At 70.2% G+C, this 54648-nt stretch carries 60 protein-coding genes (2 of these 60 only partly in view); 32 read left to right on the top strand and 28 right to left on the bottom strand.

Annotation, left to right across the window (positions count from 1 at the left end; all coding sequences use genetic code 11):
* Positions 1-233, top strand: the final stretch of a protein-coding gene (locus tag OHB56_RS40010) for a 2-oxoacid:ferredoxin oxidoreductase subunit beta (protein ID WP_326750868.1). The gene continues 865 nt to the left of window position 1, outside the view; 233 of the gene's 1098 nt are visible here — the last part of the coding sequence; its start codon lies beyond the left edge, outside the window; the stop codon is at positions 231-233.
* A gap of 107 nt (positions 234-340) precedes the next feature.
* Here OHB56_RS40010 and OHB56_RS40015 read toward each other — a convergent pair whose 3' ends face one another.
* Positions 341-1792, bottom strand: a complete 1452-nt coding sequence (locus tag OHB56_RS40015) for an MFS transporter (RefSeq protein WP_326750867.1) — start codon at positions 1790-1792, stop codon at positions 341-343.
* A gap of 191 nt (positions 1793-1983) precedes the next feature.
* Here OHB56_RS40015 and OHB56_RS40020 point away from each other — a divergent pair, with 191 nt between their 5' ends.
* Complete coding sequence (locus OHB56_RS40020; protein ID WP_406358804.1) at positions 1984-3051, top strand: phosphotransferase family protein; 1068 nt, start codon at positions 1984-1986, stop codon at positions 3049-3051.
* A gap of 99 nt (positions 3052-3150) precedes the next feature.
* Here OHB56_RS40020 and OHB56_RS40025 read toward each other — a convergent pair whose 3' ends face one another.
* The 5 genes from OHB56_RS40025 to OHB56_RS40045 all read right to left on the bottom strand — a co-directional run bounded on the left by OHB56_RS40025 (position 3151) and on the right by OHB56_RS40045 (position 7878).
* The gene (locus OHB56_RS40025) at positions 3151-3927 is read right to left on the bottom strand and encodes an SDR family NAD(P)-dependent oxidoreductase (protein ID WP_326750865.1); all 777 of its coding nucleotides are present in this window, start codon (positions 3925-3927) and stop codon (positions 3151-3153) included.
* A 76-nt stretch (positions 3928-4003) separates the two neighbouring features.
* Positions 4004-4771 carry a crotonase/enoyl-CoA hydratase family protein gene (locus OHB56_RS40030; protein ID WP_326750864.1) on the bottom strand — a complete coding sequence of 256 codons (768 nt, stop codon included), beginning with the start codon at positions 4769-4771 and terminating at the stop codon, positions 4004-4006.
* Positions 4772-5326: 555 nt separating this feature from the next.
* Positions 5327-5515 carry a ferredoxin gene (locus OHB56_RS40035; protein WP_326750863.1) on the bottom strand — a complete coding sequence of 63 codons (189 nt, stop codon included), beginning with the start codon at positions 5513-5515 and terminating at the stop codon, positions 5327-5329.
* 6 nt (positions 5516-5521) lie between these two features.
* Positions 5522-6739 carry a cytochrome P450 gene (locus tag OHB56_RS40040; RefSeq protein WP_406358807.1) on the bottom strand — a complete coding sequence of 406 codons (1218 nt, stop codon included), beginning with the start codon at positions 6737-6739 and terminating at the stop codon, positions 5522-5524.
* Between the two features lie 26 nt (positions 6740-6765).
* On the bottom strand, positions 6766-7878 hold the full coding sequence (locus OHB56_RS40045; RefSeq protein WP_406358809.1) for an NDMA-dependent alcohol dehydrogenase: 1113 nt from the start codon (positions 7876-7878) through the stop codon (positions 6766-6768).
* A gap of 494 nt (positions 7879-8372) precedes the next feature.
* Here OHB56_RS40045 and OHB56_RS40050 point away from each other — a divergent pair, with 494 nt between their 5' ends.
* The 3 genes from OHB56_RS40050 to OHB56_RS40060 all read left to right on the top strand — a co-directional run bounded on the left by OHB56_RS40050 (position 8373) and on the right by OHB56_RS40060 (position 11824).
* A complete protein-coding gene (locus OHB56_RS40050; RefSeq protein WP_406358810.1) occupies positions 8373-9563 on the top strand; it encodes an MFS transporter in 1191 nt (396 codons plus the stop codon).
* Between the two features lie 197 nt (positions 9564-9760).
* The gene (locus OHB56_RS40055; RefSeq protein WP_406359309.1) at positions 9761-10651 is read left to right on the top strand and encodes a DMT family transporter; all 891 of its coding nucleotides are present in this window, start codon (positions 9761-9763) and stop codon (positions 10649-10651) included.
* 69 nt (positions 10652-10720) lie between these two features.
* The gene (locus OHB56_RS40060) at positions 10721-11824 is read left to right on the top strand and encodes a P1 family peptidase (protein WP_406358812.1); all 1104 of its coding nucleotides are present in this window, start codon (positions 10721-10723) and stop codon (positions 11822-11824) included.
* Positions 11825-11866: 42 nt separating this feature from the next.
* Here OHB56_RS40060 and OHB56_RS40065 read toward each other — a convergent pair whose 3' ends face one another.
* On the bottom strand, positions 11867-12685 hold the full coding sequence (locus tag OHB56_RS40065; protein WP_326750858.1) for an SAM-dependent methyltransferase: 819 nt from the start codon (positions 12683-12685) through the stop codon (positions 11867-11869).
* Between the two features lie 391 nt (positions 12686-13076).
* Between OHB56_RS40065 and OHB56_RS40070 the strand changes: the two genes are divergently transcribed.
* Entirely contained in the window at positions 13077-13955 is an 879-nt protein-coding gene (locus tag OHB56_RS40070; protein WP_326750857.1) for an endonuclease/exonuclease/phosphatase family protein, read from the top strand.
* Positions 13956-14053: 98 nt separating this feature from the next.
* Here OHB56_RS40070 and OHB56_RS40075 read toward each other — a convergent pair whose 3' ends face one another.
* Positions 14054-14386, bottom strand: a complete 333-nt coding sequence (locus OHB56_RS40075) for a putative quinol monooxygenase (protein WP_055626451.1) — start codon at positions 14384-14386, stop codon at positions 14054-14056.
* Between OHB56_RS40075 and OHB56_RS40080 the strand changes: the two genes are divergently transcribed.
* Entirely contained in the window at positions 14376-14567 is a 192-nt protein-coding gene (locus OHB56_RS40080; RefSeq protein WP_406358814.1) for a hypothetical protein, read from the top strand. The two genes, OHB56_RS40075 and OHB56_RS40080, sit on opposite strands and share 11 nt — an antisense overlap.
* 497 nt (positions 14568-15064) lie before the next feature.
* On the opposite strand, the gene OHB56_RS40085 is transcribed toward OHB56_RS40080, so the two are convergent.
* Positions 15065-15523 carry a DoxX family protein gene (locus OHB56_RS40085; RefSeq protein WP_406358816.1) on the bottom strand — a complete coding sequence of 153 codons (459 nt, stop codon included), beginning with the start codon at positions 15521-15523 and terminating at the stop codon, positions 15065-15067.
* A gap of 452 nt (positions 15524-15975) precedes the next feature.
* Between OHB56_RS40085 and OHB56_RS40090 the strand changes: the two genes are divergently transcribed.
* The 3 genes from OHB56_RS40090 (at position 15976) to ykgO (ending at position 17069) form a co-directional block, all read left to right on the top strand.
* A complete protein-coding gene (locus tag OHB56_RS40090) occupies positions 15976-16419 on the top strand; it encodes a hypothetical protein (RefSeq protein WP_326750855.1) in 444 nt (147 codons plus the stop codon).
* Positions 16420-16693: 274 nt separating this feature from the next.
* Positions 16694-16858 carry a 50S ribosomal protein L33 gene (gene rpmG / locus OHB56_RS40095; RefSeq protein ID WP_055597989.1) on the top strand — a complete coding sequence of 55 codons (165 nt, stop codon included), beginning with the start codon at positions 16694-16696 and terminating at the stop codon, positions 16856-16858.
* A gap of 88 nt (positions 16859-16946) precedes the next feature.
* Positions 16947-17069, top strand: coding sequence for a type B 50S ribosomal protein L36 (ykgO, locus tag OHB56_RS40100; protein WP_055597988.1), 123 nt, complete (start codon positions 16947-16949; stop codon positions 17067-17069).
* A 176-nt stretch (positions 17070-17245) separates the two neighbouring features.
* Here ykgO and OHB56_RS40105 read toward each other — a convergent pair whose 3' ends face one another.
* From OHB56_RS40105 to OHB56_RS40115, 3 genes are all read right to left on the bottom strand, one after another.
* A complete protein-coding gene (locus OHB56_RS40105; RefSeq protein WP_326750854.1) occupies positions 17246-17653 on the bottom strand; it encodes a DUF4190 domain-containing protein in 408 nt (135 codons plus the stop codon).
* 26 nt (positions 17654-17679) lie between these two features.
* Entirely contained in the window at positions 17680-18552 is an 873-nt protein-coding gene (locus OHB56_RS40110) for a hypothetical protein (protein WP_326750853.1), read from the bottom strand.
* 241 nt (positions 18553-18793) lie between these two features.
* Positions 18794-19216: a DUF6003 family protein gene (locus OHB56_RS40115; RefSeq protein WP_406358819.1), complete on the bottom strand. Its 423-nt coding sequence runs from the start codon at positions 19214-19216 to the stop codon at positions 18794-18796.
* Between the two features lie 454 nt (positions 19217-19670).
* On the opposite strand from OHB56_RS40115, the gene OHB56_RS40120 reads away from it, so the two are divergent.
* The 4 genes from OHB56_RS40120 (at position 19671) to OHB56_RS40135 (ending at position 22355) form a co-directional block, all read left to right on the top strand.
* Positions 19671-20396 (top strand): VOC family protein, encoded by a 726-nt coding sequence (locus tag OHB56_RS40120; protein ID WP_406358820.1) that lies wholly within the window; start codon positions 19671-19673, stop codon positions 20394-20396.
* A gap of 406 nt (positions 20397-20802) precedes the next feature.
* Complete coding sequence (locus tag OHB56_RS40125; RefSeq protein WP_326750850.1) at positions 20803-21150, top strand: sortase-dependent protein; 348 nt, start codon at positions 20803-20805, stop codon at positions 21148-21150.
* Entirely contained in the window at positions 21147-21761 is a 615-nt protein-coding gene (locus OHB56_RS40130; protein ID WP_326750849.1) for a class F sortase, read from the top strand. The genes OHB56_RS40125 and OHB56_RS40130 overlap by 4 nt, the downstream gene beginning before the upstream one ends.
* Before the next feature lie 102 nt (positions 21762-21863).
* Positions 21864-22355, top strand: a complete 492-nt coding sequence (locus OHB56_RS40135; RefSeq protein WP_055597981.1) for an RNA polymerase sigma factor — start codon at positions 21864-21866, stop codon at positions 22353-22355.
* Positions 22356-22757: 402 nt separating this feature from the next.
* On the opposite strand, the gene OHB56_RS40140 is transcribed toward OHB56_RS40135, so the two are convergent.
* Positions 22758-23231, bottom strand: coding sequence for a hypothetical protein (locus OHB56_RS40140; RefSeq protein ID WP_406358823.1), 474 nt, complete (start codon positions 23229-23231; stop codon positions 22758-22760).
* Between the two features lie 116 nt (positions 23232-23347).
* Here OHB56_RS40140 and OHB56_RS40145 point away from each other — a divergent pair, with 116 nt between their 5' ends.
* Entirely contained in the window at positions 23348-23587 is a 240-nt protein-coding gene (locus OHB56_RS40145; RefSeq protein WP_406358825.1) for a GyrI-like domain-containing protein, read from the top strand.
* 138 nt (positions 23588-23725) lie between these two features.
* Here the strand turns inward: OHB56_RS40145 and OHB56_RS40150 are convergent, their stop codons facing one another.
* The 4 genes from OHB56_RS40150 to OHB56_RS40165 all read right to left on the bottom strand — a co-directional run bounded on the left by OHB56_RS40150 (position 23726) and on the right by OHB56_RS40165 (position 27905).
* Positions 23726-24625, bottom strand: coding sequence for a GNAT family N-acetyltransferase (locus tag OHB56_RS40150; RefSeq protein ID WP_406358826.1), 900 nt, complete (start codon positions 24623-24625; stop codon positions 23726-23728).
* Between the two features lie 440 nt (positions 24626-25065).
* The gene (locus OHB56_RS40155; protein WP_326750845.1) at positions 25066-25695 is read right to left on the bottom strand and encodes a hypothetical protein; all 630 of its coding nucleotides are present in this window, start codon (positions 25693-25695) and stop codon (positions 25066-25068) included.
* 1207 nt (positions 25696-26902) lie between these two features.
* Entirely contained in the window at positions 26903-27595 is a 693-nt protein-coding gene (locus OHB56_RS40160; RefSeq protein WP_326750844.1) for a type 1 glutamine amidotransferase domain-containing protein, read from the bottom strand.
* A gap of 49 nt (positions 27596-27644) precedes the next feature.
* Positions 27645-27905: a hypothetical protein gene (locus OHB56_RS40165; protein ID WP_326750843.1), complete on the bottom strand. Its 261-nt coding sequence runs from the start codon at positions 27903-27905 to the stop codon at positions 27645-27647.
* A 277-nt stretch (positions 27906-28182) separates the two neighbouring features.
* Here OHB56_RS40165 and OHB56_RS40170 point away from each other — a divergent pair, with 277 nt between their 5' ends.
* Positions 28183-29082: a helix-turn-helix transcriptional regulator gene (locus tag OHB56_RS40170; protein WP_326750842.1), complete on the top strand. Its 900-nt coding sequence runs from the start codon at positions 28183-28185 to the stop codon at positions 29080-29082.
* Positions 29083-29166: 84 nt separating this feature from the next.
* Here OHB56_RS40170 and OHB56_RS40175 read toward each other — a convergent pair whose 3' ends face one another.
* From OHB56_RS40175 to OHB56_RS40195, 5 genes are all read right to left on the bottom strand, one after another.
* The gene (locus tag OHB56_RS40175) at positions 29167-30066 is read right to left on the bottom strand and encodes an NAD-dependent protein deacetylase (protein WP_406358829.1); all 900 of its coding nucleotides are present in this window, start codon (positions 30064-30066) and stop codon (positions 29167-29169) included.
* Positions 30067-30169: 103 nt separating this feature from the next.
* Positions 30170-31171: a hypothetical protein gene (locus OHB56_RS40180; RefSeq protein WP_406359310.1), complete on the bottom strand. Its 1002-nt coding sequence runs from the start codon at positions 31169-31171 to the stop codon at positions 30170-30172.
* 136 nt (positions 31172-31307) lie between these two features.
* Positions 31308-31589: a hypothetical protein gene (locus OHB56_RS40185; protein WP_406358831.1), complete on the bottom strand. Its 282-nt coding sequence runs from the start codon at positions 31587-31589 to the stop codon at positions 31308-31310.
* Between the two features lie 190 nt (positions 31590-31779).
* The gene (locus OHB56_RS40190) at positions 31780-32217 is read right to left on the bottom strand and encodes a hypothetical protein (protein ID WP_326756822.1); all 438 of its coding nucleotides are present in this window, start codon (positions 32215-32217) and stop codon (positions 31780-31782) included.
* Positions 32218-32685: 468 nt separating this feature from the next.
* On the bottom strand, positions 32686-33807 hold the full coding sequence (locus OHB56_RS40195) for a PP2C family protein-serine/threonine phosphatase (RefSeq protein ID WP_326756823.1): 1122 nt from the start codon (positions 33805-33807) through the stop codon (positions 32686-32688).
* Positions 33808-34068: 261 nt separating this feature from the next.
* Here OHB56_RS40195 and OHB56_RS40200 point away from each other — a divergent pair, with 261 nt between their 5' ends.
* The 4 genes from OHB56_RS40200 to OHB56_RS40215 all read left to right on the top strand — a co-directional run bounded on the left by OHB56_RS40200 (position 34069) and on the right by OHB56_RS40215 (position 36864).
* A complete protein-coding gene (locus OHB56_RS40200; RefSeq protein ID WP_406358833.1) occupies positions 34069-35145 on the top strand; it encodes a transposase in 1077 nt (358 codons plus the stop codon).
* A 65-nt stretch (positions 35146-35210) separates the two neighbouring features.
* Entirely contained in the window at positions 35211-35555 is a 345-nt protein-coding gene (locus OHB56_RS40205; RefSeq protein ID WP_406358835.1) for a hypothetical protein, read from the top strand.
* Complete coding sequence (locus tag OHB56_RS40210) at positions 35536-36003, top strand: hypothetical protein (RefSeq protein ID WP_326756825.1); 468 nt, start codon at positions 35536-35538, stop codon at positions 36001-36003. The genes OHB56_RS40205 and OHB56_RS40210 overlap by 20 nt, the downstream gene beginning before the upstream one ends.
* A gap of 171 nt (positions 36004-36174) precedes the next feature.
* Complete coding sequence (locus tag OHB56_RS40215; RefSeq protein ID WP_406358837.1) at positions 36175-36864, top strand: IS6 family transposase; 690 nt, start codon at positions 36175-36177, stop codon at positions 36862-36864.
* A gap of 285 nt (positions 36865-37149) precedes the next feature.
* Here the strand turns inward: OHB56_RS40215 and OHB56_RS40220 are convergent, their stop codons facing one another.
* From OHB56_RS40220 to OHB56_RS40230, 3 genes are all read right to left on the bottom strand, one after another.
* Positions 37150-37869 carry an IS6 family transposase gene (locus OHB56_RS40220; protein ID WP_326756827.1) on the bottom strand — a complete coding sequence of 240 codons (720 nt, stop codon included), beginning with the start codon at positions 37867-37869 and terminating at the stop codon, positions 37150-37152.
* 75 nt (positions 37870-37944) lie between these two features.
* A complete protein-coding gene (locus tag OHB56_RS40225) occupies positions 37945-39087 on the bottom strand; it encodes a CapA family protein (RefSeq protein ID WP_406358839.1) in 1143 nt (380 codons plus the stop codon).
* A 96-nt stretch (positions 39088-39183) separates the two neighbouring features.
* Entirely contained in the window at positions 39184-39579 is a 396-nt protein-coding gene (locus OHB56_RS40230) for an integrase core domain-containing protein (RefSeq protein ID WP_326756829.1), read from the bottom strand.
* 260 nt (positions 39580-39839) lie between these two features.
* On the opposite strand from OHB56_RS40230, the gene OHB56_RS40235 reads away from it, so the two are divergent.
* The 4 genes from OHB56_RS40235 (at position 39840) to OHB56_RS40250 (ending at position 42098) form a co-directional block, all read left to right on the top strand.
* On the top strand, positions 39840-40514 hold the full coding sequence (locus tag OHB56_RS40235; RefSeq protein ID WP_406358841.1) for a hypothetical protein: 675 nt from the start codon (positions 39840-39842) through the stop codon (positions 40512-40514).
* A gap of 29 nt (positions 40515-40543) precedes the next feature.
* A complete protein-coding gene (locus OHB56_RS40240) occupies positions 40544-40930 on the top strand; it encodes a pentapeptide repeat-containing protein (protein ID WP_406358843.1) in 387 nt (128 codons plus the stop codon).
* 185 nt (positions 40931-41115) lie between these two features.
* Entirely contained in the window at positions 41116-41769 is a 654-nt protein-coding gene (locus OHB56_RS40245) for an IS6 family transposase (protein WP_406359311.1), read from the top strand.
* 26 nt (positions 41770-41795) lie between these two features.
* Positions 41796-42098, top strand: coding sequence for a WhiB family transcriptional regulator (locus tag OHB56_RS40250; RefSeq protein ID WP_406359312.1), 303 nt, complete (start codon positions 41796-41798; stop codon positions 42096-42098).
* Positions 42099-42285: 187 nt separating this feature from the next.
* Here OHB56_RS40250 and OHB56_RS40255 read toward each other — a convergent pair whose 3' ends face one another.
* Positions 42286-43356: a substrate-binding domain-containing protein gene (locus OHB56_RS40255; RefSeq protein ID WP_326750676.1), complete on the bottom strand. Its 1071-nt coding sequence runs from the start codon at positions 43354-43356 to the stop codon at positions 42286-42288.
* A gap of 218 nt (positions 43357-43574) precedes the next feature.
* Here OHB56_RS40255 and OHB56_RS40260 point away from each other — a divergent pair, with 218 nt between their 5' ends.
* From OHB56_RS40260 to OHB56_RS40285, 6 genes are all read left to right on the top strand, one after another.
* Positions 43575-44576, top strand: coding sequence for an asparaginase (locus tag OHB56_RS40260; RefSeq protein ID WP_406351031.1), 1002 nt, complete (start codon positions 43575-43577; stop codon positions 44574-44576).
* A 105-nt stretch (positions 44577-44681) separates the two neighbouring features.
* Positions 44682-45575 carry a polysaccharide deacetylase gene (locus OHB56_RS40265; protein ID WP_326750674.1) on the top strand — a complete coding sequence of 298 codons (894 nt, stop codon included), beginning with the start codon at positions 44682-44684 and terminating at the stop codon, positions 45573-45575.
* A complete protein-coding gene (locus tag OHB56_RS40270) occupies positions 45572-46963 on the top strand; it encodes an MFS transporter (RefSeq protein ID WP_406351028.1) in 1392 nt (463 codons plus the stop codon). The genes OHB56_RS40265 and OHB56_RS40270 overlap by 4 nt, the downstream gene beginning before the upstream one ends.
* 87 nt (positions 46964-47050) lie before the next feature.
* Positions 47051-47854 carry an SDR family oxidoreductase gene (locus OHB56_RS40275; RefSeq protein WP_326750672.1) on the top strand — a complete coding sequence of 268 codons (804 nt, stop codon included), beginning with the start codon at positions 47051-47053 and terminating at the stop codon, positions 47852-47854.
* A gap of 103 nt (positions 47855-47957) precedes the next feature.
* Positions 47958-48707, top strand: coding sequence for an SDR family NAD(P)-dependent oxidoreductase (locus OHB56_RS40280; protein ID WP_326750671.1), 750 nt, complete (start codon positions 47958-47960; stop codon positions 48705-48707).
* Between the two features lie 25 nt (positions 48708-48732).
* Complete coding sequence (locus OHB56_RS40285; protein ID WP_406351026.1) at positions 48733-49305, top strand: hypothetical protein; 573 nt, start codon at positions 48733-48735, stop codon at positions 49303-49305.
* A 955-nt stretch (positions 49306-50260) separates the two neighbouring features.
* On the opposite strand, the gene OHB56_RS40290 is transcribed toward OHB56_RS40285, so the two are convergent.
* Entirely contained in the window at positions 50261-50785 is a 525-nt protein-coding gene (locus OHB56_RS40290; protein ID WP_326750669.1) for a hypothetical protein, read from the bottom strand.
* 394 nt (positions 50786-51179) lie between these two features.
* Positions 51180-51788: an IS6 family transposase gene (locus OHB56_RS40295; protein ID WP_326750668.1), complete on the bottom strand. Its 609-nt coding sequence runs from the start codon at positions 51786-51788 to the stop codon at positions 51180-51182.
* A gap of 371 nt (positions 51789-52159) precedes the next feature.
* Between OHB56_RS40295 and OHB56_RS40300 the strand changes: the two genes are divergently transcribed.
* Together OHB56_RS40300 and OHB56_RS40305 are read left to right on the top strand one after the other, a co-directional pair.
* Positions 52160-53914 (top strand): lysyl oxidase family protein, encoded by a 1755-nt coding sequence (locus tag OHB56_RS40300; protein ID WP_326750667.1) that lies wholly within the window; start codon positions 52160-52162, stop codon positions 53912-53914.
* Positions 53915-54220: 306 nt separating this feature from the next.
* Positions 54221-54648, top strand: partial view of a hypothetical protein gene (locus OHB56_RS40305; RefSeq protein ID WP_326750666.1) — the 5' portion only. It continues 16 nt past the right edge of the window; the window shows 428 of its 444 coding nt (coding positions 1-428); its start codon is at positions 54221-54223; the stop codon falls past the right edge of the window.

Raw genomic sequence — 54648 nt, forward strand, 5'->3', positions numbered from 1 at the left:
GACAGGTCGTGGTCCACGACGCGCACGCCGAGGACCCGACCGTGGCGTTCGCGCTCTCGCGACTGACCGCCACGGGTGAGATGACCCGCGCCCCGATCGGCGTCTTCCGTCAGGTGCAGCGCCCGACGTACGACGACCAGGCCCGTGCCCAGGGGAGGGCCGACCGTGAGCAAAGAGGCGACGGCGACCTCCAGGCCCTCATCGAGGGCCCCGACACCTGGGAGGTGCCGTGACCTGTCACCCACTCACCAAGGCGTCCCGGTGACGCCGTAGCGGGCGCACGAGGCCCCCGCAGCCCGACCTGGAGGGTGGCCTGCGGGGGCCTCGTGCACGCGCCGGATCAGGGGATGCGGCGGGACGGGGCCATGTCCGACCCGGCCAGTGCCGTGTCGCGCGCGGAGCTCTCGATCAGCCGCCCGCGGGGGTCGGGGATGAAGAGGGCCGTGACACTGCCGAGCGCGAGCGCCACGCCCAGCGTCGCGAAGCCCAGGGTGTAGGCCGACTCCGGTGGATGCCCCGTCGCCGAGACCCGGGTCGTCACGATGGCGCCCATGACCGCCGCCCCGAGCGAACCGCCGATCGTGCGGATGTTGGCGTTCATCCCGCTTGCCGCGCCGGTCTGTTCGGGAGGGACGGCACCGACCACCACGCCCGCGACGGTGGCGAACACGAGCCCGAGGCCGACCCCGAGGAACGTGGCCGCGACGCACGTCTGCCACGGAGTGGCATGGAAGCCGGCCAGACCGAGAAACGACAGGGAGCCCAGGGCGGACCCGGAGACGGTCACCGCCCGGGACCCGAAGCGCCGGACGAGCGGGGAGGTCGCGAAGCCCACGACGAACATGGCCAGGGCGGAAGGAAGCATGAGGCGCCCCGACTCCGAGATCGTGCTCCCGAACCCGTAGCCCGCCTCGGGCGGGGTCTGCATGAGCTGGGGCAGGAACGCGAAACCCGCGAACATCCCGAATCCGAGCAGGGCCGACACGCAGTTGGACGACCACACACCGCGTCGCCGCATCATCGCCATGTCGATCATCGGCACCGGAACGCGCGTCTCGGTCCATACCCAGCCGGCCCCCGCCAGCACCGAGAGCGCCACCAGCCCGAGGATGCCGGGCGAGACCCAGCCCCGGACGTTGCCCTCGCTCAGGGCGACCAGGAGGGCCACGAGGCCCACCGACAGCAGGAGCGCCGGGAGCAGAGGCAGTCCGCGGGAGCCGCGCACCGGGGAGTCGGGGATCACGACGAGAGCCGCGATTGCCGCGATCGCCGTCGTGATCGTCGGCAGCCAGAACAGCCAGGGATATCCGAGCACGTCGACGACGGGTCCGGCCGCGATGATGCCCGCGCCGTAACCGAGCGCGCCGATGGCGGCCAGCACGCTCACCGCCCGTGAGACCCGCGCCTCGCCGTACAGGTCGCGGATGATCCCGAAGGACAGGGGCATGACTCCGCCGCCCGCACCCTGGACCACCCGGGCCGCGATGAGCCATCCGACGGACGGCGCGAGCGCGGCGAGCGCGGACCCGAGGGTCAGCGCGGCCAGGGTCACCACCAGCATGCGGCGCTTGCCCACCATGTCACCCACGCGTCCGAGCACCGGAGTGAGGATCGAGGCGGAGAGCAGGTAGGCGGTCAGAACCCAGACGACCGTCCGCTGATCGGTGTGGAAGGTGTGCTCGATGTGGGCGAGCACGGGGACGAGGAGCGACTGCAGCGACGAGAACGCCATGGCCGAGAGGATGAGGACCAGGAACGACATGCGTCGGCGTCCGCGTCGGGTGTCCGTCACGTACTGGCCTCCCCGCCTGGGATGCACGACCGGACGGTCCGGCCCGCCTCATGCTACGCTAAACCAAACGTCAATAGATATAATCGGCCGTTCGTGGAAGAGCCGATCACGTCACACCCGGCCCGGCCCGCGCCGGCCGCCGCACGTTCCGGGTGGCCGGAGGCCGGCTGCGACCGTCAGGAGGAGCATTCGTGAAGACCGAGCCACCTGCGCAGGCGAGTCGAACGACGACCGATCTGAGCCGTGACGAACTGGACGCGGTCGCCCGCCACATGGCGGAAGCGGACACGACTCCCACAGGCCCGCTCGAGGCGACCCTGATCACCGGCGGGCGGTCCAATCTGACCTATGTGCTGAGCGACGGGGCGTCACGCTGGGTCCTGCGCATGCCGCCGCGCGCGGGTCGTACGCCCTCCGCACACGACGTGGCACGCGAGTTCCGGGTGACGTCCGGTCTACGGGAGAGCGGTGTACCCGTCGCGCGGCCGGTCGTCCTCTGCGAGGACGAGTCGGTCCTCGGCGGCGCCTTCACGGTCGTGGACTACGTGGACGGCCGCAGCGTGCAGTCACGCGACGACCTGGCCGCCCTCGACGACTCCCAACTGGCCCATGTCATGAACTCGTTGACTCAGAACCTGGCGGCGCTGCACCGTGTGGACCATGTGGCCGTCGGACTCGAACGCTTCGGCCGGCCCGACGCGTACGCGCAGCGGCAACTGCGTCGGTGGCGAGGTCAGTGGGAGCTGGTCGCTCCCGAGGACGACGACGTCCGTGCCGCGGCGGCGGAACTCGGGCGGCGACTGGAGACAGCGATCCCGGAGCAGCGGTTCACCGGGATCGTCCACGGCGACTTCCGCATCGACAACACCATCCTGGGGCACGGTCACCTCCCCGAGGTGGCAGCCGTCGTCGACTGGGAGCTGTCGACGATCGGCGACCCGGTCGCGGACGTCGCCACGATGTGCGCCTACCGGGACGAGGCCCTCGACCTCATCCTCGGCGCACCAAGCGCCTGGACGAGTGACCGGCTGCCCGACGCATCCTCGCTGGCGGCGTCCTACGAGGCGGCGGGCGGCGTACCGCTCGACCACTGGGACTTCCACCTGGCCCTCGCCTACTACAAGATCGGTACGATCGCGGCCGGCATCGAACACCGGCGCAGGGCCGGCGTCGGATCGGGGCCGGGTTTCGCCACCGCCGGACGTGCGGTACCCCGCCTGATGGCGGCCGGCCTCGCCGTGGGATCTCTCCGGATATAGCACCCCCCCGCAAGGTGCTGCGGGCGCAAACGCCGCCGGCTCCGGCTGTCCCCCGTCGGACAGCCGGAGCCGGCGGCGTTTGCGCCTCGGGCCGGGTCGTCAGCGAGGTGGCATCCGGATGCCACCGTCCACCCGGACGGTCTCGGCGTTGAGATAGTCGTTTCTGAGGAACTCCAGCACCACGGAGGCGAGTTCCTCCGGCAGGCCGAGGCGCTTGGGGAAGAGCACGTGCGATCCCAGTTGCTCCTTGAAGGCCTCCGCGTCCGGGCCTTCGCCGTAGATGGGCGTGTCGATCAGACCAGGAGCGACGGTGTTCAGGCGGATTCCCGCGGCCGACAGGTCGCGCGCCACCGGGAGCGTCATGCCGACCACGCCTCCCTTCGAGGCGGCATAGGCGGCCTGGCCGATCTGGCCGTCGAAGGCCGCGACACTGGCCATGTTGACGATCGCCCCGCGCTGCCCATGGGCGTCCGGCTCGTTGGTGCTCATGGCGGTGGCAGCCTGGCGCACGACGTCGAACGTGCCGATCAGGTTGATCGCGATGATCCGGGCGAATGTCCCGAGGTCGTGCGCCGATTCGAGGCTGCCGTCGCGGCCGATGGTCCGCTGCGCGCCGCCGACTCCGGCGGAGTTGACCACGGCCCGCAGCGGCGCCATCGAAGTCGCCGCCGCGACCGCGTCGCGGATCTGACTCGTCTCGGTCACGTCCACCGGGGCGAATACGCCTCCGATCTCCGCGGCGAGTTTCCGACCCTTGTCCTCCTGCACGTCGGCGACGACGACATGGGCCCCTTCCGCCGCGAGACGGCGTGCGACCGCGGCGCCGATTCCGGACGCCGCTCCCGTGACCAGAGCGCTGGCTCCCGTGATGTTCACGTTTCTCTCTCTTCCTGCCGATGACGGGGATCATGGGGACGGACGTCGGGCCGCCTGCGAGCAAGGACGTTGGCCTTCACCGGCCACGCCAGACAGGGAGGCGTTTCTCCGCGAAGGCACGCGCCCCCTCGGCGGCGTCCTCGGAGGCGAAGACCTCGTCGATGAACGGCTGCTGGCACTTCCAGCCCTCCTCCGCTCCCCAGTCCGCGGCGGCGCTCGCGATCTGCTTGGTCCGCAGGACCGCCAAGGGGCCGTTCTCGGCGATCTTCTGCGCCAGGGCCAGGGCGCCCTCCCGTGCCCCGCCGGCCCGTGTCACACGGTTGACCAGGCCGATCTTCGCGGCTCGCGGCGCTTCGATCGGTTCACCGGTGAGCAGCATCTCCAGTGCCAGTGCCTGCGGCACCCGGCCCGGCAGGCGCAGTGCGGCGCCGGCGGCCGGGACGAGGCCGCGCTTCACCTCGGGGACGCCGAACCGCGCCGTCTCGCCCGCGACCACCATGTCGCAGGCCAGCACGAGCTCGAGTCCCCCCGCCAGCGCCCAGCCCTCCACGGCGGCCACCAACGGCTTGCGGGGCGGCGTCATCGTGATGCCGCACAGCCCCCGGCCCTCCAGGCTGGGGGACTCACCCCGTAGGAAGGCCTTGAGATCCATGCCGGCGGAGAAGTTCCCACCGGCTCCGGTCAGCACGCCGGCCCTCAGGTCCTCGGACGCGTCGAGTTCGTCGGCTGCCGCCGCGATGCCCTCGGCCACATTCCGGTTCAGTGCGTTCCTGGCGTCCGGCCGGTTGATCGTGACCACCAGTACGGCACCTGCCCGTTCGGTCAGAACGTCCTTCGAGCTCACATCTCTCCCTTCGGGTTCCGCGACAAGCGGATGCGACGACCACACGGCACGCCGACGTCTGCGGCCCACCTCGAGGAGAGGGCGGGAAGGCGTGACACTCATACTTTACCAAGCGCTGATGGATTAAGTCATCGCCCTCACCCCGGATGCTCCTGCGACAACGACTGCGGCGGCGCCCGCCCCACCGTCGACCGACTGGGTGGGGCGGGCGCCGCCGGGAGGGGCGTGCGGCTGCGCGGACGTCGGGGCAGCGCGCGCTCGCGCGCTACCCGAGCGGCGACCCATGCGGTACGCGACGTCCGGTACCACCGCGAGGTCGGATCACCGGTGCCGTGGAGCGGAGTTTGTGGGGCGCGCGCGACGGCGGCCAGGGCCTGGACGGCGCTCGTCATCGTCATCGGTCTTCTTCGAGAACCGGTTCGAAAGCCAAGGTCTGCAGCCTGGTTCTGGAGCCGAGCGATGCGGTGATGCCATCGACGGCTGGGGAGTCGACGGTGGTGCATGTCATGGGGGCACGCGGTGTCCCGGCCCGAACCAGGTCGGGCCGGGACACTGTCAAGCGAGCTCGAGCGCGGTCTCCGGGCAGCTCGTCACGGCCTCGCGGACACCGGCGACGTGTTCGTCATCGACCTCCGCGAGCAGTACGACGACCTTGCCGTCGTCGTCCACGTCGAAGACGTCCGGGGCCAACAGGGCGCACCGGCCGTGTCCCTGGCATCGCGTCACATCGGAATTGACCTTCATGGCCGATCACCCCACCCGGTCGAACTCGATGTCGACGGTGTGGAGTGCGTTGCTCTGGCCCGGAACCCACTTGATATCGGCGGCCGGGGCGAGCCTGATGTTCTTGACCCGCTTCAGCAACTCCTCGAAGGCGATCTCGATCTGCATGCGGGCCATGTTGGAGCCGACGCAGCGGTGGACACCCATACCGAAGGCGGCGTGGCCGCTGCGCGCCTCGTCGAAGACCAGCTGGTCGGCGTCACGGAACTTGGCGGTGTCCCGGTTGGCGGAGTCGAACCGGACCTGTACCCGCTCGCCCTTCTTGATCAGCACCCCGTTGAGCTCGACGTCCCGGGTCGCCACGCGAGCCATCGCGGCGACGGGGGAGTCGAGGCGCAGGAACTCGTCCATGTCCCGGCGTACCCAGGCGGGGTTCCGCAGCCGGTCCTCGAGCCCTGGGTGCTGCGTGAGCCGGTAGGCGATGTTGCCGATCGCGGCCCGTGTGGTGTCCAGGCCCCCGAGGACCAGGATGCCCAGGCAGCCGACTTGCTCCTCCTGGGTGATGGGCCGGTCGCCGAAGCGGCCGCCCACGAGGCGGGCGAGCACACCGTCGCCGGTGATCCCGCGTTTCTTGGCACGCTCCAAGTACTCGGTGCACATGACGAACAACTGTCCGAACAGTTCCGGCGTCGCCCCTTCGGCGACGGCGAGCGCGAGTTCCTGGGCCGCGTTCAGCTCCTCGTCTGTCAGGTCGTTGAAGATCACCTTCGTCAGCATCCGGCCGACGTAGGGACCGGCGTACTCGTTCAGGATCTCGGCGGAGCCGCGGTCGACGAACGCGTCGATCAGGTCCTCCGCGGTCTGATGCATCGCCTCCTCGTACGGCGCGAGCGCCTTGCGGGAGAAGAGCGGGTTGAGCAACTGCCGGGCCGCGGACTGGATGGGCGGGTCGTCGTCGATGGGGCAGAGCGAGGGCACGCCGGTCGGCACCAGCGGTGACTCGGTCGAGGAGAACGTCTCCCAGTCCTCCATCACCCGCCGGACGTCCTCGTAGCGGCTGACGATGTAGAAGCCGCCGTTTCCATCGGTGTGTGCCACCGGGCATCGTCCCCGGGCGTAGTCGAACAGCTCCCACTTCACCCGCTGGTCCTCCCAGCTGAAGAGGTCGAAGTGGCTGAGCCGTTCGGCGAGGTGTTTCTCGTCGGCGAGGTCCTGCTGGTTGTCGCCTTGGTGCGTCGTCGTCACGGAGCCTCCTGGGCAGCGGGATCGGGTCAGAACTGGTTGACGATCACGCCGCGGATGTTCTTGCCTGCGAGCATGTCGGCGTAGCCCTCGTTGATCTGGTCGAGGGAGTAGGTGCGGGTGACCAGCTCGTCGAGCTGGAGCTTTCCGGTCCGGTACATGTCGGCGAGGCGGGGGATGTCGGCGCGCGGGTTGCAGCCGCCGTACACGGTGCCGAGCAGGGACTTCTCGAACAGCGAGAACATCTGCAGGCCCAGTGTCGCCTTGTCGTCGACGTTGCGGGCCATGCCGGTGAGGACCGCGCGACCGCCCTTGGAGACGAGGTCGAGGAACGGCTGGATCATCCACCCCTCGACCACGCCGATGGTGTTCACCCCGACATCGGCCATCACGCCCCGGGTGATGTCCTGCACGAGGCCCATCGCCTCCTCCATGGAGGCGGCGGTGTGCGTGGCGCCGAGGATCTTCGCCTGGTCGGTCTTGAAGGCCACGGGGTCGACGGCGACGATGTTCTGCGCGCCGGCCAACCGAGCGCCCTGGACCGCGTTCGCGCCGATGCCGCCGATCCCCACCACCACGACGGTCTCGCCGGGTTGGACCTTGCCGATGTTGACCGAGGACCCCCAACCGGTCGGCACTCCGCAGCCGAGCAGGCAGGCGACCTCGAAGGGGATGTCCTGGTCGATCTTCACGATCGACGTCTCGTGCACGACGGTGCGCTCGCTGAACGTGCCCACGAGGGAGAGCGTGCCGACGTCCTTGCCCCGGGCGTGCGCGCGATACCCGCCGCTGATCATCGAGCCTTCCATCAGGAACTGCCCGTAGTCGCACAGGTTCGACCGTCCGCTCGCGCACCAGCGGCACCGTCCGCAGGCGGGCAGGAACGAGAACACCACGTGGTCGCCCACGGCCAGGTGCTCGATGCCGGGGCCGACCTGTTCGATCACGCCGGCGCCCTCGTGCCCGCCGATGGTGGGGAGGGCGGCGTATCCGTCGCCGGCCCGGACATGATCGTCGGAGTGGCACATGCCGGCGGCCTCGATCCGTACGAGGACCTCGTTCTGCTGGGGCGGGTCGAGCTCGATCTCCTCGACGCTCCACGGCCGGCCGGTCTCCCAGAGGATGGCTGCCTTTGATTTCACGGTGTGACCCCTCTCACGCCCTACAGTGGCGGTTATCACACAGTGTTGGGTTGATTGTGTCAAGACTCCTGTCGAAAACGGATCGATCACTGCCCGGGGCGAGGCTCGTGCGTCCCCGGGGTCGGGCTGAGGGGTGTCGGGAGGTGGCAGTGATGCGCTGTGCGGCGGAGCCCTCGAAGCCCCAACGACCCGGGAGTGACGTTCTCCACCAGCGGGTTCACGGCATCGGAAGGTGGTTCAGGCGCCTTGGGCGGGGTCCACCTCCTGTCGCGGCGCTGCCGAGTGACGTTCCGTCGGCGGACCGATGTCCTCCCTCAGGAAAACGAACGCTGTCAGGTGTGAAAGGTGAAATGCTCGTGGCTCGCCCTACGGGACCGGGAGACCTACCGGTCAGTGCGACGGGTACCGAGACGGGGTGAGACCTTCCCGGTTCTCCCGGCAGTCGGTGGCGTGCCGTACGGAACCGCGGCACTCACGGGGTTACCGTCGGCGGCATGGCCGGTGATCGCCCGGGGTGGCGCGCGTGTGTGCTCAGCGGTGCGGTGTTCGCCGTGTGCATGGTCGGTACCACGCTGCCGACCCCTCTCTACGGTCTCTACCAGGAGAAGTTCGGGTTCTCCGAGCTGACCGTCACCGTCGTGTACGCCGTGTACGCCTTCGGTGTCATCGGCGTCCTGCTGCTGGCGGGGAACGTCTCGGACGTGGTGGGCAGGCGCCCGGTGCTGCTGTGCGGTCTGGGATTCGCCGCCCTGAGCGCCGTCTGCTTCCTCAGCGCCGCCGACCTGGGGTGGCTGTACGCGGGGCGACTGCTGTCGGGACTGTCCGCCGGGCTGTTCACCGGGGCCGCCACGGCGTTCGTGATGGAGCTGGCACCGCCCGGCGGCGCCGCTCGCGCCACATTCGTCGCGACCGCCGCCAACATGGGCGGGCTGGGATGCGGACCGCTGCTCGCCGGAGTCCTGTCCCAGTACGCGGCCGAACCGCTGTACCTGCCGTTCGCCGTGCACCTGGCCCTGGTGGCCGGCTCGGCCATTGTCCTGCTGAGACTTCCGGAGACCGTACGGGAGCGACGCCCGCTGAGCACCGCACGGCCGCGACGGCCCGGCCTGCCCCCGCAGGTGCGGGCGGTGTTCGGGCCGGCGGCGATCGCCTCGTTCGTGGGTTTCGCGCTGTTCGGGGTGTTCACGTCGGTCAGCCCGGCGTTCCTCGAGCAGTTCCTGAACGTGCAGAACCGCGCCCTGAGCGGTCTGGTCGTCGCGCTGGCCTTCTTCGCCTCGACCGCCGGGCAACTGGCCGTCGGTCGGGTCGGGGCGACACGGTCACTGCCGTGGGGCTGCGCCGGCCTCCTCTCCGGGCTGGTGCTGCTCGCCGGCGCGCTGCACTGGGACCTGCTCGCGCTGGTGGTGCTGAGCGCGATCGTCGGCGGCGCCGGCCAGGGACTGTCGTTCCGCGGCGCGCTGTCCGCGCTGGCGGAGGTGTCTCCGGCGGACGAGCGGGCGGGGGTCATCTCCATGCTGTTCGTGGTGGCCTACGCGGGCATTTCGGTGCCGGTGATCGGCGTGGGCGTACTGACGGGTCCCCTCGGCCTGCAGGACGCGGGGCTGGTGTTCATCGCGTGCATGGCCGTCCTGGTCGTGACCGCGGCCGTCTACCTTCTCCGGCGACCGGTACCGTCGAGGACGTGAGCGCGGGGACCGCGGTGGCATCCGGGCCCGCCGTGCCCCGGTACCCGCCGTGCCCCGGGCCGGTCGGCGGGCACACGGCCGCCGCCGTACGGGCTGCGACACGCCCCCTGCGTGTTCGCGCGGAAGGGGCACGAGGGGCACCATGGCAGGGCCTGGGGGTGGGCCGTCTCGTCATCCCGGAGGACCCCACCGTGGACATGCTGCTGCCGGTCCTGTTCGCCCTGGGCGCCGCATCCAGCAACGCGCTCGCCACCGTCCTCCAGCGCAAGGGGGCCCTTGGTGTGCCCCGGTCCGACAAGCTGAGGGCCGGGTTGATGCTCGACCTGCTGCGGCGCCCCGTCTGGCTCGCCGGCATCGTCGCCATGATCACCGCGGCGGTCTGCCAGGCCGTGGCGCTTGCCACAGGGCCGTTGACGATCGTTCAGCCACTGTTCGTGCTGGAGCTCCCGCTCACTCTGGCCATCGCCACGGTGGTGCTGCGGGCGCGGCTGTCCCGCACCGGCTGGGCGGCCGCCTTCGCCGTGGTGGCAGGGCTCGCTGTCGCCCTGACCGCCGCCTCACCCGAGGGAAATCGTACGCAGGTGCCCATGGATCGCTGGATCCCCGCACTCGCCGTCTGCGCCGGCGTGATCGTCTGCCTCGTGCTCGCCGCGCTCCGCCGACCAGAGGGCCGCGCCCGCGCAGCCTGCTTCGGACTGGCCACCGCTGTCGCGTACGCGATGACGGCGGCGCTGATGAAGACATCGGTGCACACACTCGACGACAGCGGCGTCACCGCGTTCCTCACGACCTGGCAGACCTACGGCTTCGCCCTGTTCGGCGCGTCGGCGCTGTTCCTCCTGGAGAACGCGATGCAGGCGGGCCCCCTGGTCGCGTCCCAGCCCGCCATCACCCTCGGCGACGCGAGCGTGAGCCTGGCCCTCGGGCTCACGGTCTACTCCGAGTCCGTGCGAACGGGCTGGTGGCTCCTGCCCCAGCTGCTGGGCGTCGCCCTGATCGTGGCAGGTGTGCTGATGCTCTCGAGGCTGCCGCTCGCCCGTTCCCTGACCGGCGAGGACCGCTCCACCGTCAGCGCCGAGGCTCCGTGAGCCGTTCATGCGGACGGCTCACGGAGCTGACGGACGCCGGACGGGGCGGGACCGGTACCGTGCAGCCGTATGGAACCACCGGCTCGCCCGCAGTCCGCCGACGGCACCCGGCGCCGCGCCCGTGACCTCGGCATCGTCATCGGACGGGGCGCTCCCGGCCCCTTCAACGCGATCACCGATGTGCCGGGCGTCCGTGTCGGCCACACCACCGTCCGCCGGCCCCCGGGCGTGCACAGTGGAGTCACCGCCGTCGTGCCCGACGCCGTCGGCCCCCGCACACCGCTGCCCGCGGGCGTCTTCACCGGCAACGGCTACGGCAAGCTCATCGGCACGACGCAGCTCACCGAACTCGGCACGCTGGAGACACCGGTGCTGCTCACCTCCACCCTGTCCGCCTTCCGCGTCGCCGACGCCCTCGTCGGCTGGATGCTCGAACGGCCCGGCTGCGACGAGGTGCAAAGCCTCAACCCCGTCGTGGGGGAGTGCAACGACGGTTTCCTGTCCGACATCCGAGCCCGGCCCGTCCACGAGGACCATGTGAGGGCGGCCCTCGACGGGGCATCCGGCGGGCCTGTGGCCGAGGGCTGTGTCGGCGCGGGCACCGGCACGGTCGCCCTGGGATTCAAGGCCGGTATCGGGACCGCTTCCCGCACGCTGGATCTGGCCGGCTGGCGCTTCACCGCGGGCATCCTGGTGCAGGCGAACTTCGGCGGCACCCTGCGGGTGCTCGGCCGCACCGTCACACCGTCACACCGTCACACCGCGGGCCGTGACACCGATGGTGGGGCCCCGGTCGCGGAGACCGGCTCCTGCATGATCGTGGTGGCCACCGACGCCCCTCTGGACGCACGTCAGCTCACCCGCGTCGCACGGCGTGCGGTCTTCGCCCTGGCCCGCACGGGCGCGGCCTACAGCCATGGCAGCGGTGACTACGCCGTGGCTTTCGGCACGCGGCCGGGCGGGGACGCTCCCGTGGCGGATGCCGATCTGGGGCCGCTGTTCGAAGCGGTTCTCGACGGCGTCGAGGAAGCGGTGCTCAACTCGTTGCTCGCCGCGACGACGGTCACCGGCCCGGGTGGCCGTACGGTGCCGGTCCTTCCGGCGGACGCCCTGCTCGCCGCCCTCACGGCCCCTCCGCCCCCTCTGTCGCCTCCGGCGCCACCGACAGTCTGACCGGCGGATCCGGCAGCGGCCCCCGGATCCGGGCGTGCGGGATCACGGCTTGCGCGCCACGCCGCCGAACATGGCGACCTCCCCGGCGGGTTCGCCGCCGGGGGCCGGGTCGGGGCGCCAGCGGTTGCAGGAGACCACCCCGGGTTCGAGGAGCCGGAGCCCTTCGAAGAAACCGGCGACGGCGCCGGGGGGCCGTTGGGTCAGCCGCGGGGTGCCGTGCTCGTTCCAGAAGGCCACCGCCGCGTCGACGTCGGGCATGTCCGGCCGGGTGATGGTGTGCGACAGCACGAGGTGACTGCCCGTCGGCAGGGCGTCCATCAGACGCCGCACGATCCCGCGGGCCTCCTCGTCGTCCTCGACGAACATGACGACTCCCAGCAGGACCAGTGCCACGGGACGGCTGAGGTCGAGCAGTTTCCCGGCCTGCGCCAGGATCGTGTCGGTGTTGCGCAGGTCCTCGTCGAGGTAGGACGTACGGCCCTCGGGCGAACTGGTCAGCAGGGCCGCCGCATGGGCCAGGACGATCGGATCGTTGTCGACGTAGACGACACGGGACTCGGGGGCGAGCCGCTGGGCGACCTCGTGCGTGTTGTCGGCGGTGGGCAGCCCGGTGCCGATGTCGAGGAACTGCCGTATGCCGCACTCGGTCACCAGATGCCGCACCGCACGGTGGAGGAACCGCCGGTCCGCGCGGGCGTACTCGCCGATGCCGGGGTGGAGCCTGCGGATCTCCTCTCCCACCTCCTGATCGACGACGTAGTTGTCCTTGCCGCCCAGCCAGTAGTTCCAGATCCGGGCGGTGTGCGGCAGATCGGTCCTGATCTCTTCGTCCGGCTCACTGGTGGTGGGGGTCTCGGGCATGCGACGCTCCCCTGTGAAACGGTTGGTTCCCAAGTGGCAACCTATCCAAAGAAGTTGGGTGGCGCGAGGGCGAGCACCCCATGCGGGGCGGGAGATCGGCACACCGCGAGGAGCGTCGGCCGACGGCACCCGGAAGGCGACACGACGGGGACCTCGACATCGCGACGGGGGAGAGGCGCCGGGTGACCCGATAGGGAAACCTGCCCACCTGGTACAGGTGTCGACGTACTGCCGGACGATCCGTCGTGCCGGCCGGGCCTCGTCCCTCCCGGGGCCCGCGTCCTGCCCGAGCGTTCCCGGATGTCTTCCGCCCCGTCACGCTACGGTTCCCGTTCGGTACGACCCCGATTCCCTCCTGCGCGTCCCCACCTCCACCGGATCCGGAGAAGGCATGAAGCAGAGCTTGCCCCGCCCTGTCCGCGGCGTTGCCGCCACCGCCGCGCTGGCCGCCGTCCTGTTCGCCGCGGCGGCGCCGGCGACCGCCGCGGGTGCCGGCGTCCCCGGGGCAGACGCCCCGTCGGTGCCGCTGAGGGTGGCGACCTACAACATCCACGCCGGTGCCGGTGAGGACGGGGTCTTCGACCTCGACCGCACCGCGCGGGCCCTCCGCGATCTGGACGCCGACGTGGTCGGCCTCCAGGAGGTCGACGTGCACTGGGGCGACCGCAGCGACTTCGTCGACGAGGCCCGTGCGCTGGCCGGGAAACTGGGCATGCGGGTGTTCTTCGCACCGATCTACGATCTGGACCCGGCAGCCGAGGGCGGAGAGCGTCGGCAGTACGGTGTCGCCGTCCTGAGCCGCTACCCGGTCACCGAGGCCGAGAACCACGAGATCACCCGGCTCTCCACCCAGACACCCGACCCGGTGCCGGCCCCGATGCCCGGATTCGCCGAGGTGACGGTCAACGTCAGGGGCGCACAGGTGCACGTCTACAGCACGCACCTGGACCACCGGGCCGACCCGTCGGTCCGTGAGGCCCAGGTGGCGGACATGCTCGACGTGCTGGCCGCCGACCGCGGACCGAAGATCCTGGTCGGCGACTTCAACGCCGAGGCAACGGCTCCGGAGCTGGCTTCACTGTGGCAGCGGTTGCGGGACGCCGCCCCGGGCGGCGGGGGGACGTATCCGGCGGTCGACCCGGTCAAGCGCATCGACCTGGTGGCCGTCTCTCCCGACATCACCGTGGCGGGTGCCGAAGCCGTGGCGACGGAGGCGTCGGACCACCGTCCCGTGGTCACGGATCTGAGGATCCGCCGACGCGGTCGCTGAACCGCCCGAAACCGGGGACGGCACCGCACCGGAGACACCCCGGTGGCACGCCCGGGTGACGGCGGACTGCCGACGGACGTCTGCCCCGAGGGGGTACGTCACTTTTGCTCGGAGACGCTCATCTCACCCAGAAGCGACCAGTCGTCCTGCGGAACCGTCGCGTTCACGATGCGGGGCGTCTCGGCCAGGTGGGGCGGCAGGGTCCGCTGCGCGGTCCTGAAATGCTCGGAGTGCACATGGGCCGCCCCCGCCTCGTCGTCGCGGAAGGCCTCGACCAGGACGTACTCCGTCGGGTCCTCGACGCTGCGGGACCAGTCGAACCACAGACAGCCGGGTTCGGCCCGGGTGGCCGAGGTGAAGTCCGCGGCGATCTTCGGCCACTCGTCGGCATACTCGGGGCGCACCCGAAACTTGGCGGTGATGAAGATCATCCTGTCTCCCTCGTCGTTCTCCGGCGCGGACGCGCCCTCTGTCGTGGCGCTCTCCGCGCACCGGCGCGAACACTGCCACAGGGCCTGTCACATCGCCATCCGGGACCGGTTCCGCATCGCTGAGGCCGGCCGGAACACGGTCGTGGCCAAGGCACGGACCCGACCCGGCGGACCGCGGTGACCTGCTCCCGGCCGACGCGGAGCGTGCCTCGGATCCGCGATGTCCGGATGCCGTCCGGTCCACCGCTGGTCCGCGGAGCGGCGCGGTGCGGGCTCGGGGGCTGGGCGTGGTGCGTCGCCACGGCACACCGGTGCCGGGCGGGCGATCGGCAGTCCCCCCGGGTCAGGTCAGGTGGTGACGGCTCTCGGCAGTCGGGCCGGCCTGCCCGGGGGTGGTCAGGTACGTGGAGGTGCCGGTGAGTTCGAGGAGGCGTCGCAGCGCCGGGCCGACATCGTCCAGGTGGAAGCCGAGCCGGCGTGACCGGCGGAGTGGAACTCGCCGCAGAGGGCTCGGCAGGATGCTCGGTGAGACGGTTCCGCCGGACCGGCCGGCGGGCGGCACCCACCACGCGTGGGCGCCGCAGAGCGGCCTCGATCCGGTCGTCGCCGCGTTGGCGGAGCAGCGGGATCGGTTGCGGCGCGGAGATCCGGTGCCGGACGTTTTCGTCCCGGCGCCGCCTACTCGCCCACCCGCTGCTCGGGCTTTGGACGAGCGGACGGCCGGACGCCGGTCTCCCCCCGGTCTACGAGGCCCGACAGGGACAGGGCGCCCGGTCCGAAGAACACGATGAGCAGGAATCCCCAGCAGAAGAGCGCAGGGGCGAGGCCGCCGTTCTGCAGCGGGAACAGGCCGTCCTTCTGGTGCTCGGTGAAGTAGGCGAAGGCCATGATGCCCGAGCTGACGAAGGCGGCGCTGCGCGTCGTGACTCCCAGGAGGATCAGGACGCCACACGTCAGCTCGATCACCCCGGCGTACCAGAACGGCCAGTCGCCCACCGGGCTGGCCGTTCGGTCCAGCACCCCGAAGACCGTAGCGGCGCCCTCACTGGTGAACAGCAGACCCAGGACCATACGGAACAGGCCCAGTACGAGGGGCTGGCGGCTCGTCAGCCGGTCGCTGATGCGTGTGGTGCTCATCGGGCACTCCTTGAAGAGGTCGCTGCGTGTCGGGTGCTTCGGGTTCCGCGGTATGCGGGCGTGCGTGTTCTCCCGTCCTTCCTACGCATGCGCGGCCCAGCGGGTTCAGGCGTGTCACGAGGTTCTCGCAAGTCATCACGTTCCGTTTCCCTGAAGGCAGAATCGCCCCAGGTCTCGAGACGAGGACGCGGGCTTGTCGTCCGAACTGCTGACGGGGCCGTGAGCCTCCTTGCAATGCCTCTCGACCCTGGCCGGTGCGGTGGTGGACCGGCACCAGAAGCGCCTGGCGGCCCGGTGCGATGCGACGCCGCCGAGGGCCGGTCCTGCCCCGGTGACCGGCCGGGCGCCGAGCAGGGTGTCGTCCTCTTCACCGCGGCGTTCGTGCTCCCGGAGACAGGCTGCGGTCCGGTCGGCGTAGCCTTCCCGGCTCTCCTTGGGGAATCCGTCTTCGTATGAACACCGACGCACAGCACCCGGACCCTGAGCACCGCCGCCCGGACGGCGTGTCCGACACGACGGTCGAAGCCCTGGGCAGGTTGTCGAAAGCCCTGGAAACCGCCGAGCGGGCCCGTGGCGCGCTCTACACGTTCCATCAGCTGACCGGCAGTGCCGACCTCACTCTCGACGACGCGGTGCGTCTGCTCCGTGAGGCCGGCCACGAAGAGCAGGCCGACCGGGTGGAGCGCGAGATCCTCGGCCGCAACGTGATTCCGGGTCACTGGACCTTCCAGATCGTCGAGGCGTACAACGCCACGTACTACCGGCCCTTTCAACAGATCGAGCAGGAGATCCGGCAGGAGCTGGCCGAGGGGCGCGACCACCTGTACGAGGCGGAGATGAAGGAGGCCCGCCGTACCCGGCACCACCCCGACCACACTGCCCGCCCCGCCACCTGACCCTGCTCGGCACGGTGCCCCCGGGCCCCGCGGACGGCCTGCAGGGGTGATCGTCCGGCTGAAGCCCCGCAGAGCCTTTCGCCGCGCAGGCGACCGCTCTCCATGATCTCTTGCGCATGGCTTCGGCCCGCCCGGCGAGGCGCCGGGCGCGGAGCGGGCGGCGGTCCCGACCCACTGAGAGCGGGATGCGGAATACGGCGCCCACCGATGCCGTTGTCCCTTACGTCTGACATGCCTGATTCAATGGCTCGGGTGAGGGCGAAAGGAGCACCTCATGGCACGCAGCACTGCGCGGCCGGTCGTCAAGCTGAAGTCGACGGTGGGCACGGGAGTCACCTACGTGACCCGCAAGAACCGTCTGAACGACCCCGACCGGCTGGTCCTGCGGAAGTACGACCCGGTCGCCGGTGAGCACGTCCTCTTCCGCGAAGAACGATGACACCTGCCTCCGTCGCCCCGCGGCGGAGGCCCCCGAGGGGGAAACCGACGGTGGCCCCCCTTGTTCGACCCCGCGGAAGGAGACCGTGATGAAGGTACGCAAGTCCTTGCGCGCGTTGAAGGCCAAGCCGGGCGCCCAGGTGGTGCGCCGGCGCGGCGTGACGTTCGTGATCAACAAGAAGGATCCGCGTTTCAAGGCCCGCCAGGGCTGACGAGCCGCTTCGCCCACCGGACGGCCCGGCGCCGCGCTCGCGGTGCCGGGCCGTCCGGTGGGCCGGCGGGGGAGTGGGGCGAGAGGCCGGCCAGTGGTCGACCGGTGCTCACGCGGCGTCGTCGAAGCAGGCCCGCACTTCCCGGAGGATCCCGTCCCGGCCCCGGTCGCCGGTGCTCACCGGTTGTCGACGTCCCGGTCGAAGTCCTTCGCGCACTGCTGCCGGTCGGCTTCGGTGTCGGCGTGCTCGACACAGTCGGTGTAGTTCTTGAATTCGTCGCTGTTGAACACGGCCGCGCCCACCGCCAGGAGCACCGAGGAGGTGATGAGTACGAGCGCGCCGATCACCGCGCCGATCACGGACATCGTTCCGTTGGTGGCCACGCCGCGTTTCTTGCGCCGGTAGCCGAGCACTCCGAAGACCAGCGCCAGCAGACCGAGCACGATCCCGCCGAACACGGTCCAGAACAATACGGCGCCGACCAGTCCCAGAACGAGAGCCGCGATACCGAACCCGTTGCGGCGTTCACCCGGACCGGCGGGCCCGCTCTGCCATCCCCCGTGGGGTCCTTGCGTCGATGTCATGGTCGCTACCTCCGGTACGAGACGGATCAGTTCTGTGTCTGCCCACGTTCGAGGGCCTTCTGGGTCAGGTCGGTGACCTGCCGGGACGGCGGTGCCTCCGCCTTCACGTCCGTACCGAAGTCACTGAACTCCATGACGGTGCGCACCTTCGCCGACTGGGGAGACGACGAGGTCCGGTCCGTGGCGCCGTCCTCCGCGGGGGCCTTGAGCGTCATGTCGATCTGCTGCCGCCGGATGCGGCCGTCGTCGTCGAGCCACACGCCCATCGGCAGCGTCGGACCGAGCTGTCGCCGCAGAGTGGCGCCGTTGGGGAGTTCGGCGACATCGACGGCGACCCGGTAGTGGGTGGTGTTCACCCCGCCGACCTTGGCGGTGCCCTCGCGGGTGACATCCTTGTCGTCGATCGCTTTGGCGAACGCGGCTGCTTGGGCGGGATCGTTCACGGACTGGTCCCCGACTCCCCGGCGCTCGGCCACCTTCTGCACATCGATCTTGATCCACGGCTTGCCGCCCGGGGCCTCGCTTCGGGGAAGCCTCTGGTAGAGCACCTGATCGACGAGCCGCTGTTCGATGCGCTCGCCCTGGGCGCTGAGGGTCATGACGCTGTCACCGCCCTCCAGGTCGACGGTTCCCCGGCCGTTCACCGTCACCGAGGTGCCGTCGGCCGAAGTCCGCACGCGCAGCTTCACCCGCGCGGTCTCCTGCTCGGCCGTCTTGTCGTAGGCGGAACGGACGGCCTCCGTGCCCTGCTCCCGAGCGCTGGACGTCTCCTTTCCCGCCGACGGGCCCTTCTCTTCCGCGGAGTCGCCGTCATTGCCGCAACCGACCAGCACGGTGCCGACCAGAACACCGGCCACGGTCGCCGTACCCACCCGGATGCTGCCGCCTGGCCCGACCATGTGATGTGTCTCCTCTCAGGTGCGGTGCGCCGGCCCACCGCGGTACCGGCATGGTGTCCCGACTGCCCCTGTTTGCAGCGAAAACACTTGCGGAGGCTGGAATTTGACGTTGCGTCACCGTCTCCGTCGATCCGAGGGAACCCGGGCACGGCCGCGGCGGCCGGAGGGTGGGCCACCGGGGCTCGCGGCGCGTCACCGTCGGCGGGGGCCCAGTCACGGCCACGGCCCGGCGGGGGAGGCGTCAGTGCGCCAACGCCTTGACAGCGGCCAGGTCTTCACCGGTCAGTTCCGCGATGCGGTGCGCCGACATCCCGGCTGCCAGGGCACGGACGAGCAGCGCGTCCCTGCCGTCCGCGGAGGAACGGTAGGCCAGCAGTTCCTCCTCCAGCCGGGCGACGTTGTGCGGCGCGGTACGGCGGCGTACGCGGCTCAACTCCTCCTCCCCGAGGGGGACGGGCAGCCGCTCGACGTCGTCGGGAAGGGCTGCCGTCTCCTCGGGCGGCAGCAGCCGGAGGCCGGGGGACGTCACGGTGACACCCTGCGCTTGCAGCCACGCCCGGACCGCAGGGGTCTCCATACAGGCCAGTTCCCCGACGGCCGCGGGGGGCACGCCGAGCGTCACGGCCGTGCCGTTCAGCAGGACGAGGTAGGCGTCATCGGTCATCCTCGGTTCCTTACGGGAGAAGTTCTTGTCCTGACGGCACCCCCTATACCCCCCATCGGCCGTCTCACTACCGCTCCCGACCGGCCGTCGGCCGTCCACCCCTGCCGCGCGGCGGATGGTCGAACACCCGCGTTGTCGAGGACGGGGCCGGCCGGCCCCTGCAGGTCCGCCATCCGGTCGGCGGTCGCTCGGGCGGCTTCCGCGGATGCGACGCCCTGTACCAGCAGACGCACCTCCCGGCCACGGTCCGCCGACCTCGTACCGACCGGCTCGCACGGCTCCTGTCCACGGAGGGCTGTGGCGACGGCGGCGAGCGGGAGAAAACGAGTTGACCGGGTGACGCCGCACAGGCAGGCTCCCTTCACGACCTGGACGAGGCCCTGTTGCCGGCGGACTGCCCCACTCCCCGAGCGGCAGGTGGGGGCAGTGACGCGGCGGATCGGAGATGCGGGAAATGACGTCTCGGCTCCATGCCCTCTGCTTCGATGCGAACGATCCCCTCGGCCTCTCGCACTTCTGGGCCGGCGTCCTGGGCCGGAAGACGGCCGACGAATCCGACGGCGGGCCCACTCTCCTGCCGAACGACGACACCGGGTTCCGGATCCGGTTCCTCCCGACCCGGGAACAGAAGTCGGGCCAGAACCAGATGCACTTCGACCTGACGAGCACGTCCCCCGACGACCAGCAGCAGGTGGTGGAAAGGGCACTCGGGCTCGGCGCCCGCCACATCGACATCGGTCAACGCCCCGAGGAGGGGCATGTGGTGCTCGCCGACCCCGAAGGCAACGAGTTCTGTGTCATCGAACCGGGCAACAGCTTCCTCGCCGACTGCGGATTCATCGGAGCACTCGCATGCGACGGTTCACAGGAGGTCGGGTACTTCTGGAGCCGGGCCCTGGGCTGGCCATTGGTCTGGGACCAGGACCAGGAGACCGCGATCCGCTCACCGCGAGGCGGCCCGAAGGTCACGTGGGGTGGGCCACCGCTGATGCCGAAGACCGGGAAGAACCGGCTGCACTTCGACCTTGCCCCACTCGCCCACGGTGATCAGCAGGCAGAGGTCGACCGTCTCGTCTCCCTCGGGGCGACGCGCATCGACGTCGGCCGGGACGACGTCGGCCGGGTGGTGATGGCCGATCCCGACGGCCATGAGTTCTGTGTGCTGACGCCCCGGGACTGAAGAAGAATGGCTACCGCTTCGGAGGCAATCCTGGCCGGGCCGGGTGGTCCCGGCCCTCCCGATGGGGAGACTTCGCGCGGGGAAGGCAGTGGCTTCCCCGCTTCTCCTTCGCCACTGCGCCCCAGCGGTCCGCGACTTCGTTGCCAGCCCCTCGCAGTGGACACCTGCGTGCGGCTCGCACGGGGGCAGGACCCGGGCCCGCAGGGTCGGCGGAACTCGTCGACGCCCGGGAAGCGGCCCCGGAGGGGCCCTCCTGCACCATCGACTTACACCGCACGGTCGCATCGCACCACAGGACTTTGCCTTCTCTTTGCAACCCGCGCTGCCGCTGCCTCGTCTCTCCGCACGATTCATGACTGAGCCCGCCGGGTCACCGTGCGGGCGAACCGATGAAAGAGAGCGTTCCATGCGCCGAACCGTTTTCAGCGCCGCGGCACTCGCGTGCACCGCCGTGTTGGCGAGCGCGGTACCCGCGTTCGCCGACGACCCGACTCCCGTCGCCGAGGCCACAGCGACCCCGAGCGCGTCACCGGCGCCGACCGAGTACCCGGAGCCGGCTCCGGCACCGGCCGAGGAGGGGAGCACGGGCGGGGTCTCCGTCGTTCCGAGCGGAGCGCCCGACACCGGTGCGGCACCGGAGTCGGCGCAGTCCGGAGCCGAGGCCGGGCTGATCGGCGGGGGTGCCACCGCGGTGCTCGCCGCCGGGGGCGCGGCGGTGTTCCTCGTACGCCGCCGGCGGGCGACCGGGGCATGACGTCGCCCTCCAGGCGCGCGTTCGTCACCGCGGCGACGGCCTCGTTGCTCGTCGGCTGCGGTGGCGGCGACCGGACCGGCCGGGCCACGGCCGAACGCCGGGAGAGCACGTCACCGTCTTCGCGGCCTCCCGCCAAGGCGACGCGCGCCCTTGGGCGTTCGGTCCCCGTCGGCTTGGAGATCCCGGCCATCGGAGTCGACACCCCGGTCATGCAGCTGGGGCTGGCCCGGGACCGCACCGTGCAGGTTCCCCCGCTCACGGCCGACGACGTGGCGGGCTGGTACCGGCACTCACCGACGCCCGGCCAGCTCGGCCCGTCGGTGCTCCTCGGACACGTCACGGTCGGCGTCCACGGGGCGGGTGTCTTCCGCCACCTCACGCGGCTGCGCCGCAGCGACCGGATCGTGGCACGCCTGGAGAACGGCACGGCGGCGGTGTTCGCCGTCGACTCGATCCGGACGGTCGCCAAGGCGGACTTCCCGACGGACGCGGTCTACGGAAACGTGGACCGTCCGGAGCTGCGGCTCATCACGTGCGGCGGCCCGCGCACCGGTGAGGAGTACCGCGACAACGTGATCGTCTTCGCCGCGCTGAGCTCGGCGAGTCCCTGATCCGCCACAAGGGTCCCGGGCCGGCGGACTGTGTGCCGGCGGCCCGGGCCCCTTTCCGCGAGTGGCACCCCGTCATCGGTACCACCACGACCATGGAGAGCATTGAAACGGTCCCGCGAGAAGGCAGCGTCCGAGCTGTTCGCCGCCCTCTACCCGCGTCTCGCCGGCTGGTGCCGCCGGCTGGTCGACGACGACGAGACGGCCCACGAGATCGCCTCGGAGGCGTTCACCCGGCTGTGGGCCCGCTGGACCTCCGTGACGGAACCGCGGGGCTTCCTCTACGTCACCGCGGCCAACCTCGTCCGGGACCACTGGCGCAAACTGGAGCGCGAACGCAGAGCGGTACACCGTGTCACCGCGGAAGCCGCCGTCCGTCCGCACAGCGAACCCGCCGACCCGTCCGTACGCTTGCTCGTGCAGTCGCTGCCGGAACGACTGCGCGTCCCGATCCTGCTGCACTATTACGCCGACATGCCGATCCGGGAGGTCTCCGTGGTGACCGGGCGCAAGGAAGGAACCGTCAAGGCAGACCTCCACGCGGCCCGCGAACTGCTCCGCGCCCACCTGGGGAGAAGCCTTGATCACACACTCTGACGATGGTCCGGACTTCGAACCCGACGATCCCCTCGCCGTCATCCTGCGGCCGGCCTCCGACTACCTAGGCCCGCCCCCCGGCCGGTACGAGGAGATCCGCCGCGCCGCGGCGCGCCGTCGGCGGGTCCACGCCGCGGTCGGAGTCGGTGTGTCGTGCGCCGTCGCCGTCCTCATCGCCCTCGTCGCCCAGCCGCTCCAGCCGGCGACGTCCGACAAGCCCGTGCCCCCCGCCGTCCCCCTCGCCCCGCCTCCCGCGAGCAGCCCCTCGCCCACGCCCGATCCGTCGGCAACACCCCGGCCCGCCAGCCCTAGTCCCAGCGAAGAGGCCCGGACCGACGGCCCCGACGCCCCGACGCCCCGACCCACCGCCGCGCCCAGCGCACCACCGGTGACGGCCTCGCCCTAGCGCGGCGGGGCGGGCCCGTCTGCCGGAACCGGGCAGATGACACCCGGGCCCGTCGCCACGCCGGCGTGATGGACCTGCCCACCACGGCCGTCTTCCGAGATTTCGACTTCAAGTTGCCCGGCGTCGAGAAACTCATGTACCGGAATGGGACATCGGCCCAGGAGTTCGGTCCGGAGGCGCACCTGGGGCAGAAGGAGCCCGCCGAATCCGCCGGCGAGGGGGCGGAAAGCCGCAGCGCGGCGCAGGAGATCGTCGCAGCTCATCTCCGTCGGCTCGAGGACCGGCTCGGCCGCACCCAGCGGGCGGTCGAGGCGCTCCGTGAACTCCTCGACCCGGTGACTGCGCGAACGGTGAGCATCGAAGTCCTGCCGGCTCAGCGCGTGCTCGCCGTGTCCCGCGACGTTCCGCCCGGAGCCGGCCTGGGCTGGTACGACACCGCGATGGAAGAACTGGACGCGGTGGTCGGTCAACGCCCCGTGCTCCCACCGGGCGGCCGCTACCAGCACACGCTCTTCACAGAGGGCCATGGCCGTGCCACCGTCTACCTCCCCGCCGAAATGCCGCTGCCCCCGGAGCGCCGGCCACCGTGCGGGAACTCCGGCTGCCCGAGCGGACGGCCGCCGTCACCACCCACACCGGCCCGCACGACGACCTCGACCTCGCCTACGCCGCGGCGGGCTCCTACGCGGGCCGGAGCGGCTTTCGCTCCCAGGACTACGTCGAAGACGTACATCTCATCGGGCCGCGCGACACGGACGTCCCCGAGCATTGGCGCACTCTCGTCGCCTGGCTGGTAGCCCCCGAGACCGATCGATCAAGTGTGTAGAAGGACACGGAGGACCAGCCCGGGGCAGGCACGAGATCCCTGGAGAGGTTCGGGACGTAGACGTACACCACTACCACCACGGGGCGCGGCCCGGTGTCGGAGTACAGGACGCGCACCTCTTGCCCGTGACCCGCGCCGTCATCCTGCCGAGGGTGCGATGAGCCGCTTCTCGAACCAGCGCTGGGCGTACGACTCGTCGTTGAAGGCGGCAACCTCCTGGAAACCGCAGGAGCGGTACAGTCCGATCGCGGCGTCGAGGACTGTGTTGGTGTCCAGGCGCATGACCTCGCGGCCGTGCCGGGAGGCTGTCGCCTCCAACTCGGCCAGCAGCCGGCGGCCGAGACCGAGACCCCGGGCGTGGGGTGCGACCCACATGCGCTTGACCTCCGCCGGTGCCCCGGGCGGCAGCTTCAGGCCGGCGCAGCCGACGGGCTTGCCGTGCAGGCGGGCGATGAGGAACAGGCCCTGCGGCGGGGAAAGTTCCGTGGCGTCGGGCAGCAGGCTCCGTGCGGGGTCGAAGCCGGTCTCGAAGCGTTCCCGCAGTTCGGCGAAGTAGGACAGCAGACAGTGCTCGGCGTCGGGGTGGTCCGGGGCCACGACGTCCAGGGTGACCGTCGCGGCGCTCAGCAACCGGTCGACCTCGGCCATGGCGGCGACCAGCCGGGCGCGCTGGGTGCTGTTGAGCGGTTCCAGGAGGCAGCCGGCCAGGTCGTCGCTCCGACGGCCGAGTTCGGCACGCTCGGCGCGGCCCGCGTCGGTGAGCCGGACGGTGCGCACCCGCCTGTCCCGGGGGTGCGGCTCGACGCCCACCAGGCCGTCGGCCTCGAGGGAGCGCAGCAGCCGGCTGACGTATCCGGAGTCGAGTCCCAGGCGCTCGCGCAGCCGCCGTACGTCCTGGCCCTGCTCGCCGATCTCCCAGAGCAGCCGGGCCTCACCGATGGGCCGGTCGCGGCCCAGGTACTGACCGTGAAGCACACCCACACGTTCGGTGACGGTGCGGTTGAACTGCCGCACCTGGTCGATTTGCGCTGCATCCATTCTCTGATGTCAGTCAGAGGATTCTGGCGACGTCGAGAGGATTCCTCTCATGCCCGGCGGGGCCTGCCGGGCGTGTGCCGGCGCCCTGCCCCCGCGAGGCCTTCACGGTGATCTGGGATCCACCTGTGCGAACAGCTGCGGCTGCGGCTGCTGTGCGCGGCTGGTGTGCGTAGCCGGAACGCACAGCCGGAACGCCGCCTCGTGGGAGTGGGAACCGATCCAGTGCTGACACTCCCTCAGGGCTCTGCATTCACAGGGAGTTTGCTGCTGGACGATGTCCGCACCGCGTGAGAGCCCGAGCCGTTCGGTGAGGGCGGGGAAGCGCACTTGTCTGCCGCTTGCCGACCGTGACGAGTACCGCGTGGCCCGCGTGGCCCGGACCTTTGGCGCTGCGAGAAGCGCAGGCCCACTGGGCGCTCGATCCGTCATCGGACGCCCTGTCATTCAGCTGGTTCGGATCCGGTCGCGGGTGCGGGCGTCGGCGTGGGCTCGGGGGAGTTGGTGTCGGTGTAGAAGACGGAGTTTCCTTGCTTGGTGCGCTGAGCCTGGCTCCTGGCGACGAGATTCTCGAGGGTGGTGCGCACGACGGTGGTCTTGATGCCGCGGTCGGGGTGGGACTGGCTGAGTGCCGTGGAGATTTCCGCTGCTGAGCGCGGTTCGCTCTGTTCGGTCAGGTGGCGGCCGACGAGTTCGACCAGCGTGGGCTGAACCGTCTTCCGGGCAGTATTCCCGGCGGTGCGCTTGCCGGCGGCCGGCTTTTTGTCCGTCGGCTGTTCGGCCGTGGCCTTCCTCGTCTGCTTTCGAGGCTCAGCAGGGGTCTTCTTCCGGGGGGAGGGCACCGTAGTGTTGTCGTTGTCCGCGGGCTTTGGCGTCGTCGCTGCGATGCCGAGGGCCTGCTGCATGCTCACCAGAATGGTGTGGTCCTGCTGCAGGGAAGCCAACTGCTGCTGCAACGCGGTGATTTCCGTGGTGATGCGTTCTTGCTCCTTGGCATTGTGTTCGAGGTCGCCGGCTACCTGCTTGGCGTACTGCGACGTCAATCCGGTGAGTGAAGTTGTGCTGTGGGACATGCGCTCCTCCTTGTTTCGTTGCCGGGGCAAGCCCTGGTCAGTGGCAGAGCAGGGCCGGGACGGATGCTCCGGCTGCGGGAGTCCTGTGCAGTGATGATACTGGCGAGTAGACATCTCTCTGCTTCGTGAGCAATTCCTTATGTGAGTTGGACGCTTGCTGCTCGTCCTTGCGTGAGCCGCTCCTTCACGGAGTGGGACATCCCGAACCGGACACGGCATGACGCGTCAGGACGGGAGAACGCACGGGCCGGAGCAGGGGGTTGCCGCCTCGGCCGTGCGTAGCCTCTCGGCTGTCACGGCGCAGTGGGGGAGTGCGTGCTGCGAGAGACCACCGCCCGCTTGTGTACCACCGGTCTTCAGGAATCGTGCCGTACGGTCGCCGCGAATCGGTCGGGCGGCACCGGTCGTCAATACCGCACGCGGCTTTCCCGGTGCTCCTCGCCGAGTTCCGGGTGGAACATCATGTTCCCGTGCTTGGCCGTCGTTTCATCTGGTGGTTTGCGGCCCGGCATCCGAGGCGAGCCGAGCCGGCCGGCGCAGGCGCTGCCGGTATCGGAGGTTCTCTGCTTCGTTGATCAGCGGCAGGATCTGGTCCAGCTCTGAGATGCGGGGCGCGGGACCCTCTGATGTTCTGCGTCGAGGGAGCCGCCGTTGTTCCGCCGGACGGACACGTGGCCGGCAACGTCGGCGTCGAGCATCACCGGGTCAACACCTGCCCGCTTCGCACCGCGTGGTCCGGCGGGGAAAGGCGTGTTCAGGTGTTCCTGACACAGACGGGCCACGGATCAGGTTCAGCGATTTTCTTCAAGCGGCTCATCTTCATACGGTGTTCCGCACGACGCGTGCTGATTTCTGCTGAGGGTGCGGTGGCGGATGAGGGGCGAGGCCATGCCGGCGAAGGCCAGGAAGTGTCCGGCCTCGCGTTCGTAGCGGCGGGGGAGCCGACGGCAGCCGACCGGCCAGGAAAAACGGCCCTCGCACCCACCCGGACGGCCGGTGGACCCGCACCGGCACTCGCCTTCTCCTTACCTGCCGACAGCCTGCTTGTGCAGGGAGGCCCACCAGAACTCTTCGTTCCTCCGCGGGATCATGAAGGCCGTGGAAAGGGCGAAAAGCAGGAGCTGCCGTCCTCGGAACGCTCGCGCGAGACCGGGAACGGCAGCACGCCGATGCACTGCTCGAGGCATGGTGCCCCGGGCGTGTGCGTTCAGCCGAGGGCCGCGATCATGTCTTCGGCCATGCGGGCGCTGGACGCCGGGTTCTGCCCGGTGAACAGGTTGCCGTCCCGTACGGTGTGCCGCTGGTAGGCTGGCCCGCCGATGTGGTCGGCGCCCCTCTCCCGCAGTCGGGCGGCGAGCAGCCACGGAGCACCTTCGGCCGTTCCGAAAAGTTGTTCCTCCTCGTCGGTGAAAGCAGTCATCCTCCGGCCGGCGAACAGCCACTCGCCCTCCGTGTCCACGGCGCTGAGCAGGGCGGCCGGTCCGTGGCAGACGGCTCCGATGATCTTCCCGGACGCGTCCGCGGCGGTCAGCAGACGGCCGAGGTCGGCGTCCTGGTGGAGGTCGACGACCGGGCCGTGGCCGCCGGGCAGGACGACCGCGACGTAGTCGTCGACGTCGACCTCGTCGAGCTTCACCAGAGGGCCGAACTCCCGCAGGGCCTTCTCCGCGTACTCCACGTAACGGGCGCAGTCCACCCCGGCGATCTCCGGGTCGGCGCTGTGCTTGTCGAGCGGCTGCAGCACTCCGCCCGGCGAGGCGAAGTCGACCGTGTAGCCGCCCTGGACGAACTTCTCGTGCGGAGCGGCCAGTTCCTCGGCCCAATAGCCGGTCGGGTACGCCGAGCCGTCCGTGCGTTCCCAGACGTCGGCAGCCGACATGATGATCAGGATCTTGCTCATGGGGCAGTTCCTCTCCGTGGTGGTGCGGTGGGAGGGCAGGTGGTGAGGGTCAGGTGGTGGCGGGGAAGCCGGTGGTGGGTGCGGTCTCCGCGGTGGCGTCCAGGTTGGCCTGGAGGGCCTGGACCTTGGCGGTGGCGCAGGCGTGGGAGTCCGAGCCGAGGATCTGGCGCATCGGGCCCCGGCCGCTCACGGCCCGGTTGATGATCGTTTCGGGGCCCTTGGCCGGGTTGCCGTGCCGGCTGCCGTGGAGCTCGAGGTGGTTGTCTACCGTCTCGCGGACGAACGCGTCGTCGTCGCGAACTGTCCCCACGCTCCAGCGGCTGCCTGACCAGGTCCGGTCCCAGGCCACGGGACGTACCGGTCACGCACCGGATCACAGAGCGGTCAGTGGGAAAAACCATGATCGTCCATACTTCGTAACGGGTGCCGGGGTCCGCCCCGAGCGGTTTCTCGGGACCGGCACATTCAGCGTGGTCCACCGCATCCCCCCGTGGATGCGCATATCACGTCCGGGGAGGGCGCGGACGGAGCGACCCAGGACTCCCAGGGCCAGTCAGGAACGCCCGGCATGGGCGAGACTGGGAGGCGTGGCTGAGACCAATCGTGAACTGGCCGACTTCCTGAGACGAGCCCGAGGACAGGTCGATCCCTCCCGAGCCGGGCTCCCCCCGGACAGCCGCGTCCGCCGCGTGCCGGGCCTGCGCCGAGAGGAGGTCGCCCTCCTGGCCGGAGTATCGACCGACTACTACGCCCGCCTCGAACAGGGCAGGCGCATCACACCCTCACCCGCCGTGCTCGAGGCCGTGGGCCGTGCCCTCAACCTCGACGCCGCGGGGAAGGCCCACCTCCGGGACCTGATCGGGGTGCCCGCGTCGGCCCGCCGGCGCCCCGTCGGGGTCCAGCGCGTCCGACCGGGCCTCTACCAGCTCATCGATGCCCTCGACGGTGAACCCGCCCTGATCCTGGGCCGTCGTACCGACATCCTCGCCGCCAACCGGATGGCACGCGCGCTCTTCGCCGACTTCGAACAACTGCCGCCCGGGCAGCGCAACTACGCACGCTGGATGTTCCTCGACGGCCACACCCGCACCCTGTTCCTGGACTGGGAGGAACAGGCACGCGCCGCGGTCGAGAGTCTGCGACTCGAGGTGGGCCGCGACCCCCACGACCGGGCCACGACGGCCCTCGTCGAGGAACTGCGCGAACGCAGCCCGGAGTTCGACCACGGGTGGCAGCAGCACCGCGTCCACCAGCGCACCCACGGCTCCAAACGCCTCCGTCACCCCCTCGTCGGCGACCTCACCGTCGCCTACGAAACCCTCACCCTGCCCGGAGACCCCGACACCACCCTGTTCCTCTACACCACCGAAGTCGGGTCATCGTCGAAACGGGCTCTGGATCTCCTCGCGAGCTGGACCCTCACGGGTTCGAACCCCGAACCGGAGCAGCAACGCCACAGTCGGTCCGGCCCCGCCCAGGACCAGTGAGCACGCTCGGCGTTGCGGCTCTGAGGCGACAGGAGGAGCCGGCTCGAGGAGTCCGTGGCGTTCCCTCCGCCGTCACCGTCTCACTCAGGCCGTCAACTCGTCGTCGACGGGAATGTTCAGCCGGCCGGCCAGGGTGGTGAGGGCCGTCCCCAGGGGGAGCGTGACCCGGGTGGCGGCGTGCCGGTCGCCGCGGGTGGGGTCCCGGTTGACGATCAGCACCGGCTTGCCGGCCCGGGCCGCCTGGCGGACGAACCGGAGCCCGGACATCACCGTCAGTGAGGAGCCCAGGACCAGCAGGGAGGTCGCCTCGCGGACCAGCGTGCGGCAGTGCTCGACCCGCCGGGGCGGAACGGCTTCGCCGAAGAACACCACGTCCGGTTTGAGGACGCCGCCGCAGACCGTGCAGGGCAGCACGCAGAAGTCCTGGACCTGGTCGTCGGTGAGGTCGGCGTCACCGTCCGGGTTGAGTGCGGCGGCCGCCGGCTCGAAGCCCGCGTTGGCCTCCTCCAGCCGTCGGGCGAGTTCGCCGCGTGGGCTGAGGATGCCGCAGGAGAGGCAGACGACCCGGGCCAGGCTGCCGTGGAGTTCCACGACGCCCTCGCTGCCGGCGGCCTGGTGCAGGCCGTCGACGTTCTGGGTGATCACGCCCGTGAGCAGGCCGTGCCGCGCGAACCCGGCCACGGCCCGGTGCCCGGCGTTGGGGCGAGCACGCCCGAGGGTGCGCCGGCCGAGGTGGCTGCGCGCCCAGTACCGGCGCCGGGCGTGGGGGCCGGCGGTGAAGTCCTGGTAGGTCATCGGGGTGTGCCGGCTCAGGCTCCCGTCCTTGCTCCGGTAGTCGGGGATGCCCGACTCCGTGGAGATGCCCGCCCCGCTGAGCACCAGCACACCGCCGGTGCTCAGCGCCTCGGCGACCGGCTCCAGATCCGTGGTGCCCGGCAGCGCATCCTCGGCGGGGAGCCAGTTCGGAGTGGGGCGCGTGCGCATACCGCCAGGGTACGGAACCCGGGGGCCAAGGGCGGACAGAAAGCACCCGTGCGGTCACTCACCGCGCGAGTGCGGCGTCCGGCCCCGTCAGCGCTCGGTGCGATCAGAACTCGTCCTCTGGGAAGACCGGGTCGGCGTAGTCGCTTTCGTCCCACTCGGCGTCGTCCATCGCCGGGCCGGAGAAGAAGCCCTCCATGAGTTCCTGCAGATCCAGCTCGGTGGCACCGGCCGGAGCGGTGGGCTTGGTGCCGTCGCTCATCCGCACAGTCAGGCCGAGTTTCTTGACCTTGGCGTCCTCGGCCAACGCGGCGAGGTCCACATTCACCTCGGTCAGTTCGTCGTTTTTCAGCGTGAAGTCCGCCGTTACCTTGGTGTCGGGCGCGTCCTTGAGGTCCTTGTCCGTCGGCAGCTCCATGCCCGGCGGCAGGTCCTTCGTCAGCGGGCGGATCTCGTCGAGAAGCTTGGTGATCAGCGTGCGGAAGGGAGCCGTGGCGGTGACGTGTTCGGTGCCGTTCTCTCCGTCGGCCGTCTTGAAGCTCACCTCACGGGCGACGACCGTCCGGAGGGCTTCCACGAGCTTCTTCTGCGTCTTGGCGTCGAGGGACGGGGCGGGCCCGGGACCGCCCTGGCCCTCGGCGGCGACCTCCTCCATCTTCTTGGCGTTGAACTTCACCCACTTGCCCTCAAGGACGTTCTTGAAGGACTGAGCCTGCGGAGGCAGGTCTTCAGCGGCCGGTGCAGGGCTGCCCATCATCTTGCCGATGGTGTCGACGTCGGCACGGACGTAGATGTAGTCGCCGATCATCCGGTACTCGGCGAGATCGCCCTCCGGATTGCTGATCTTCATGGCCATGCCGACGAGATCCTTCTCGCCGGACTCGTCGAGCGGCTTCTTCGACTGCACGGTAACCGTGATCGTTGCGTCGCTCATCAACTCGGCGGCCTCATCCGGGATCTCGTCGCCGGGCGCGGGGTCGGACTTGGCGTCCAGCGCCTTCAGGGACGTGACGTCGGTGTCCAGGTCGAGCTCGAAGGAGAGCGTCTTCTTCTTGCCGAGCTGCTCGAAGGCCTGGTCGAGCTTCTGGCCGGCGGAAAGCTGCTCCACCGTTCCGCAGGCGGCGGAGCCCGCGAGTACGGCACCGACGACGGCGGTAGCGGTGAGAGTCTTGCGGATGGCGCTGATGATGGTCTCCTCGTGGGTCCGATCACGAAAGTGATCGATCAGAAGACTCACCACCAGCTCACAAGGTTGTGCTGCCCGATCGGGCAACCGAAGTGAGCCGCAGGAGAGGCCATTTGGCGCAGCGTTCGACGAGCGGTCGGCGTAGGCCGTCGGCGTAGGCCTGCCCGGACTTCGCGCACCGGCGCCGGATCGTCTCGTGGGAGACGAGCACACCGCGCCCAGGTATCAACTCCTCGACCTCCCGGAAGCCGAGCGGGAAGTGGAAGTACAGCCGCACGCCGTGGGCGATGACCTCGACCGGGTACCGGTGCCCCTTGCACGACGGCGGCGCGCTGTCCACGAACGGCCCCTCCCAGCATGACCAACCAGAAGATCATCCCACCCGGTCAGTCAACGTGACAGTGCCCGAGGAGACGTTCATCCCGTCAGTGTGCCCCCAGCCACTGACTGACAACGCCTCGCCTGAGCGCACGCGGAAGTCGACAGCTCGGGGCGGCCACCGGCCATATGCGCCGCCGGTCGGTGTGCTGTTACCGGAGGGTGTACTCGCACATGTGCTTGCCGTCGACGCCGCCCGGGTTCTCGGCGACCTTCTTCCCGTCGACGGTGATCGAGCAAGGGGCTGCGGCGTACTGGCCGGTGGACAGCTTCACCGGTCCCGGCACGATGGACACGGTGATCCCGACCTTGCGTTCGGTGCTGTTCAAGGTGAGTTTGTCCGACTTCTTCCACGGCAGCGTGACCTGCTCGGAGCGGTTCGTGTCGAGGTTGTAGTAGACGCTGGACTTGCCCTCGCCGCCGACTTTGAAGGTGACCTCGTACGTCTTGTCCTGGCCATCGGCGGCAGGCTTCGACGACGTGGACGTGCCCTTGTCGGCGCGCTCCTTCTTGTCGCCGCCGCTGCTGCCGCACGCGGTCATCAGCCCGGCTGCCGCGATGAGCGCCGTTATGGTCGTTGCCCTGCGCATGCGTGTACTCCCTGTGGTACGGATGTGACCTGCTGTGCGGAATGATCCACACGGAGCATCGTATGCGTGGCATTCTCCGGCGTCGGGGCGGGCTGACGGCCGCCGGGTGCGATGTGTCGAGTTCGTGTCAGTGGAGTGGTCAACGGGGCTGGCGGCTACTTCCCGCCGCCTTTCCGCGGGTCACGGTAGGGGCGAGTGACTGTCTGCTGCTGACATGAGGGTGATACGGGCGCCAGGGCTCACTGTCACGGCGCGGTATATCCCATGGTGTTCACTGACATGAGGCCGAGATACCGTGCCTCCGCTCCGTGGTTCGCCTGTCCCGCCTGGCCGGTGCTCCGTGGGTGACGCTGCTGCGCAATTCGCCAGTCCCGTGGGAACAGCCGCTCGGAGCACCGAGCGTCGCCGTGGGTCGCGGAGTGTGGTCCCGCGGTCCCGGGGGATTGCGCAGCAGATTCGTGGGTTTCCTCAAACGCGCCGGCCGTCGTCTGCCTTTCTCCGGTGGACGGCCGGGGCCTTGCCGGGGCCGTCGTTCGCGTCGTGGGGCAGGCCGATGGCGAGGAGCGCGACATCGTCGTCGAGGTGTCCTGCGGCGTGCCGGTGCAGGTCGGCGAGCAGGGCGCCCAGCACGTGGTCTGGGTCCGGTGGGAGGGGGCGGGACAGCCGTGGGATGGGGTCGTAGAAGATCCCGCGGTGGTCGCGGGCCTCGACGACGCCGTCGGTGAACAGCACCAGCACCGCGCCCTTGGGCAGGACGTACCGGTCGACCGGGATGTCCGGGCTGCCGAGGTCGGCCAGGCCCAGCGGCAGCGAGGGCGTGCCCGGCTCCAGCGGGTGGGCCCGGCCGCGGTGGAGCAGCAGCGGTGCCGGGTGGGCCCGGTTGGCCACGTGCAGGGTCGAGCCGTCGGCGGAGAGTTCGGCGATGACGGCGGTGGCGAACCTCTCGGCTTCCATCCCGTTCTCGGCGGCGTTGACCTCCTGGATCCGTTCCTCCAGGCGGCGGACCAGGCCGGGCAGGTCCGGGATGTGGAGGGCGGCCTCGTGGAAGGTGCCGAGCAGCGCGTTGACGGTCTGGACCGCGCCCAGGCCCTTGCCCAGGACGTCGGCGATCATCAGCCGGGTGCCGTAGGGGGTGGAGTGGATCGCGTACAGGTCGCCCCCGATGGCGGCCTCCCGCGTGGCGGCCTCGTAGCGGGTGGCCACGGTCAGCGGTCCGATCCGGTGGGGCGGGGAGGGGAGCACGGCGCGCTGGACGGCCTCGGCGACCTCGCGGGCGTTCTTCAGCTGCCGCCGCTCGCGGGCCAGCAGCCGGTTGACGCCCGCGGCCAGGAGGGTCAGGGTGACGAAGGTGGAGAACGGGAAGATGTTATCGATGCCGAACGGCGTCCTGCCTCTCACCAGCGGCAGGGCTACCGCGGCGAGGAGCGCCGCCGCGCCGGTGGCGATCGTCCCGGCCAGGGAGAGCCAGGGCGCGACCAGCACGGGAACAGCCGCCAGCAGGAGGAACACCCTCACATGTGCCGGGGTGAGGAGGTCGAGGAGGAACACGCCGAGGATCAGCGCGGCGGGCAGCCAACGAAACCACCGCATCTGAAGGGGCGGTGACGCGCGGGTGGGGCCCATTCTCCTGCGCTCCGGGGTGTTCCTGGACAGAATCCGGCCTTCAGTCTCTGCCGCATCCCCGGCCACGGCGACCGGGGCACCACGGCCGGGCGAAGCTTCCGGCGATCAGCCGGACTTCTGCGTGTCCCCTGATGGGCGGTGTCACGTGGGCTGACCGGCCCCGCGCGGACCTCGCCCAGCGCCTTCAGGACGCCGTCCGGGCCCGCTGGCAGCCACGCGTCCGCGAGCGTGCCCGCCGCCACCAGCACCGGCCTGGTCGCCGACACCCGGGCCCGGTTCGGCTTCACCGCCGCGCCCGGCACCATCGACGACGCCCGCATCCGCCACCTCGCCCTCGCCCTGGGGCCGCAGTTGGAGGCCCTGCGCCAGATCATGGTGCAGCAGTTCGTCGTCGATGCCCGCGGCCGGCTGCGGCCACGCCGAGAGAAGGACGGACAGCCACCAGCCGGACTGCAGGTCTGCAGCCCCTATGACCTCCAGGCACGCTTCGTGCTGCGCGGCAACACCCGCTGGACCGGTTACCTCGCACACGTCACCGAGACCTGCGACGACCACAGCGTGAACGTGATCACCGATGTGGCCACCCTGGTCTCCAGTGGCGACAGCCGGGCCCTGCCCGCCATCCACACCCGGCTCAAGCGGCATCGACTGCTGCCCGCCGAGCATCTGGTCGACGGCGGCTATACCTCCGCCGCCGGATTCGACGCGGCCGCCCGCTCCCACAAGATCACTCTCATCGGGCCGTTGCCCGCGAACAACTCCCGGCAGCGTGAGACGGACAACGGCTTCGCCCGCGAGAACTTCATCATCGACTTCGACCGCCACGAGGTCACCTGCCCCAACGGCAAGGTCAGCGGTAACTGGAACGAGCTTCCGGTCATGGCCCCTTATGTCGTGGTCCGGTTCGACAAGCGGCAGTGCGGTCCGTGTCCCGAGCGGTCCTCGTGCACCCGCGGTGCGGCCCGGACGGTGAACTTCCTGCCCCGGCACCTGCACGAGATCCAGGCCCGCAACCGCACCGACCAGCAGGACCTGCAGTGGAAGCGGACGTATGCCTCCCGTTCTGGTGTCGAGGGCACGGTGAACGAACTCGTCAGCGGCCACCGAGCCCGCCGTTGCCGCTATCACGGCACGGTCAAGACGCATGTGCAGCACGTCTTGACCGCGATCGCCATCAACATCGAACGTCTCAGCGAACAAGAAACCGAGGACTCCACCTACCGCCCGCGACAGCCCACAGCCTTCCAGCAGTACCTCGACGCCCGCGGGCTACCCCGCCCCCTGTGGTGGCGCCAAGGCAAATGACCTTGGAACCTCAAGATCCCCGACAGAGTCGCCCCTCGTCAGTGCGGTGCGCTTCACTGTCCGCCATGGAGCTCACACAAGCGACCGTCAACGACCTGCTGGCCCAACTCGGCCCGGGGGACAGCTACCCGTACCTGCCCAGCGACCTGGACCCGCAGGAACTGACCGACCTACTCGACGGCAGGTACGGTGCCCCGCGCACCCTCGTCCTCGACGGCTTCACCGATCCGATGGTCGACGAGTCCAGGGGCGCGGCTCTCCTCGTCCCCTTCGGAGACCGGGCCGTGACGATACGGGCGTGGGCGTACGGGGATCAGTGGGTCGGCGCGGGACGCCGAGGGGGCCGAGCGGCCGGTGCTGGTGGTCGCTCACAGGGAGGTGTCAGAACCCTTGGCGGTCACTCCGGATGAGGACGAGGACGTCGACTGGATGGAGCAGCTCAGACGGATCACCGGCTGGACACAGCCCGCCCAGCGGCCGGACGTGGACTGGGCGGAGGTGGAGTCGCGCCTGGGCCCCGCGCTGCCGAGCAACTACAAGCGCATGGTCGAGACGTTCGGCGCGGGTGCCTTCGACGGATTCCTGAACTTGATCCAGGAGCCGTGGACGGATCTCAGGGAGGACGGTCTGCTCATCTGGGCGGGCACTGAACACGAAAACCTGTACTGCTGGAGGTCCGATGGCGACGACCCCGACCGTTGGCCCGTCGTGGTCCGGTCCTTCGACGGCGAGGACGTCCCCTTTGGCTGTCAGGCGGCGGAGTTCGTCTGCCGCATCCTCGTCGACCCGCACCACCCGTTCACGATGGCCCGCTATTTCGACACCCACTGGTTCATGAGCTACCGGGAAAGCGGCTGACCGAACCCCGCCACCAGCAGCCCCTTTCCACCCGGCCCTCCTCGGAGCCTACGAGGCACTCCGGGCCCGGCATCGTGGTTCCGGCGAACCGGCAATGCGCCGTATGATCACCTGCTACCGATCACGCCCCCGACCGGCACGAGTATCTCAGCACCCGCCCACGCCAGCCCCATGACCAGCGAATTCAGGCTGAACAACGCTCACTGCGTGTGGCTGTATCACCGCTTCCCGCTGTCATTCCGGGAAGTCGAGGAGCTGATGCTCGAGCGCGGCGTGATCGTCTCCCACGAGACCGTCCGCCGCTGGTGCGCGAAGTTCGGCCAGATCTATGCGAATGAGCTGCGCCGCCGCCCCGGGCCGGGGGACACGCGGCATCTCGACGAGGTTTTCATCACGGTCAACGGCGAGCGGCACTACCTGTGGCGGGCGGTGGACCAGCACGGGAATGTGCTGGACATCCTCGTCCAGCCCAAGCGCGACACCCACGCCGCCATACGGTTCCTCCGTCGGCTCTTGAAGGGCCTGGAGTACGTGCCACGGGTGGTCGTCACCGACAGGCTGCGCTCCTACCGTGCGGCCCGCCGCGAGGTCGTGCCCTCCGTCGAGCACCGCTCGCACATGGGCCTGAACAACCGGGCCGAGAACAGCCACCAGCCCACCCGGCAGCGCGAACGCGCCATGAAGGGCTTCCGCTCCGCCGGCGGAGCCCAGCGGTTCCTGGCCGCGTTCAGCGGCATCTCACCCCACTTCCGGCCCCGCCGCCACCCGATGGCCGCCCCCGGCCACCGCACCGAGATGACCACCCGCTTCGCCATCCGGGACCAGGTCACCGGCGCCGCCGGCCGGCCAGCCGAGGCCTGAGCACTGGCCCGAAAACCGACCCCCGCCACGCTCCGACGCGCCGTCAGAGACCCAGGCACCCAACAACGTGACAGCGCCCGGTCACCGGCAATGGCTGTACCCTCTCGCTGTCACCGAACATGAGCTGAATGAGCTGCGCCAGAAACAGCAGGACGTCGTCGTGTGCGTCGCCGGGGAATCGCCCCCTGTCCTGGCCAAAGGCCGTGAGAGGCGTTGTCACGTTGGCGGGGGTGTGAGCGGTCGGCGGCGTGCCGGGGCGTGTTGTGGCCTGGCCGGTGTGCTGGGTCAGGCCACCGCGGCCAGGCCGGTGCTGCCGGTGACCTGGTCCCGGATGGTGAAGCGGATGATCATCTCAAGGCGGTGTTCGCCGGCGGTCATCAGGTGCCGTCGCGGCCGGAAGTGGGGGGAGATGCCGCTGAAGGCGGACAGGAACTGCTGAGCCGCTCCCGGGGAGCGGAAGCCCTTCATGGCACGCTCGCGCTGCCTCGTGGGCTGGTGGGAGTTCTCGGCCCGGTTGTTCAGTCCCTGGTGCGAGCGGTGCTCGACTGAGGGCATGACCTCGCGGTGGGCGGCGCGATAGGAGCGGAGCTTGTCGGTGACGATCACCCGCGGCACGGCGCCGGTCCGCTTGAGGAGCTTGCGGAAGAAGCGTCTGGCGGCGGCCTTGTCGCGTCGGTTCTGCACGAGGGTGTCGAGCACGTTGCCGTCCTGGTCGACGGCCCGCCACAGGTACTTCCGCTCTCCGTTGACGGTGATGAAGACCTCGTCGAGGTGCCACGTGTCGCCAGGGCGGGGGCGCCTGCGGCGCAGGGCGTTGGCGTAGTCCTGCCCGAACTTCGCGCACCAGCGGCGCACCGTCTCGTGGGAGACGGTCACACCGCGCTGCAGCATCAACTCCTCGACCTCTCGGTAGGAGAGCGGGAAGCGGAAGTACAGCCACACGCAGTGCGCGATGACCTCAGCCGGGTAGCGGTGGCCCTTGTACGACGGCGACGTACTCCCCACGGACGGTCCCCCTCCACCATGATCAACTCGAAGATCATCCCACCCGGTCAGCCAACGTGACAGTGCCGTCGGTGGTCATCGTGGACCTCGTGAGGCTCCGGGGCGGGGGTGTTGCCGGCGTGGATCCAGCGAGAGCGTGCCATCGCTCTCCAGGTCCAGGTGGACTCCAGTGCTGACGCGGTTCAGGGTCGCCCGTACCCAGACGGCATCCTGGTGCGGGGCGCCTTCCAGCCGCATGCGCCTTGCCCGCAGCGGCACCATGCGCAGACCGAGAAACCGCCCGCTGTCCGCCGTCACCATGACAAAGTAGGCGAGCCGGAGGTCGTCGCGGTACTCCTCGTAACCGCCGATGCCCTCGTAGTCGTCGATGAAGTCGCCGCAGCCGTGCAGCACCAGCCGCCGGCGGTACACCTCGATGGGGCGGGGGTGGTGCGAGGAGTGTCCGTGGACGAGGTCGGCACCGCCGTCCACCAGGGCGTGCGCGAAACGGGTCTGCTCGCGGGGGACGTGGTACCCCCAGTTGGAGCCCCAGTGCATGGACACGACCACGATGTCGCCCGCACGCTTCAACCGCCGTATGCGCCGCACCACCGCGGCGGCCGTGGCGGCCGAAAGGTCGGGGAGGTGGGCGACGCCGGAGAGGGCGGCGGTCGCCGCCCAGCCGGGAGGGATGCCGCTGGAGGTTGCTCCGAGGGCGAGGACCAGGACACGGCCGCCGGCCGGGTTGGGGACGGCGGCGGGCCGGTACGCCTCGTCAACGCTCCGTCCGGCGCCCGCCACCTGCAGGCCGGCGCGGTCGAGCGTGTCCAGCGTCTCCTCCAGGCCATCCCGGCCGAAGTCCAGTATGTGGTTGTTGGCCAGGACGCAGACGTCGGGGTGGGCGACCGTGAGGGCGGACACGTTGGCCGGATGCATGCGGTAGTGCACCGCCTTGCCGGGCGCGAACGCGTCACTGCGGGTGACGGAGGTCTCCAGATTAACGATCCGCACGTCCGGGGCAGCGGAGTCCAGCAACCGGAGTGCCTCGCCCCATGGCCAGGAGGGTGGCACGGGGGCCGGGATCGGACCGTTGATCGACTCGGCCAGGCGGACGTAGGACCGGGCGTCCTCGGCGTAGCTCCCGCAGTGCCGGTCACCGGGCCGGGCCAGGATCTGGTCGACGCCGCGTCCGAGCATCACATCGCCGCATACGAACAGCGTCACCACGCCGCTGGTCATACCTCTACGGTAGGCGCGCCTGCGAGGGGGCGGGATCGCGCGGGCTTCCCGCCCGACGCGCTCACCCTGTGGGGCTCGTAAAGTCATCGCTGCAGCTCAAGCCGTGTATCGGTACTCGTTGATGAACCCGCCGAGGACGCGGGTGCGCAGGAGCCTGCGGGGCACGCGATCGTGCAATACCGCTGGCTGTTCCCGGGCTTCGGGTGGTCGTTGGTCTCGTGCTCGGTGTGGCCGATGCGTGGTGTAGTGCTCCTGGTACTCGGTGAGGACCTGGTGGGCGTGGGCTTCGTTCAAGATCAGGATGTGGTCGAGGACCTCGCGCCGGATCGTGCCGATCACTCGTTCGCAGGGGGCGTTCATGCGCGGCGTCTGTGGCGCGTTGAGCGGCATGTCCATGTCTTCGGCCTCGAAGACGGTGTCGAAGGACTCGGTGTACTTCGCGTCCCGGTCGCGGATCAGGAAGCGCAGTGAAGCTTCCCCTTGATCAGCCAACGTGACAGCGCCCTTCGACGTTCCCAACGGGAACTCCTGTCCTATGGATCATCACGATCCAATGATCAAGGTGTCCACGATCAAGGGGAAAAGCCCACCAGTGGATACGGCCGTGGCTGCGATGCTAAACGCCACGACCCCGGCAGCTGCGTTGTAATGCCAGGGGCGGGAAAGCTCTGCGGTGACGAGGCCGTTCAGGTTCGAATAGCTGCATGCCTTCACCGTCGCGTCGCCCGCGGCTACGCCGCACAACCCGCCCCGTGCGTCGCCAGCGTCGCTCCCGACCGGGGCCGACCTCCGTCCGGCCGCCGGACGTCGCCGATTATCAGCAACCGAACACGGAACCGAACCCGAATCCACCACCAGAGACCACTGCCAGCCCTGAGAATGCCGGTGCGCAAGTAAGCTCCGTTCGGCTGCCAGAGGACGATCCCGCGCGTCAGGCACGTCAGAGAGGTCTGGACTGGGCGCGCCGGATCGAGCTGGGCACCGTTGTGGTCGCTGCTGTCGTGGGACTCGCCGGCCTCTGGTACTCCAACGTCCAGACACAGCAGGCGAACGAGCAGATGAGGCAGGCCAACCAACAGGCGCGCGATGACCGTACGCTGGCCAAGGAGGGGCAGATCACCGACCGGTACACCGCGGCTGTCGGGAACCTTGGTGAGGACAAGATAGATGTGCGGCTGGGTGGTATCTACGCCTTGCAGCGGATCATGAAAGACTCCCACCGCGACCAGCCCACTATCGCTAACGTCCTCGCCGCCTACATCCGTACCCACGCGGACAAGCCCTCCGAGAAAGGTCAGGACGTGTCGGCCGATGTCCATGCCGCTCTCGCTGTTCTGGCCACCCGCGACACTGCTTACGACGACACCTTCGCCCCGTCCTCCGCTTCGTATGGCTCCCCCGCGTCGAACTCGGCCCCACACAGGTAGTGCGACAGTCTGAGAATGGGGAAGAAAGGATGCTTCGCATAGGAGGGGGAGCGCGCCTGGGCAGCGTGAACTTGAACGGTGCTCACCTGGCTGGTGCGGGCTTGAGTAACGCTTACCTGGTGGGCGCGGACTTGCGTCAAGCGGACCTGCGCGGCGCGGACCTGCGCGGCGCGGACCTGCGCGGCGCGCACCTGGGCGACGCGGACCTGCGCGGTGCGAACCTAGCTCGTGCAGGTGTGCGGGGCGCAAACTTCCGCGGCGCAGATCTGCGAGACGCCAAACTCGAGTACAACCAGCTCGACTCGGCCCTCACCGATGCCACAACGAAGCTTCCGTCCGGGTGTGCCGGGAGCCTGGGCCCGGTTCCCCCCAACTGCACTGCCGGGGGCGGGCCGTCGTCACCAGGGTATGGCTAACCGAGCCAGACGATGTCCAGGACGGAAAGGATTCGAGTGAGGCGGTTGACCGGCGCTGTCACGTTGGCTGATCGGGTGGGATGATCTTCGGGTGGATCAGGCCGGGAGGAGTCGTCCGTGGACAGCGCGCCGCCTCTTACAAAAGGCACCGGTACCCGGTCGAGGTGATCTCCCACTGCGTGTAGCTGTACTTCCGCTTCCCGCTGAGCTTCCGCGAAGTCGAGGAACTCATGCTCGAGCGCGGAGTGATCGTCTCCCATGAGACGGTCCGCCGCTGGTGCGCCAAGCTCGGGCAGGCTTACGCTGGCGCGCTGCGCCGGAGGCGGCCCCGGCCGGGGGACACGTGGCACCTGGACGAGGTCTTCATCAAGATCAACGGCGGGCGGAAGTACCTGTGGCGAGCCGTCGACCAGGATGGGATGGTGCTGGACATTCTCGTGCAGGACAGGCGGGACACCGCCGCGGCCCGGCGTTTCTTCCGCCGGCTGCTGAAGAAGACCCGTACGGTGCCGCGGGTGGTCGTCACGGACAAGCTGCGCTCCTACGGTGCGGTCCACCGCGAGGTGATGCCCTCGGTCGAGCACCGCTCGCACCAGGGCCTGAACAACCGGGCGGAGAACAGTCACCAGCCCACGCGGCAGCGGGAACGCGCGATGAAGGGCTTCCGCTCGGTCGGCGCCGCGCAGCGGTTCCTGTCCGCGTTCAGCGGCATCTCCCCCCCCCACTTCCGGCCCCGGCGGCACCTGATGACCGCCCACGGCTACCGAGCCGAGATGACCATCCGGTTCGCCATCTGGGACCAGATCACTGACGCCGCCGGCCAGCCCGCCACGGCTTGAACACAGACCCCAACCGCACGCCCACCATGCCCCGACACACCGTCAGGAATCTGCAAACTCAACAACGTGACGACGCCGTTCCCGGCCTGTGGCCCGAGATCCCGTGCCGCGAGAGACCACACCTGTTCGTCGGCAGCAGCCGCGCCACCCCGCACGAGGAAGACGCCGCCAAGGCCAAAGCCCTTTACGCCCAGTGCCCAGTCCGTGGAGCCTGTGCCGCCTGCGCCATCCGCAACGACTACCGAGACGGCATCTGGGGCGGCCTCACCGCCGACGAACGAGACCAACTCGCCCGGGAACGAGCCACAGCCACCGACAGACCCGGCTGACACCCCGAGGCCCCCTCCCCGCGTCAGCATGTCTCACGAGACACCCGTAACTCCTGGTGCCCCAGGGTGGGGGGTCGTTTGTGTGGGGGGTGGGTGTCCGGTTCGTTTTGGTGGTGTGGTGGGTGTGGGGTCGTCCGGTGGTTTCGGCGGGCGGGTCGGTCGGGTGGTTTCGGCGGGTCGGGTCGGTTCAGTGGTTTGGGTGGGGTGGTGGGTCGCCGAGGGTCGAGGCGCGGGCCATCAGGGCGGGGCGCAGGCGGCGGGAGCGGCCCGGTTTGCCGTTCAGCATGTTCACCAGGGTCGTGGCGGCGGTTTCGCCCATCCGGTACATCGGGGAGCGTATCGAGGTCAGTGGTACCGGGAGGGCTGCCGCGAGCGGGACGTCGTTGTAGCCGACGACCGCCACGTCCTGGCCGACGGTGAGGCCGGCGTCCCGGACGGCTGCCATCGCGCCGATCGCCGCGAAGTCGTTGACCGCGAAGACGGCCGTGGGACGCGGACGCAGGCCCAGCAGGTGGTCGGTCGCCGCACGGCCGCCCGGCACGTCGAAGGCGGAGCCGATGACATGGCTCTTCGGTACGGGGAGGCCTGCCTGGGCGAAGGCGTCCAGGAAGCCCTGGGTGCGTTCCACGCCGGTGCTGGCGTAGGGTTCGCCGGCCACCACCGCGACCCGCCGGTGGCCCAGGCCCAGCAGATGCTCCCCGGCCAGCCGTCCGCCGAGGGCGTCGTCGGTGGTCACCGACACCCGGCCGGGCAGTCTGCGTGACACCAGCACCAGGGGGATGCGCCGGCGGGCCAGTTCGGCCACGAGGCCGCAGTCGGAGCGGGCGTCGCCGAGCACCAGGCCGTCGACGCGCCGGGCGAGCAGTGCGTGCGCCCGGCGCTGTTGCATCTCGGGGTCGTCGCCGGTGTTGGCGACCACGGTGTGGTAGCCGGCGGCCGACGCGGCGGCGTCGATGCCTTCGTAGATGGTGGCCAGCACGATGTCGGTCAGCCGCGGGACGAGCACGCCGAGCATCCGGGAGCGGCCGGTGCGCAGCGCCGCTCCGGCCGGGTCCCGCTGGTAGCCGAGTTCCTCGGCCAGTCCCTGGATGAGTGCGGCGGTCTCGGCGGCCACTCCGTCCCGCACGTCGTCGTCCGGGCTCAGCGCCCGTGACACCGTGGAGACGTGGACGCCCGCCTGCCGGGCTATCTGGGCGAGCGTGACCGGGGCGCGACCGGTCTGTGCACCGGCGCCCGCCCGTGCTCCCTGGCGATCCACTCCCGCTACCCCTCTTCTCGAATCCGCTCGGCTCTTCGGGTCCTGTTGGGTCCTGGCCGGTTCTGCTCGAATTCGACAGCTGTTTACCGTCGTTGCGTTGCCGAGCCTCGCATACTCCCGAGCCCTGGGCCAGGCGGGTGTCCCACAACCATTGACCAAAGCGCAATCGTTTGCGTAGCCTCACCGCAATCGTTTGCGAAGAGGCGGAGAGAGGGTTCATGCGCCGAATCCAGGTCGTGGCCACCGGCGGCACCATCGCAAGCCGGGCCGGGGCGGAGGGCCGCCGGGCGACCGTGCTCGCGAAGGAACTGCTCGCGTCGGTCGGTCCGCTGCCGGCAGACGCCGAGGTGAGCGCGCGGGACGTTCTCACCCGGGGCAGCTACGCCTTCGACACCGCGGACCTGCTGGCGCTGGCCCGCGAGGTGCGTGGCGCCCTGCGTGAGGGGGCCGACGCGGTGGTGATGACGCACGGCACCGACACGATGGAGGAGACCGCCTTCCTGTTCGATCTGGCGTTCGGCGACCCGCGGCCGATCGTGCTGACCGGTGCGCAGCGCCCGTTCGACGACCGTGCCGCCGACGGCCCGGCCAACCTGGGCGACGCCCTGGCCGTGGCCGCCGCCGACGCGGCCCGCGGGCACGGCCCCCTGCTCGTCTTCGACGGCTTCGCGTTCCCCGCCCGCGGGGTCCGCAAGAGCGACACCATGTCGGCGCATGCCTTCACCGTGCCCGGGCGCGGACCGGCGCTGCGCGTGACGGACCGGCTCGTCACACCGCTGTGGCGGCCGAGCCCCAGTCCCCGGTTCCCCCTCGATCTCGACCTTCCCCGGCTGCCCCGGGTGGACGTGGTGCCGGTCTACCCCGGTGCGGACGGGCTGTTCATCCGCTCCAGCCTGGCGGCCGGCGCCGCGGGAGTCGTGGTGGAGGCGGTCGGCGCGGGCAACGCGGGGCCGGAGCTGGTCGAGGCGGTCGCCGAAGCGGTGGCCGCGGGCCACCCGGTGCTCATCTGCTCACGGGTGCACTCCGGTCCCGTCGCCCCCCTCTACGCGGGCGGCGGCGCCGAACTGCAACGGGTCGGCGCCGTGTTCGCCGGCGACCTCAGCCCCTGGCAGGCCCGGCTGCTGCTGGCCGTCGCGAGCGCTGTCCCCGGCCGGTCGCCGGAGGCACTCGTCCGCGCCTGGCTCGCCGGAGACGACCCGCTGTCCGGCTCCGGAGCCTGATCACCACCGACCGCCCCCCGCCCGCGCCCCCACCGGCTTACTGACCCACCCTCACCGCCCTCACCACCTGCACCGCCCTCACCACAGTCATCAAAGGAGATGTCGATGCCCAAGGAAATTCTCGTCGGCTTCGGAGTGGACGTCGACGCAGTCGGCGGCTGGCTCGGCTCCTACGGAGGCGAGGACTCGCCCGACGACATCTCCCGCGGCCTGTTCGCGGGCGAAGTCGGCGTGCCCCGCCTGCTGGAGCTGTTCCGACGCCGCGGCCTGACCCAGACGTTCTTCTGGCCCGGCCACTCCGTCGAGACCTTCCCGAAGGAGTTCGACGCCTGCGTCGCCGCCGGCCACGAGATCGGCGTGCACGGCTACAGCCACGAGAACCCGATCGCCATGAACCGTGAGCAGGAGGCCGCGGTCCTGGACCACTGCATCGAGCTGATCGAGACCCGCTCCGGCCGCCGTCCGACCGGCTACGTGGCGCCCTGGTGGGAGTTCAGCCCCGTCACCAACGAACTCCTGCTGGAGCGGGGCATCAAGTACGACCACTCGCTGATGCACCGGGACTTCGAGCCGTACTACGTCCGGGTCGGCGACACCTGGACGAAGATCGACTACAGCGCGCCCGCCGAGACCTGGATGAAGCCCCTGGTGCGCGGCCAGGAGACGGACCTGATCGAGATCCCGGCCAACTGGTACCTCGACGACCTGCCTCCGATGATGTTCATCAAGGCCAGCCCGAACAGCCACGGCTTCGTCAGCCCCCGTGACATCGAGCAGATGTGGCGCGACCAGTTCGACTGGGTCTACCGGGAGATGGACCAGGCGGCCTTCACCATGACCATCCACCCCGACGTGGCCGGCCGCCCCCAGGTGCTGCTGATGCTGGAGCGGCTGATCGATCACATCAACTCCCACGAAGGCGTCCGCTGGGTGACCTTCGACCAGATCGCGGACGACTTCGCCGCCCGCAACCCGCGCCAGAAGGGTGACAGCAGATGACCACCGTCCAGCAAGGGGACATAGCCCACGAGAACGAATGGCCGCGCAGCGGAGCACCCTCGGACGAGGTCCTCCTCAAGGGCCCCCCGACGCTCAGCCGGCGCACCATCACGACCACCACCATGGTCTGTTTCCTGGCCTGGGTCTTCTCCGTCTACGACTTCGTGCTCTTCGGCACCCTGCTGCCGAAGATCTCCGAGACGTTCGGCTGGAGCACCGGGCAGGCCACGGCGATCGCCACCGGCGTGACCGTCGGCACCTTCGTCGTCTCCCTGCTGGTCGGTCCGATGCTGGACCGATGGGGCCGCAAGCCGAGCCTGATCGTCACCACGGCGGGCGCGGCGCTCTCCTCCGGCCTCACCGCGCTGGTCGGCGGCGCCGGCTCGCTGATCGGAGCCCGGGCCATCTCCGGCCTCGGCTACTCCGAGGAGGTCGTCAACGGCGTCTACCTCAACGAGATGTACGGCAAGAGCCGGCGCCGCGGCTTCATGTTCAGCCTCGTGCAGAGCGGCTGGCCGGTCGGCGCCCTGCTGGCCGCGGCGTTCGCCGCCGTGCTGCTGCCGATCATGAGCTGGCGCTGGATCTTCCTCCTCGCCACCTTCCCGGTCATCGTCATCCTCATCGCCGGCTCCAAGCTCCGTGAGTCGCCCTCCTTCGTCGCCCTCAAGCGGACACGGGAACTGCGCAAGGACGGACGCGACGCCGAGGCGGCCCGGCTGGCAAAGCTCTACGACCTCGACATCAGCCGGGACAACGAGTCCGGCCTGCGCCAGCTCTTCGCCCCGGACCTGCGCCGGCACACCCTGTGCCTGTCCGGAGCGTGGCTGTTCAACTGGATGGGCATCCAGGTCTTCTCGGTGCTGGGCACCACCATCCTCACCGACGGCAAGGGCGTCTCGTTCTCCAGCGCACTGGTCGTGCTGATCCTGGCCAACATGGCCGGCTTCCTCGGCTACCTCTTCCACGGGTACCTCGGTGACCGGATCGGCCGGCGGACGACCATCATCGTCGGCTGGACCATCGGCGGCATCGTGATGACGGCGATGCTCTTCGGCCCGGACAACGCCGCGTACGTCATCCCGATGTACGCGCTGGGGCTCTTCTTCCTCCTCGGCCCGTACTCCGCCATGGTGTTCTACATGGGCGAGTCGTTCCCGGCCCGGGTGCGGGGCATCGGCTCCAACACCGCCCACGTGATGGGCCCCATGGGCGCGATCGTCGGCTCGGCACTGCTCAGCGCCGTCATCGGCCTCGGGGCGAACGCCACCACCGCCGCGTTCGTCGCGGGCGCCCTGGGGATGTTCATCTCCGGCGTGCTGATGCTCGGCGCCCACAAGGTCGGCCAGGACACCGACGACGAGCTCGTCCCCCCGGCCGCGGCGCACTGAGCCGTCCCTCCCCCCTTGCTCCCGGCGCGTGGCATGCCCCGTGCCCCGTGCCCCGCCACGCGCCGGGAAGCCCATGAAAGGCAGGACATGTCTTCCAACGAACCCACCGCACCGGCCCGCGACGACGGGCTGGCCGGCAAGGTCGCCGTCATCACCGGCGGCGCGAGCGGCATCGGCCGCGCCCTGGCCGTGGCGTACGCCCGTGCCGGGGCCGACAGCGTCGTCGGCTTCTACCCCAAGGACCCGCACAGCGCCGACGAGACGGTCCGGCTGGTCGAGGCCGCCGGCGGCCGCTGCACCCCGGTCGCGGTCGACGTCCGCGACAGCGGGCAGGTCGACGCCCTCGCCCGGGCGGCCGTCGAGGCGTACGGACGGCTGGACATCGCCGTCGCCGGAGCCGGTGTACTGCGCCGGGCCGCCCTGGCGCAGCTCGACGACGACGCCTGGAACGACATGCTCTCGGTCGACCTGACCGGCGTGCTGCGCACCTTCCGCTCCGCCGCCGCCGTGATGTCCGGCCCCGGCTCCATGGTGGCGGTCTCCTCCATCGCCGGCGGGGTGTACGGCTGGGACGACCACGCCCACTACGCCGCCGCCAAGAGCGGGGTACTGGGACTGTGCCGGTCGCTCGCGACCGAACTCGCCCCGCGCGGCATCCGGGTCAACACCGTCATCCCCGGACTCATCGAGACCCCGCAGTCGCTCGATGAAACCAACTCCCTGGGCCCGGCGGGGCTGGAGCGGGCCGGCCGGAGCATCCCGGCGGGCCGGGTGGGCCACGCCGACGAGGTGGCCCGTGCGATCCGCTTCCTCACCAGCGACGACGCCGCGTACATCACCGGCCAGGAGCTGATCGTGGACGGTGGCCTCACGGTCCGATGGCCAAAGTGACCCAGCGGAGGCAACCTGAGCGGCGAAAGACCGACCGGCAGCACACCAGAGAGCAGTGAACGCGGCGGCAGCGGACAGCGCCGCGGCGAGAAAGGCGAACGGCATGGGAGTTCTCCAACAACAGGTCGCACTGGTGACGGGCGCGGCGAGCGGCATCGGGTCGGCGATCGCCGACGCGTACGCGGCCCAGGGCGCGCGGCTCTTCCTGGCCGACCGCGACGCCGACCGGCTCACCGCCCTGGCCGAGCGCTACACGGCACAGGGCACGGAGGTGGCCACCGCCGTCGTCGATGTGGCCGACGCGCAGCAGACCCGCCAGATGGTGGAGAGTTGCGTGTCCACGCTGGGCGTGCCCGACATCCTGGTCAACTCCGCGGGGATCCTGACCGAGGTGCCCCTGATCGACATGGACGTCGAGACCTGGGACCAGATGATCGCGATCGACCTCCGCAGCGTCTTCCTGTGCTGCCGGTGGACGGTTCCCCACATGGTCGCCCGCGGCAGCGGGCGGGTCATCAACATCGCCAGCCAGCTGGGCATCAAGGGCGGCGAGGGACTGGTCCACTACTCGGCCGCCAAGGCCGGCGTCATCGGCCTGACCAAGGCGCTGGCCAGGGAGGTCGGCCCGAGCGGCGTGCTGGTCAACGCGATCGCGCCCGGCCCGGTGTTCACCCCGCTGGTGGACGGCATCAGCGCGGACTGGAAGAAGGCCAAGCAGGCCGAACTGCCCCTGGGCCGGTTCGGCGTCCCGGCGGAGGTCGCCCCCACCGCCGTACTGCTGGCCAGTGATCCGGGCGGCAACCTGTACGTGGGGCAGACTCTCGGCCCCAACAGCGGCGACGTCATGCCGTGAGGCACTGAGAGGAGAGGGAGCCACGATGTGCGGAGCCTGCGGCGCGGGACGTTCCGTACCCCGCTGGGAGGACATCCTGGCCCCGCCCACCCGGTCGGTGCTCGCCGCCCGGGCGGCGAGCACCGACCGGCTCCTGGACGGCGGGTGCGGACTGCGGGTCCGCTCCTGGCTGTCCGCGGGATACCTGCTCAGCGACCGGGTCGGCCGCACCACGCACGCGGCGGACCTGGACACGCTGTGGCGTGCGGCCGGGGAGCGCGGTGCCCGCCCCAAGGACTGGCGGCCACTGCGGGGTGCGGAGACCACCGTGTCCGTCGAGGCACCCGGCGGCTGGGACCTGGCCACGGCCGCGGTCTGGTTCGCCGCCGTGGCCAGGTCCCAGCCGGACACCTCACTGGAGATCACCCTGCCCGACCCCGGCGGAGCGCGCACCCTGCTGGTGACCATCGACTCCGGCGCTGTAGGGGCCGTTGTCGTGACCGATTTCGGGGACGGCCCGCCGCCCGAGGCGACAGCTGTGGTCAGCGGCGCCGGCGCTGTTGTGGCGGCCCGGCACCTGGAGAAGTTCGGCGGACGCCGCCCGCGCCGACGGGCGTGACCCTGCGGGCCGGGCACTTCGGCCGCCGCGCGCCTTTGAGCAGACCCAGGACGGCATCGGGCGAAACCGTCCGGCCTTCTCGTCCACCGCCCGCAACGACCAGGCCATGTACTCCCTTTTGAGGACGACGTCGACCGTGCGGTGCAGCTGACGCGTGGCAAGGCACTGCGCCGCCCGCCGGCCGTCGGCAACGGGCAGGCTGCGGGCATTGTCGCCCTGGGCGACCCGACCGTCGAACGCGATCCCGACCCCGTCCCGGGCGGGGCGCAGCAGCGTTGCCGGCCCCGACGCGGGAGAACGGCAGTCGTGCCGCGGGGCCCTGGCGGTCCACCAGCTGCCGGCACCGCTTGCGCCGGCGCACCGGGCGAGCGACGGGGAGATGCGCAGCGGGCCAACGCCAGTGCGGCACGGCCCCGGACGGGGCAGCTACTTCGGCTGAAGCCGCTTCTGCGCTTCGCCTGAAAGGAGGCGCGGCTCGTCCTTTCACCGCTTCCTTTGCTCTTGCCGGGTCGGCTCGTCCATGAGCCTGTTCACCTCGCCCCGGGCCGCGGAGCGGGCCGTCCGGACGGCCCGCCCCTCCTGCCGGGCGACGGCCTCGCTCACCTGATTCATCGCCTTGTCGAGCGGCTTGCGGGCCGGCTTCTGCTTCTCGGTGAACTCGATCCACGAGTACGGACATGCCGCGTGATCTGCACAAAGGAGGTTTTCGGCAAGCGCAGCCCCGACGGCTTCGAGGAGAAGGGCCTCGGCGCGGGTGCTGCGGCCGTCGGCGGGGTCGTCGCCGGCGTTTCAGCGGCGGAAGCTGCTGCGGGTGCAGCCGTCCCGGGACCCGGCCTCGACCGGCAGGGGCCGCGGGCGGCCGGGGGACGAGCCATACGGCCGGTGTGGCCCGGGCCCACCGTTCGGCCCGCCCTCGACGGGCCGAACGGTGGCCGCGGGGTGTGCGGGGTAGGGCTCAGCAGCCGCCGCAGTTGTAGTACGTGACGTCCCAGTGGTTGCCCTCTTCGGCGTAGATGTTGCCGGAACCGGAACGCCACTGCCCGGCGCCGTCGCCGCGCACTCCGATGGAGGCGAAGTTGTTCTTGATGTAGTTCCCGAGGCACGTGTACTTGCTGTAGTCGAGCTTGTAGCCGTTCCAGTGCGAGTACGTCCCAAAGGCGTGGCCCGTCTCGGTGCCGCCGGTGATGTTCAGCGCGCAGCCGCTGGCCCGCTTGAGGGTCTGGGCGCCCTGGGCGCCGGCGAGGTTGAGCTGTTCGAACGACGTGCATGTCGGGGTGTTGCGGTTCGAGCAGTTGCCGGAGGACGACCAGGTGATGCCCGCCTCGCGGAACATCGAGGTCGCGGTGGCGTGGCTGATCTTCGTGGCGGCGGACGCCTCGCCCGCCGTGCCGATGACGGCGGCGCCGGGGGCGATGACCAGAGCGAGAGCGATCAGGACCGAGCGGATCCTCGGGAATCTCAGAGCCTTCACGGCCTTCATGTGCGAACCCTTCCTGCCGGGGGCCGGGTTTCCTTCGGCTGTGCAGGTGGTGCACGCAGATCATGGCGGATATCTACGCGCGTCTGCCAGAGGGAGGACGGTATCCGTCCGCGGGCACACGGGGGAGGGGCGGTGTCGTGTCGCGTGATGGCCGATACGTTGCCGAGCCGATACGTTGCCGAGCCGATACGCTGCCGAGTGGATCGCCACGCAGCTCCGCCGGAGCCTGACGGCCGATGAAGCCGAGGCGGCAGACCTGCGCGAGGCGGCGGCCGGCCGCCCGGACCGGACCGTGACGTATGAGCCGGCCGCACGACCGGCGTCGTCACGGGGGCGGGGCTGTGACCAGCTGATGGCATGTCAGGGTGTGGTGGGGCCGGGTGGCAGGTCCGAGTCAGGCCGTGGTGGGCACGGCGGCAGCGCCGGTGACCTGATCCCGGATCACGAAGCGGACGGTCGTCTCCGTGCGGCAGTGGGCGGCGGTCATCCGGTGGCTGCGTGGCCGGAAGCGGGGTGAGATGCCGCCGAACGCGGACAGGAACCGCCGGGCTCCTCCGACACCGCGAAAGCCCTTCATCGCGCGTTCACGCCGCCTCGTCGGCTGCTGGGAGTTCTCGGCCCGGCTGTTCAGGCCCTTGTGACAGCGATGCTCGACCGAGGGCATCACCTCGCGGTGGGCCGCCCCGCGGGAGCGCAGCTTGTCCGTGACGCTCACCCTCGGCATCGTGCGGGTCGTCCTCAGCACGCGGCGGAAGAAGCGCCGGGCCGCGGCCCTGTCCCGACGGTTCTGCACCAGGATGTCCAGCACGTTGCCGTCCTGGTCGACGGCCCGCCACCGGTACCGCTGCTCGCTGCTGGTCTTGATGAAGACCTCGTCCGGATGCCACGTGTCCCCAGGCCGGGGCTGCCGGCGGCGCAGCGCGTCGGCGTACTGCTGCCCGAACTTCCCGCACCACCGCCGCACCGTCCCATAGGAGACCGTCGCGTTGTACGACAGAGACAAGCCCCCCCACGAACGACCCCTCCCAGCCCGATCAACCAGAGGACCGTCCCACCGGTCGGCCAACGTGACAGTGCCGGCCATGCACCTGCCCGCCTCGACCTGGACCATCGGGCAGTTCCGGTCAAAGGGCTCACCACCGGGTGAACCGCACCCGAAACTTCGGCCTGATTTCGTCTGCAATGCAACGATCCGGCCAACCCCCCATGGTTTTCCACCCTCCGGACAACCGGGCGTCCGGTCCGTTCCTCTCACAACGCGGGCACGACAAGCGCCCGTCACTCTGCCTGCGCGGCGGCTTTCCCGGCCTGGCCGACAAGCCGAGCCGCCGACCGCCTGCTTCCTTTCCACAGCATCCGAAGGACGAGGGATCGATGACCAGAACGCACAACACCCGGCCGCGGCGTCCCCTGCTCGCCGGCACCACGGCGGTCGCCGCCATGGCCGTGACGGCGGGGCTCGTGGCCGCCACTGCGGAGCCGGCGAAAGCAGCGGCAGGGCCCAAACTGAGCCTTGTCGCCGCGACCACTTCGATCACGCTCACCTCCTGGAAGGAGGAGCCGGGCGTCTACCTCGACCTCGGCACCTACCTCACCGCCGAGGGGACGCCGCTGGAGCTGAAGGTGACCCGGAAGTCCTACAAGGACCCGGTGACCATCACCCAGACCGTGTACGAGGGCGGCAAGGCCAAGGCCAAGGTGCTGCCCAAAGGCACAGTGAAGGACTTCTCCGGACTGCGGGACTTCGCGGAGATCACGGTCACGGACAAGGCGGGCAAGAAGGTCCTCAGCCGTAGCGAGGACTTCTGCCCGAACAACGCCAGCGGCCGGGTGCGACCCGACGCGCCCGCCACCTCGAAGTATCCGGAGAGCTGCCCCACCAACCCGTTCACCCTCGGTTCGGTATGGGGCGTCGAGAAGGGCTGGGCGGCCAACACCTACGCGGGTTCCTACACCGAACCGGTCATGCTGGCAGCCGGCACCTACACCGCCAAGGTCGGGGTCGCCAAGAAGTACCGTGACCTGTTCGGCATCGCCAACAAGCCGGCCACCGTCAAGGTGACGGTGCAGGAGCGGAGCTACGAGGACGAGCAGAGCGCCACCGGGCCGGCGTCCCGGTCCTCCGCCTCAGGCGAGCACACAGGCCACAAAGCCGCCCACCAGGCGCCGACCGCGCATACGGGCCACGGGCCGGGACACGCCCCGACGCCCGCCCAGGGGCCCGCGCCGGTCACGAGCGGCGCGGGCCCCTCCTACAACGTGGGCCACGGGCCGCTGAAGGCGGCGCCCCCCGCCCTGCCGTGGGCGCTGAAGAAGCAGCAGGCCGCGCGCTCGATGCGGGTCGGCGACACGGGCGGCCAGACCGACGGCTCGCGCAAGGCGCCGGCGCTTCAGCCGCTGTCGAAGCGGCCCGCCGGCAAGCCCACCGTCCCCAACGTCCCCAAGCCCGACCTGCGCTCGCTGCCGGCCTACGGCATCGTCGTCAGCGACGGTGAGAAGGACATCCCCGGCAAGGACTATCTGGCCTTCAGCGCCAACGTGTGGAACGCCGGCCCGGCGCAGCTGGTGGTGGACGGCTTCCGGTCGCCCGGCAAGGCCAAGATGGACGCCTACCAGTACTTCTACGACGCCAAGGGCAAGCAGGTCGGCTACACCCCGACCGGCACCATGGAATGGGACCCGCGTCCGGGCCATATGCACTGGCACTTCACGGACTTCGCCAGCTACCGGCTGCTGAAGGCGAACAAGAAGGAGGCCGTGCGCAGCGGCAAGGAGGCCTTCTGCCTCGCGAACACCGACGCGATCGACTACACGGTAAAGAACGCCAACTGGCATCCGTTCAACACCGATCTGTCCACCGCCTGCGGTGCGGAGAACTCGATCTCCGTCCGGGAGGTGTTGGACGTCGGCTCCGGTGACACGTACTCACAGGACCTGCCGGGCCAGTCCTTCGACATCACAGACGTGCCCAACGGCACGTACTACATCCAGGTGCTGGCCAACCCGGAGAAGCGGCTGAAGGAGACCAGCGTCGACAACAACAGCGCTCTGCGGAAGATCGTGCTCGGTGGCAAGCCGGGTAAACGGACGGTGACCGTACCGGCACACGACCTGGTCGACGAGAACTGACAACACGGCAGAAGAATTACCGACGCGGGTCAAGGGGCCGACGGCCACGTGCAATGGCCGTCGACCCCCACGCCGCACGGTTGCAGTTCCGCTGCCCGCCCTCGCGGCGGCACACGGGGCGCGCCGTTCCCCGCCCGCCAGGACCGCTCCGTGGCACGGCCGCTACTCACCTGCGCGTGCAGTGGGCAATGAGCGACTCCGCCGGGCATCTTGAGTGCGGGGCTCACTTGCCTTGTCACCACCAGCATTCCCAGTTCAGGCCAAGAGGGATTCCAGAGAGCGGTTCGCGAATCGTTGAGTGGTTCTGTGGTCGCCCGATGGTGTAAGTGCGGGCGGAATCTGCTGGTCCACCGCCTGCGGACCGAGTTGGAGCGGCTGCGCCACCAGTACGCCCCGGCGCTCGCCGGGGAACGCAACGCCCGTCAACTCGCCGAGGCACAGGCCTGGCGCCTCAAGGTGCGCCTGGACGAACGCACCGTCCACATCGAGGATCTGCAGCGCGTCCTGGCGGCCCTGACCCCGGCCCCGGACCGCGCGGCCATTCCCCAGCCCGCACCGCCGTTCCAACCCTGCGTCGTCCCTGACCGGCCCCGGCGCCGACGGAAGGCCGGGGCGGCCGAGCACGGCACCGCCTTGGGCCGGCGGTGCCGTGCTCGGCCGCCCCGGGACCGACGCCGCTGGCTGCGGCACGTTGCGCTTGGGCTCGGGTGCTGCGCGTCGGCGGGGCCGCCGCG

Source organism: Streptomyces sp. NBC_01635 (genome assembly GCF_045209715.1).
Lineage (GTDB): Bacteria > Actinomycetota > Actinomycetes > Streptomycetales > Streptomycetaceae > Streptomyces > Streptomyces hirsutus.

What these genes read in the sequence shown, in the direction of transcription:
- OHB56_RS40290 (WP_326750669.1), bottom strand. Translation starts at nt 50,785, where the DNA reads ATGAAGGCCGTGAAGGCTCTGAGATTCCCGAGGATCCGCTCGGTCCTG.
- OHB56_RS40275 (WP_326750672.1), top strand. Translation starts at nt 47,051, where the DNA reads ATGTCTTCCAACGAACCCACCGCACCGGCCCGCGACGACGGGCTGGCC.
- OHB56_RS40155 (WP_326750845.1), bottom strand. Translation starts at nt 25,695, where the DNA reads ATGTCCCACAGCACAACTTCACTCACCGGATTGACGTCGCAGTACGCC.
- OHB56_RS40285 (WP_406351026.1), top strand. Translation starts at nt 48,733, where the DNA reads ATGTGCGGAGCCTGCGGCGCGGGACGTTCCGTACCCCGCTGGGAGGAC.
- OHB56_RS40225 (WP_406358839.1), bottom strand. Translation starts at nt 39,087, where the DNA reads ATGACCAGCGGCGTGGTGACGCTGTTCGTATGCGGCGATGTGATGCTC.
- OHB56_RS40130 (WP_326750849.1), top strand. Translation starts at nt 21,147, where the DNA reads ATGACGTCGCCCTCCAGGCGCGCGTTCGTCACCGCGGCGACGGCCTCG.
- OHB56_RS40280 (WP_326750671.1), top strand. Translation starts at nt 47,958, where the DNA reads ATGGGAGTTCTCCAACAACAGGTCGCACTGGTGACGGGCGCGGCGAGC.
- OHB56_RS40175 (WP_406358829.1), bottom strand. Translation starts at nt 30,066, where the DNA reads ATGCGCACGCGCCCCACTCCGAACTGGCTCCCCGCCGAGGATGCGCTG.
- OHB56_RS40110 (WP_326750853.1), bottom strand. Translation starts at nt 18,552, where the DNA reads ATGGTCGGGCCAGGCGGCAGCATCCGGGTGGGTACGGCGACCGTGGCC.
- OHB56_RS40090 (WP_326750855.1), top strand. Translation starts at nt 15,976, where the DNA reads ATGAACACCGACGCACAGCACCCGGACCCTGAGCACCGCCGCCCGGAC.
- OHB56_RS40075 (WP_055626451.1), bottom strand. Translation starts at nt 14,386, where the DNA reads ATGATCTTCATCACCGCCAAGTTTCGGGTGCGCCCCGAGTATGCCGAC.
- OHB56_RS40080 (WP_406358814.1), top strand. Translation starts at nt 14,376, where the DNA reads ATGAAGATCATCCTGTCTCCCTCGTCGTTCTCCGGCGCGGACGCGCCC.
- OHB56_RS40065 (WP_326750858.1), bottom strand. Translation starts at nt 12,685, where the DNA reads ATGCCCGAGACCCCCACCACCAGTGAGCCGGACGAAGAGATCAGGACC.
- OHB56_RS40050 (WP_406358810.1), top strand. Translation starts at nt 8,373, where the DNA reads ATGGCCGGTGATCGCCCGGGGTGGCGCGCGTGTGTGCTCAGCGGTGCG.
- OHB56_RS40085 (WP_406358816.1), bottom strand. Translation starts at nt 15,523, where the DNA reads ATGAGCACCACACGCATCAGCGACCGGCTGACGAGCCGCCAGCCCCTC.
- rpmG (WP_055597989.1), top strand. Translation starts at nt 16,694, where the DNA reads ATGGCACGCAGCACTGCGCGGCCGGTCGTCAAGCTGAAGTCGACGGTG.
- OHB56_RS40250 (WP_406359312.1), top strand. Translation starts at nt 41,796, where the DNA reads ATGCCCCGACACACCGTCAGGAATCTGCAAACTCAACAACGTGACGAC.
- OHB56_RS40240 (WP_406358843.1), top strand. Translation starts at nt 40,544, where the DNA reads ATGCTTCGCATAGGAGGGGGAGCGCGCCTGGGCAGCGTGAACTTGAAC.
- OHB56_RS40260 (WP_406351031.1), top strand. Translation starts at nt 43,575, where the DNA reads ATGCGCCGAATCCAGGTCGTGGCCACCGGCGGCACCATCGCAAGCCGG.
- OHB56_RS40035 (WP_326750863.1), bottom strand. Translation starts at nt 5,515, where the DNA reads ATGAAGGTCAATTCCGATGTGACGCGATGCCAGGGACACGGCCGGTGC.
- OHB56_RS40105 (WP_326750854.1), bottom strand. Translation starts at nt 17,653, where the DNA reads ATGACATCGACGCAAGGACCCCACGGGGGATGGCAGAGCGGGCCCGCC.
- OHB56_RS40160 (WP_326750844.1), bottom strand. Translation starts at nt 27,595, where the DNA reads ATGAGCAAGATCCTGATCATCATGTCGGCTGCCGACGTCTGGGAACGC.
- OHB56_RS40190 (WP_326756822.1), bottom strand. Translation starts at nt 32,217, where the DNA reads ATGCGCAGGGCAACGACCATAACGGCGCTCATCGCGGCAGCCGGGCTG.
- OHB56_RS40060 (WP_406358812.1), top strand. Translation starts at nt 10,721, where the DNA reads ATGGAACCACCGGCTCGCCCGCAGTCCGCCGACGGCACCCGGCGCCGC.
- OHB56_RS40300 (WP_326750667.1), top strand. Translation starts at nt 52,160, where the DNA reads ATGACCAGAACGCACAACACCCGGCCGCGGCGTCCCCTGCTCGCCGGC.
- OHB56_RS40150 (WP_406358826.1), bottom strand. Translation starts at nt 24,625, where the DNA reads ATGGATGCAGCGCAAATCGACCAGGTGCGGCAGTTCAACCGCACCGTC.
- OHB56_RS40115 (WP_406358819.1), bottom strand. Translation starts at nt 19,216, where the DNA reads ATGACCGATGACGCCTACCTCGTCCTGCTGAACGGCACGGCCGTGACG.
- OHB56_RS40125 (WP_326750850.1), top strand. Translation starts at nt 20,803, where the DNA reads ATGCGCCGAACCGTTTTCAGCGCCGCGGCACTCGCGTGCACCGCCGTG.
- OHB56_RS40270 (WP_406351028.1), top strand. Translation starts at nt 45,572, where the DNA reads ATGACCACCGTCCAGCAAGGGGACATAGCCCACGAGAACGAATGGCCG.
- OHB56_RS40195 (WP_326756823.1), bottom strand. Translation starts at nt 33,807, where the DNA reads ATGCGGTGGTTTCGTTGGCTGCCCGCCGCGCTGATCCTCGGCGTGTTC.
- OHB56_RS40070 (WP_326750857.1), top strand. Translation starts at nt 13,077, where the DNA reads ATGAAGCAGAGCTTGCCCCGCCCTGTCCGCGGCGTTGCCGCCACCGCC.
- OHB56_RS40215 (WP_406358837.1), top strand. Translation starts at nt 36,175, where the DNA reads ATGACCAGCGAATTCAGGCTGAACAACGCTCACTGCGTGTGGCTGTAT.
- OHB56_RS40120 (WP_406358820.1), top strand. Translation starts at nt 19,671, where the DNA reads ATGACGTCTCGGCTCCATGCCCTCTGCTTCGATGCGAACGATCCCCTC.
- OHB56_RS40265 (WP_326750674.1), top strand. Translation starts at nt 44,682, where the DNA reads ATGCCCAAGGAAATTCTCGTCGGCTTCGGAGTGGACGTCGACGCAGTC.
- ykgO (WP_055597988.1), top strand. Translation starts at nt 16,947, where the DNA reads ATGAAGGTACGCAAGTCCTTGCGCGCGTTGAAGGCCAAGCCGGGCGCC.
- OHB56_RS40055 (WP_406359309.1), top strand. Translation starts at nt 9,761, where the DNA reads ATGCTGCTGCCGGTCCTGTTCGCCCTGGGCGCCGCATCCAGCAACGCG.
- OHB56_RS40205 (WP_406358835.1), top strand. Translation starts at nt 35,211, where the DNA reads ATGGAGCTCACACAAGCGACCGTCAACGACCTGCTGGCCCAACTCGGC.